Genomic DNA, 57,671 nt, shown 5'->3' on the forward strand with positions numbered 1-57,671 from the left:
GGTTCACTGTTAAGTTCAAACAAGTGCTCCCGCAACCATTTCAAAATTCGTAGGTTCACTTTTAAGTTCAAACAAGTGCTCCCGCAACCATTTCAAAATTCGTAGGTTCACTTTTAAGTTCAAACAAGTGCTCCCGCATCCATTTTAAAATTCGTAGGTTCACTGTTAAGTTCAAACAAGTGCTCCCGCAACCATTTCAAAATTCGTAGGTTCACTTTTAAGTTCAAACAAGTGCTCCCGCAACCATTTTAAAAAATTGTGCTATCCCTTTTCTCGTTAATGTATATGCATTTATTTATAAATCTATTTGTAGTCGTTGATCTATTGGTGGTGGGCATGAACTTTCGCGGACGATGAGCTGGGTGGGTAAGGTCATTTCTGGGTTTGGTTTTTTGCCTGATAATATGTCGAGTAATAACTTCATCGAAGTTTCGCCGATTAGTTGTCGTGGCTGATGAATCGTCGTTAATTCAGGCACGCAATACTCGCTCATTGCTAAGTTATCAAAGCCAATAACAGATAGTTCGCTGGGCACTGCAATATTCATTTCTCTGGCTATTTTAAGCACGCCAATTGCTGCTTCGTCGCTGTGGCAAACAATCGCTGATGGTTTGTTTGGTAGCGATAAGAGTTGTTTGCCAAGGTTGTAACCGGCGATGAATGAAAGATCACCTTCCATTATGTATTCATCCGTCACAGGGATTTTCCACTTTTTCATGGTTTCTGTGTGACCATTTACACGGGCATTGTAGACAGGAGTACTTCTTTTTCCTGTAATGCAGGCTATTTTGTAGTGCCCCATCATAATTAAATATTCAACGCCTTTTTTGGCGCTGTAGTGATTGTCGATGTGAACTGTTGGTACAGGAATGTCAGAAAAGTATTCACCAGCGATAACAATGGGGAGTTTTACTTCGCCAGCACTGTTAATAATCATAGATTCAGGTACGTCAGAAGAAAGAGATAATACGCCATCTACCTGCTTACTCTCGAATAACTCAAAATAACTACGTAATCGTGAAGACTCATTACCTGCATCACCAATTAATAGTTTGTAACCATGCTTATGAGCGAGTGCTTCGATGCCATGAACAACGTCTGAAAAGAAGGTGCTGTCTATGTTAGGAAGAACAACAACAATAGTTTTCGACTCGCTTTTACGTAAGCTTCGGGCAAGTCCGTTTGGAGAATAGCCTACTTCTGAGGCGGCTTTTTCTACTTTTTGGCGAGTGGTAGGAGATACCATTTCTGGATTGGCTAATGCTCTAGATACTGTCGCAGTGGATACTCCAGCTAGCTTTGCTACATCTTTAACTGTGGCCATAAGAGTCCAAAAGCAAGAAGAAATAAAGAATAGTCGCGCCCAAATGCATAGCCTTTTAACGGTGAGTTTTTATGATTGCACATCTTACCAAACTCTCTGCCTATGCGCAGCGGCTATTCCTCAGGAAAATAGTGTTGCAAGGACTAAGTCATTAGCGCAAAAGCCCTAATGACTTAGTATTAATAAACCGCTTAGTAAGCAGCGTCTTTAAAGTAATAATCTGCAGCGTTTTCTTTCGTTACCAAGTCTGCGCCTAAAATGACGCGAGACGGTTCGTGGTATAAATAACCAAGTTTTTCGTGTTTGACACCATGAACAGCAAGAGCAATACCGGATGCAATCATAGATGGGCTATAAGTGACGGTTGCACGTACCATTTTATTTCCTGATTGAATCATCTCGATGATGTCTTTAGAGCCAGCGCCACCCAATACAGTTTTGATGTCTGTGCGGCCTGATTCTTCAATGGCTTTTAAAACACCTTTCAGCATGTCGTCATCTTGGCACCATACAGCGTCAATTTTAGGATGCTTCTGCAAGAAGTTTTCCATCACTGATAGCGCTTTTTGTGTAGACCAATCACCTGGTTGAGAATCAAGGATCTTGATATTTGGGTATCCAGCAATAACGTCGTTAAAAGCATCAACACGTTGCTTGTTGATAGGAATTTGTAGCCCTTCAATCACTACAACATTGCCCTTACCAGACATTTCTTTGGCTAACCATTGTGCACCTACACGACCTAGACCGGCGTTGTCTCCAGCAATGAAGACATTTTGAGCAGGGTGGGCGAGTTCACGGTCCACTACAACGGTATAAATACCTTCGTCGTAGGCTTCTTCAATGACTTTTTGTAAGGTGGCTGGGTTATGAGGAAGGATAACCAAAGCATCAATGCCTTTGATCATTAAATCTTCAACATCGCCCACTTGTTTTGAACCCGAACTTGACGCAACGACGAAAAATTCGATGTCTTTTTCTTTTGCTTTTAAATCTGCCGCTGCTTTATTTGCCCACCAAAGTAGCCCTGCAGTCCAACCGTGGTCTGCAGATGGCACACTTATACCAATTTTGTATTTTGCAGCGTAGCTTGTGCCAACAAAGGCAAACAGCATAGTAAACACTGCGATTAGTCTCATGATTTTATTTTTATACTTCATGGATACTCTCCGTTTTACATTGATTTAATAGTGAACAAAACGCCTGTTTTGCTCGGATTCTTGTTTTTCTTCTTATGGTTTGCATAGTAAGAAAAACCAAGCCTTTAACGGTCGCCCTTAAATTGCACAAGAACTGCAGTCAAAATAACGAGACCTTTAACCATGCCTTGTAGATAAGGCGAGATGCCCATTAAATTCAGCATGTTATTGATAATGCCTAAAATGATCGCACCGATGACGGTGCCCCAAATGGTGCCTTTACCGCCAGATAGAGCCGTGCCGCCAATCACAACCGCTGCAATCGCGTCTAGCTCATAAAACAACCCTGCATCGCCCGGGCTGACGGAATTTAAGCGCGATGCTAATAAAACAGCAGATATACCAACTGATACCCCGGCAATTAAAAAAGTTAGAAAATATACCCAGCGCACTTTAATAGCAGAATAAGAGGCTACTTTTGCGTTTGAGCCCACAGCGCAGACATGGCGTCCAAATGCGCTGTGTTTTAATAAGATATGATAGGCAACAGCCAACAGTAGAAAGACCCAAACAGGGTAGGGAATGGCCCATAAGTAACCGCCACCAATATCCGTGAAATGTTGATTTTGAGAGACCATTTCCCCCGCATCACTGATATATAGTGTCATAGAGCGAAAAATGGACATGGTGGCGAGAGTGGCAATAAACGAAGCTACTTTACCACGTGTAATGACTAGCCCATTTATCGCACCAAATACACCACCTAGAGCGATGGCTGAAGAAACTGCCATTGCAACTGCCCACCAACCATCTCCAGCACCATTAATGATCATGATGGACAGCACGCCAACCAAAGCCACCATTGAGCCAACGGATAAATCGATGCCGCCGGCGATGATGACGAATGTCATACCCAAGGCAATAATGCCGGTATAGGAAACCTGTCTTAATACATTAGTAATATTGCGTGGCATTAAAAAATGCTCGCTGGCAATAGAAGAAAACAGAACCAATAAAAGCAATGCGATAAAGGGCGCATAAGTTGCTATATCAAGTCGTTTTAGGCGCGTGATCATGGGCGATAATTCGAACATGGCCATAGTGAATCCTCGTGTATTCTTATTGTTTTTTGCACCTGGGCTTATGAAAAAGCACGGCGTCGTTTATTTAAGTTACGTTTAGTCATTAACAGCTTTTCAAATTAGGCTTGAGCCATGGTTTTTAAACCTGCCGCGTAATACATGATCTCTTTTTCATTGATGGCATCTCCGGTTAGCTCTCCCATGATCTGACCGGATCTCATTACCATGACGCGATGTGACAAGCCCATGACTTCTTCCAGTTCTGACGAAATCACAATGATGGACACACCTTGTTCGGTCAGTGAACGTATAAAGTGGTAGATCTCTTTTTTGGTGTTCACGTCGATGCCGCGAGTTGGTTCATCCAAAATGAGGATGTTCGGGTGAGTGTCCATCCATTTTGATAAGTATACTTTTTGCTGGTTTCCACCACTTAAGTTGGCCAAGTTTGAATGCAAAGACGCCGCCTTTATGTCGAAGCGTTTAACGTATTCTCTCGCAACTTGATTCTCTTTTTTATGCTGAATAAGTCCTCTCACGTAAGAGGAAAGCGAAATGAGGGTGATGTTCTTTGGTATATCAAAATTCATGATCAAGCCTTTACCTTGGCGATCTTCTGATAGGTAGGCTAGGTTGTAAGACGCCGCATCTGCGATTGAATTGATTACTGCCTTTTTGCCATTTATTTCAATTTCACCGCTGTCTTTTTTACGCAGTCCCATTACCGCTTCGGCAGTCTCTGTTCGACCCGCGCCGATTAGGCCAGCAAAGCCAAGCACCTCGCCTTTTTTTAGGTCAAAATTGATATCTTGTAACACCCCTTTGATTGATAGGTTACTTACTTTAAGTATGACTTCATCAGTATGTTCTGTACGCTGAGGATAGATTTGGTTTAATTCACGGCCCACCATTTTACGAGCCATGTCTTCTTCATCTATTTCTGCAACGTCATCCACACTAACGAGGTGGCCGTCTCGTAAAATGGCTAAACGATCACAAAGTAGCTTCACTTCTTTTAGTTTGTGTGAGATGAATATAATAGTGACACCACGTTGTTTTAGTTTTTCCACCAAGCTGAAAAAGATATCCACTTCGTGATCAGTTAACACTGTCGTGGGCTCATCCATAATTAGGATACGTGATTCATTAACGAGCGCCTTGGCAATTTCTACCATTTGCTTTTGTGCCACACTAAGATGTTCTATTAATGCATCTGGGCTCAAGTCGGTTTCTAACTCTTTGAGAAGTTCACTGGCCCTGTCACGCATTACCGATTTGTTGAGCAAAAAAAACTTTTTAACTTCGTTACCAAGAAATATGTTTTCAAACACATTTAGGCTACTAATTAGGTTAAATTCTTGCGGTATCATTGCAATGCCTAGACGTTTTGCATCAGCGGTAGACTGGATTGATACCTCGGAACCATCGATCTTAATACTGCCCGATGTTTTGGTATAAATGCCGCTAATAATTTTGAGAAGGGTCGATTTTCCAGCGCCATTTTCTCCCAGCACACCGAGCACTTCACCAGCAAAAATATCCAGCGTGATTTTGTGTAAAACACGCACACCAGAGAATTCCTTAACAATGCCGCGAATTTGCATAATGGGGTCATTCATTTGCTTTGACTCCTAGTTACTGGTCATTGGCTTTGAGAGCGTGTTGTCTTCTAGAGAGTGCCATGTACTGTTATTAGCAGATGATGCCAACACAGCAGTTATGAATTTCATTCCGTCAACACCATCATCAATACTAGGAATAAAACCCTGAACTGAATGCACATCAGCACCCGCTTCAATGGAATGAATCGCAGCAGCAATGTCGACGTATAGATTGGCAAAACCTTCTAAGTAACCTTCAGGATGACCTGCTGGAATTCGGGAAAGGCGGTTGGCTTCTTCACCAGCACCGTGTCCGGCTCGGGTGATTTTCTGAGTAGGCTCACCAAATAGTGAAAGCCATAATTCGTTAGGGGATTCTTGAGCCCATTCGATGCCTGCTTTTTCTCCATACAGGCGAATTTTCAAACCATTTTCATTACCAGGAGCAACTTGGCTAGACCACAACATGCCTTTTGCTCCACCATCAAAGCGCAGCATGGTGTGAACGTTGTCATCCAAGCGGCGGCCATCAACAAAAGCCGTTAAATCTGCAGATACCTGTTGAACTTTTTGCCCAGAAATAAAACAAGCTAGATTGAAAGCGTGGGTTCCAATGTCTCCTAAACAACCAGCCAGACCAGATTTTTCTGGATCTGTGCGCCATTTTGCCTGTTTGTTATCTGTGTTTTCAGCTTGATCTGTTAGCCAATCTTGGGCGTATTCCACTTGAATTACGCGCAATTTTCCTAGTACGCCAGTATCAACCAAATGTTTGGCGTGCCTAACGAGAGGGTAGCCAGTGTAGTTGTGAGTAAGGGCAAAAAATGCGCCAGATTTTTCCACTAGGGCTTTTAATTCTAAGGCCTCGTTTAGATCTTTCGTTACGGGCTTATCACAAATGACGTGAATACCTTGCTCTAAAAATGCTTTTGCGACAGGGTAGTGCATGTGATTTGGTGTGACGATAATCACCGCCTGAATACCATCTTTGCGCTGTTTCTCTTTTTCTGCCATAACAGAGAATGATGAGTAGGAGCGTTCTTGATCAATACCAAGCCGAAGTGCCGAAGCGAGAGCTCTATCAGAGTCAGAAGATAAAGCGCCAGCAACCAATTCAAAGCCATCGTCAATACGAGTTGCAATACGATGTACCGCGCCAATAAAAGCACCATCACCGCCGCCTACCATACCAATGCGGATACGTTTGTGAGTCATGTTGTTGTCCCTCTATTTCAAACCAAGAATGCGTCGATTAGTTTCGTTATCAATGCCACTGCTGGCGAAGTCATCAAAGGCGCGCTCAGTGACGCGAATTAAATGATCGTTGACAAACTTGACGCCTTCTTCGGCTCCGGCTTCTGGATGTTTCATACAGCATTCCCATTCGATTACAGCCCAACCGCCAAAATCATATTGAGTGAGTTTCGAAAAAATACCCTTGAAGTCGACTTGTCCATCGCCTAAAGAGCGAAAGCGTCCTGCACGATCTATCCAGCTTTGGTAACCGCCATACACGCCTTGTCTGCCAGTGGAATTAAATTCAGCGTCTTTTACATGGAACATCTTGATTCGTTCATGGTAAATGTCGATGAACTGCAAGTAGTCGAGTTGCTGTAAAACGAAATGAGAGGGATCAAATAGAATATTAGCTCGTGGGTGATGATTGGTTGCCGCTAAGAATAAGTCGAATGTAACGCCGTCATGTAGGTCTTCCCCCGGATGAATCTCATAACAAACATTGACGCCGCAGCGGTCAAATTCATCCAGTATTGGAATCCAACGATTGGCTAATTCTTCAAAGCCAGCTTCGACCAAGCCTGCAGGCCTTTGTGGCCAAGGATAAAGATAAGGCCAGAGTAGGGCGCCAGAAAAAGTGGCGTGATTTGTTAATCCTAGATTTTTAGAAGCTTGTGCTGATTTTAATAGTTGATCAACCGCCCATTGTTGACGAGCTTCAGGGTTACCTTTGACATGGTCTGGCGCAAAGCCATCGAACATATCATCGTAGGCAGGATGAACAGCGACTAATTGTCCTTGTAAGTGTGTAGACAGCTCGGTTACAACCATACCGTGTTTGGCGAGAGTGTCCTGAATATATTTGCAGTACTTAAGATCGCTTGCAGCTCTATCTAAATCAAACAGTCTTTGATCCCAAGTGGGTATTTGTACCCCCTTGAACCCGAGGTTTCCTGCCCATTCTACGATGTTTTCAAACGTATTGAATGGTGCTTCATCGCCTGCAAATTGAGCGAGAAAAAGAGCTGGACCTTGTAAGGCTTGCATAATAATAACCCCCATATTTATTTTTATTTGAGTGGTGTTTTATGTTTGTAATCGATTACATTTAAGTTCATAAAAAAAGACTTTTCAATGTATTTTGTAAAGTCTTTCTGAATTATTTGGCTTGAGTATAGTGATTTTAATGGCTAAGTAAATGGATTTTAGCGATCAATTGGTGCGATTTTATGTTTATTGAGTGTTAATGGAATGAAATGCATTACAAAAAACAGTGGTTTTGTGCTTACCATATGAGAGCTTTTTATAAGAAAAAACTATTTACCAGCGAGCAAAGCAGCCACATGACAATAGCGTAGTGAACGCTATTAGTTACGATGGTTTTTGTGGGGATTTGGTAGCGGCTTGTCATTAATAATCCCAGCCCTGTTAATCCGCTACTGCCTGCGGAAATAGCCCAAGCGCTTAGAAACAAAAAGCCTAATTGAGTTGGATCTGGGTGTAATGGCAACAGCATTGGACTCGCTATGGCGATGCTCACAACAGGATGTATTCCGATGACGCCAGCGATAATCATGATAGCGAGAGTCAATGAGAATAGCATCGGACTAAACGTAAAGCTGTCCAAATTAAAGAATTGCGGATAGCTAAGAATAATCGCACTAATGCCATTAGAAAAGATGCCGGCAGCGAGAAATAATGCAAACTGACTGCCGATTTGAGCCAGTTTGTGGTTCACAAAATGCGACAAGCTTTTCCTTCTTGATGGCGTGCGCATCAGCAGTATAGTTGCGCTTGGTGCTAACAGACAGATCAGCACCAATATGCTGATATCAGGCCAAATGAAATGAAAAAATATAACACTAGAAGCCAGAATCATAGGAATGAAGAGGCTTTCTTTACGAATGGGGTAGCCATTAAAATCACCTTTAGTGCGTCGAAAGGCTTCTGCAGTGGAAAAAATGATGGCGACTAGCCCCATAGCAAGACCTGGGATAAGTGTTTTTTGCCATTGCATTCCTGGTGCATAAATTATTGCAACGCCGGTTGCCACGAAGAAAGGTGACCACCAAGCCGCCGCGGAAAAGTTACGAGTCAATATAAACTGCTGTTCAGGAGTTAATTTTATCGCGCCTTTTATACGGTCTGCGAAGACTAGAATTACTGATAGATTAATCACTGCGCCTAATACTTGCACGCCAAGCGCCGTGTTAAATATAGCGCTGAGGCCCTTTGGTAAAGGGCGCTTTTCATCTGTTGAGCTGGTTAGATCTAAAAAAGAGACAGCAACAAACATCGCCAGCATTGGCAAATTAACCGCAAAAACCTGCTGCCACGTCATCCATGTGCCTTTTGACCCTGCAAAGAGTAAAGTTGCTATTCCAATCATCATCAGCCAAGTTACTTGTCGCTTTGCGCTTGGTGCTAAGGTATGCCACATGGCGATATTGGCTCCCCACGCCAGTAGGGTAGGCAATAACACAGGGGTCAAATGAGCAACTGACAATAGATAAAAAACCAATGTGCCGAGTACAAACCAACCTGTGTATTTTTTGAGTAGATTCATTACGAGCGAATTGTCCTTGCGTTGTTGAAGTTTTTTTCTTAACAAGAGTGATCTAAGTAACATTAAGATAAGCTTTAAATAGTGATGCATCTATAAGTGATCGGCAAGAGGTTATGCGAGTCATCTATTTCCTGCCGAAGGAAGTTCTTTTTATCTACATGTACGTTTTTTTTGATTTCCAGCATAGGGAGGTTGTTTTTTATACTAAATGTTTGATTCTTCAGTGTATTGAGAGTATCAATGTTGCACATATATTAATCGGATGTATTTGAGTTGTAACTTTGTATGGATGACCTTCCATAACTTATAAAATGTCGTGTTGTATATTCATGGTGTATTTTCTGTGTTACTACCGTCAAGCAAGGAAAAGGCTAAGGCATGCAGTTTCTTTTAAGAAAATTGATTCGTTATTATAGACATAATGTCGACGAAAGTCTGAATATAGACGAAGGTTATCAACATAGTTACTTGGTAGGCTTTTTTAGCTTGATAATCTCCATTATTACCTTTTTTAGCGCAATAACTAGTTTTTTAAATCTGCTTTATAGCTTGGCGGTTAGTCTATTTTTAGTAAGTATTTTATTGCTGATAACATTTTATATATTAAAAACGTCTTCTTACCGTCATTATCATAATTGTTCCCGATTTATCGCTATTGTCGCCCTGTACATCTTATGTTTTTACTTGGTATGTGCCGGAGGGGTAAACAGTAGTGGACCTTTATGGATATACGTCATTCCTTCGATCACGTTTGCTTTTTTGGGTTTGAAGCAAGGTATTATTGCTAATGCAGCTTTCATTTTTATTGTATCGATTATGCTTTTTTTTCCGAACGATCAGATGTTGCTAACGACTTACTCATATGAATTTAAAACACGTTTGATATATGTCTTTTTGACGATTGTTACTCTTTCTGGATTGTATGAAGTGGCTCGTTATCGTTCTTTTATGCGACTAAAGACGATGAAGGATAAGTATGAGTATCAGGCTCAGTTCGATTATTTGACATTTTTACCAAACCGTCGAGGAATCCAAAAAATACTTAATAAAGATCAGCGGCAAAGAAAACATACCCATAAAGTATCGACTATTGCCATCTTGGATATTGATAAATTTAAAGTTATCAATGATGAATTTGGCCATGAAGTTGGTGATATGGTGCTTAAACATACAAGTAGAGTATTACGTGACTGTATTCGTTCGCAAGACTCATTAGCCCGTTGGGGAGGCGAAGAGTTTTTACTATTGCTTCCAGAAACGACAGAGCAAGAAGCTCTTGTGCTGTTGGAATCTATTCGAGAATGCGTAGAAGAAACACCTTTTGGGCATGGGAATATTAGTATTTTTATTACCTTGAGTGTTGGCTTGTGCGAAACGTCACCCGATGTCGATTTCAATGAAACCATTAAATTTTCTGATGTCAGTTTATATCGAGCAAAACAGGCAGGGCGAAACACTGTTTTTGCTTATACACCTGAGGTTTGAGATAGATTTTTCTATTGAATAGGTGTTTTAATACCCAAAATATCAATCATCTCAAAGGGATCTGTATAGATGAGTCATTTAAGAACAATCAAAATCGTGTTAGTTGGCTGTGTTGCTCTGTTCGCAGGGTTGGTGGCTTTTAATAATGTTGTGGATTACGGGTCTAACTTTGCTTTTGTGCAGCATGTATTAACCATGGACACGACGTTTGAATGGAATGAGTTAAAATATCGTGCAGTCGATGAACCTGTTTTGCATCACGGATTTTATTGGTTGATTATCTTGACTGAAGCTTTAGTCGGTATTTTGTGTGCTTTGGGCGCATGGAATATGTGGCAAAAAAGAAAGCTAGATAAAAAGCAATTTAACACGGCAAAAACACTGGCAAATTTTGGTTTAGCTCTTGGTGTGTTGCTTTGGTTTACTGGATTTATGACCATTGGCGCTGAATGGTTCTTAATGTGGCAGTCACAGATTTGGAACGGGCAAGCTTCTGCGTTTCGTTTTATTGTTGTGTTGTTTTTAGTGCTTATCTTTATTAACCAAGTCGAAGAAGAGTCTTAGTCAGCGCTTCGTTTATAAATAAACCGCTCTTATATTGTATTAAAGCCCTTTGGATTTATGTCCAAAGGGCTTTTTTGTAAAAACGCTAAACCGAAACAAAAAAAGATAATACCGCTTATTAAAGCGCCGATTTACATTCGTCTCACTCCATCAGGAGATCGTTCACTTTTAATAAAAATAACAAGGAATGAAAAGATGAAAAAAATCCTTTCCATGAGTTTGCTGGCAACTCTCTGTGCAGCAACGTCTCTTCCTGCATTGGCGGCAGGTGAGAAAATCGGTTTGTTGATGTCTGACTTACGCTTAGAGCGCTGGCAGAAAGATCGAGATTTGTTTACGGAAGCGGCTGAATCTATGGGCGCTAAGGTTTACACACAATCAGCCAATGGCGATGCGAACACACAAATTTCTCAAATTGAAAACATGATTTCTCGTGGAGTTGATGTGTTGGTTATTGTGCCAGAAAACGGTGAAGTACTCGGTAATGTTTTGGCAGAAGCCAAAGCCGAAGGTATTAAAGTACTGGCCTACGACCGATTGATTAAATTCGCCGACATCGATTTGTATGTGTCTTTTGACAATATTCGTGTGGGGGAAATGCAGGCCGAAGCTTTACTGAAGCGTAAACCAAAAGGTAATTATTTTTTGATGGGAGGGTCGCCAACAGATAACAACGCGAAGATGTTCCGCCAAGGTCAAATGAACGTACTGCAACCTGCGATTGATTCGAAAAAAATCAACATAGTAGGCGATCAATGGGCAATGGGTTGGTCAGCTGAGGCTGCGTTAAATATTATGGAAAATGGTCTTACTGCCAATGCCAATAAGATCGATGCGGTAGTGGCGTCTAACGATTCTACCGCTGGTGGTGCGATCCAAGCCTTAGCTGCACAAGGTTTGAGTGGCAAAGTGGTGATCTCAGGCCAAGATGCAGACTTAGCGGCTATGCGTCGTATTGTTGCTGGCACACAAACCATGACGGTATACAAACCAATTTCGAAACTGGCAAAAACCAGTGCGGAAATGGCCGTTAAGCTGGCTCGTGGTGAAAAAATCAAGGTTAATGGCCAGGTTAATAACGGCAAAAAAGACGTTGATGCTGTGTTGTTAACGCCTATTTCGGTTACCAAAGACAACCTAGATTCAACCGTCATTGCTGACGGATTCCATTCTCGTAATGATGTTTACAATCCTTAGATTTCCTAATGTATGGCGCTCAATCGAGCGCCATTTGCTTTTCATAAGGGTGTAAATATGAAGCAAACATTATTGGACATGCGTTCCATTGTAAAAAGCTTTTCGGGTGTTCGTGCCTTAAATGGCGTCAGCATTCAGCTTGATCGTGGTGAAGTCTTGTCTATTTGTGGTGAAAATGGTTCGGGTAAATCCACCTTAATGAAGGTGTTAAGTGGCGTTTGGCCGTTTGGATCTTACGAAGGAGAAATCTTCTTCGAAGGTAATCTCGTTAAGGCTTCGACGATTCGAGATACCGAAGCGCTGGGTATCGTCATTATTCATCAGGAATTGGCGCTCGTTAAAGAATTGTCGGTAATGGAAAATATTTTTCTTGGTAATGAGCTTGGTTCTTTTGCACGACTCAATGACGAGGAAATGCATCGTCGTACCTCGGAATTATTAGCTCGAGTGAAGCTCGATGTGTTGCCCGATACGCCAATACGAGATCTTGGCGTTGGTCAGCAGCAATTGGTCGAGATTGCCAAGGCGCTGAATAAAAACGTCAAACTGTTAATTCTAGATGAGCCAACTTCATCTTTGACGACAACGGAAATCGACATCCTGTTGAACATTGTCAGTGAACTGAAACAGCAAGGTATCGCGTGCATTTATATTTCTCATAAGTTGGATGAAGTGTTGGCCTTGTCTGATTGGGTCACCGTGATTCGTGATGGTGACCATATTGATACCAAAGCAGCGGCTCAGCTGACACAAAATGACATCATCAGCATGATGGTTGGGCGAGAGCTAGACGAGCTGTTCCCGCGAGAAGAACATAATATTGGCGAGGTAGTTTTACGCGTCAAACACGCCACCGCCAAACAAGCTGGCGCGACCCGAGCGCAAGTCGAAGATGTGAGCTTTGAATTACGTCATGGTGAAATTCTTGGCATTGCTGGTTTGATCGGTTCTGGTCGTACTGAGCTGATGCAGTGTCTTTATGGTTCTTACGATGGCGATTATGAAGCTGAAATTGAGTTAGAAGGTCAAACTGTCAACATTCGTTCCCAGCGGGTGGCGTTAGAAGCGGGCATTGCCATGGTGCCAGAGGACAGAAAACGTCACGGTATCGTGCCCATTATGAGCGTCGGTCGCAATATTACTTTATCCGTGTTGGGGAAATACTCTTCTTGGTTTGGTGCTGTGAATGAAGACAAAGAAAGTAATGACATCGACGACTATATTGCGCAGCTAAAAGTCAAAACGGCGTCCGCTGATTTGTCGATTAAAAACCTCAGCGGCGGCAACCAACAAAAAGCCATTATCGCCAAATGTCTATTAACCCACCCCAAAATTCTGATTTTAGATGAGCCAACTCGCGGCATCGACGTGGGCGCGAAATATGAGATTTATAAGCTGATGTTTGCCCTCGTTAAACAAGGTATGTCGATCATCATGGTGTCGTCTGAATTGTCCGAAGTAATTGGTATAAGTGACCGAGTCTTGGTGATGCATGAAGGGCGCTTAAAAGGACAATTTGACCATCAAGGTTTGACCCAAGAAATGATTATGAATTGCGCGATCAAAGAAGGTGTAGCAAATGTTTAAAACAATAAAAACCAGTCAATTACAATTGTTTGCGATGTTAGCGGCGATGCTGCTGATTGTCGTCTTCTTTTCTATTGCGACCGATGGCGCGTTTATTTCGCCACGGAATATTTCGAACTTGATTCGTCAAACGGCCATTGTGGGCGTGCTCGCTATTGGCATGGTGTTTGTCATCATCAGTGCCGAAATCGATTTGTCGGTTGGTTCTATGATGGGCTTATTGGGTGGGATTGCAGCGATTTTGGATGTTTGGTTTAACTTTCCGATTTTACTTACCGTGTTAGTAACCGTCGTCGCGGGTTTAGTCTTAGGCTTGTTTAATGGCTGGTGGGTGGCGTATCAACGCGTGCCTTCTTTCATTGTCACCTTGGCAGGGATGCTGGCGTTTCGCGGTATTTTGGTGGGTTTGACTGATGGTGCCACGGTTGCACCAACGTCTAGTTCACTGGCCATCATTGGTCAAAGCTATATTCCTTCAGGTTGGGGCATTAGTGTTGTGGGTTTGTTGTGCTTAGGTTTGGTGGCAAAAGTTTATGCTCGACGTAAGGCAAGAAAACAACACGGTGTTGAAAATAAAGCGGCAAAGTTTGAATACGCAAAAGCTTTCGTGGCGGTCGCTGTCTTGCTCGTTTTGCTCTATGCCTTAGAAAGTTATCGAGGCATTCCAACGCCTATTTTGATTATGGGTGGATTAATTCTTATCGCCACTTATGTTGCCAAGCGAACTGCGTTTGGTCGTCGTGTGTATGCCATTGGCGGCAATATCGAAGCGACTCGCATGTCTGGTGTGAACGTCGAACGAACCAAAATGTTGGTGTTTGGTTTTAACGGCATGATGGTCGCTGTAGCGGCTTTGATACTGACTTCTCGGCTTGGTGCGGGTTCTCCAGCAGCCGGAAATATGGCGGAGCTGGATGCCATTGCTGCCTGTGTGATCGGCGGAACCAGTTTGGCTGGCGGCGTTGGCGCAGTGTTTGGAGCCATCATGGGCGCGCTTATTATGGCGAGTTTAGACAACGGCATGAGCATGCTCGATGTACCGACTTTTTGGCAATTAATCGTCAAAGGCATGATTTTATTACTCGCTGTTTGGCTGGATGTGAAAACCAAGAAAGCACAGTAAAACTTCGTGCGCGAAGGTTGGATAGGTTTTGTAGGCCTGATGAGGGAGGTACGACCGTGATCAGGCGTGAGACGTTACGTATACCGTTAACCGTCAGATCACGCCTTCGTTCCTCGGCTCATCTGACCTACAAGATCCACAGAAGTCGTTCAGTAATAATTATGACGATTAACAAGATGAAGGATATTTTTTAATGTATATAGGTATCGACCTCGGCACCTCAGGTGTCAAAGTGATTTTAATGGCTGAAGATGGTCAGGTAACAGCCAGCTGCTCATCTCCATTGTCAGTATCTCGACCATTTGATCTTTGGTCAGAACAAAGCCCAGAAGACTGGTGGCAAGCTACAGATTTGGCCATGTTGCAGTTAGCAGCAGAAAACAATTTGCAAGGCGTTAAAGCCATTGGCTTATCGGGCCAAATGCATGGCGCTACATTATTAGATAAAAAAGGCGATGTATTAAGACCTGCGATCTTATGGAATGATGGTCGTTCCCATGAAGAATGTTTGTTATTGCAAAGGCGCTGCCCAGAAGTGCAGGCGATTACCGGCAATTTGATCATGCCAGGTTTTACCGCGCCTAAGTTGCTTTGGGTAAAACAGCACGAGCCAGAGGTTTTTGGGAAAATCGCGAAAGTGCTGTTGCCAAAAGATTATCTGCGTTTTCGCATGACGGGCGAGTTTGCGACCGATGTATCCGATGCCTCTGGCACCTTATGGCTAAACATGGAACAACGCTCTTGGAGTGACACCATGTTGAGCGCCACAGGATTAACGGCAGAGCAAATGCCTAGTGTATTTGAGGGAACCCAAATCACCGGTGTGATTTATGATGATTTAGCAAAACGTTGGTCTATGCCGCTTGTTCCTGTTGTAGCTGGTGGTGGCGATAACGCTGCCGGCGCTGTAGGCATGGGCATTATATCGCCTGAGCAAACCATGTTGTCGCTTGGTACATCAGGAGTTATTTTTGCAGTAAGTGATGGCTTTACGGCCAATCCCGCGGCGGCTTTGCATAGTTTTGGACATGCTATTCCTAATACTTGGCACACTATGTCGGTGATGTTGAGCGCCGCGAGCTGTATTAATTGGGTGACAAAATTAGCTCAGTTTAGCAGTGTTGAAGCCGCTTTATTAGCGGCTGAAAATCGAATGGATCACGACAATAGCCTCACTTTTCTGCCGTATTTAAGTGGAGAAAGAACACCACATAATGATCCCAATGCGAAGGGTGTCTTTTGGGGAATGACCCATGAAACTACCGCAGCGGATCTTGTTCATGCAGTACTGGAAGGTGTGACCTTTGCTTTGCTGGATGGCTTAGACGCAGTGCGTTCTGCACAAAATATCAATGAAAGTATTGATGTTATCGGTGGTGGTGCGAAAAGTACTTATTGGTTACAAATGTTGGCTGATGTGTTTGACGTGCCAATAGATTACCGCGCAGGTGGCGAAGTTGGCCCTGCACTGGGTGCTGCCCGATTGGCTGCGATAGGTTATCAAGGTCAAGAGGTATTAAGCGAAGTTTGTGCAAAACCAGCGCTAATTCAACGTTATCTGCCGAACCACACTGGTGCCGCTCGATATACTGAAAAACGCGAGCGTTTTCAGGCGTTATATCAAAGATTAAAAGGACTTTAATGAGTAAGAGCGGTGTCTTATTGCACCGCTCTTTTTTACAGGCTTTCTTTCATTACGATTTCTGTTATTCCCTTTCTGATTTTTATCATTCTCTAGAACTAATGGGCTCTCAGGGGGTATTATCGAGCCAGCAAAAATAAAAATTAGAGACGCTTTTGTATGTTTGAAAAACGCTACCGACTTAACCTAGTGTTCAATGCTAATAAGGTTTACGACCGACAAGTCATTGAAGGTATTGGCGAATATTTACAAGCCGCGCAATGTGACTGGGATGTATACTTTGAAGATGATTTTCGCTCTCGTCTTGATGCGCTAAAGCATTGGAAGGGGGACGGCATTATTGCCGATTTTGATAACCCTGAAGTCGAAGAAATCTTAAAAAATACTAATATTCCTACCGTGGCAGTTGGTGGTTCTTATCATCATAAAAAAGATTATCCTCGTTTGCCTTATGTGGCGACGGACAACGCGGCATTAGTGCGTTGTGCATATCAGCATTTGAAACGCAAAGGTTTACCTCAATTTGCTTTTTATGGCTTACCAAGTACGGTTTATAGTCGTTGGGCAAGTGAGCGAGAGCATGCGTTTGTCGAACAAGTTCGCTCTGACGGATTTGAATCTCATGTACATCAAGGTTTCTGCACGTCGGCTGAAATCTGGGAAACCGCTCAACACGAGCTAGAAACTTGGTTAACGAATCTGCCTAAACCCATTGGCATTATTGCCGTCACTGATTCCCGTGCACGTCACTTATTACAAGTCTGCGATCATTTGAATATTTTGGTGCCGGAGCAAGTTGCCATTGTTGGGATCGATAACGAAAGCATGGCGAGGTACTTAAATCGCACCGCTTTGTCTTCTGTTGAACAGGGCAGTAAGCAAATGGGTTATGAAGCCGCGAAAATGCTGCATCGTATGTTGTTAGGTTATTCCGTGGAAGACTCGCTGGTGGTGGTCGATCCAACTGGTATTGCCGAAAGACAATCGTCTGATTATCGTGCTTTGCATGATCCTTATGTCATTCAAGCCATGCATTTTATTCGTCACAATGCCTGCCGAGGTGTGAAAGTGGCGCAAGTAGTGGATTACATTGGCATATCAAGAACTAACCTAGAAACCCGCTTTATCGACGAAATTGGCTGCTCAATGCACGAACAACTGCATATGACCAAGTTTTATCGCGCCTGTGAATTGATCACTTCGACCAATTTGCCGTTTGATGAAATTGCCCGAACCTGTGGTTATCCATCGGTGCAATACATGTACACAGTGTCACGCAAAAACTTGGGGATGACGCCAGGGGAATACCGAGTGTCATCGCGTCTTGGTAAAGAATCTTAAAAGGTATTTTTCAAAATGCAGCGCTCAAAAAAATAGGAAAATCAGACATTAGAAAAAACTCTTGATGCATTTTATCGATGTCGTTCAGTATACTTCCTGAAATGGTATTGGATTCTAAGTAGTTGTTTTCCTGATAAAGACGAGCGGTAAGCGCTTGATCTATTTATCTTTGTTTGGAAAACTTGGCGGCTAAACAATTCAATCAAAACGATTCATGAATGGGGAGTGTAAGTTTGTCTGCGACAATCAAAGACGTTGCGTTACGGGCTGGTGTATCAACAACTACCGTATCTCATGTTTTGAATAAAACGCGTTTTGTAGCCAAAACGACACAAGAACGTGTTTTCCAAGCCGCCGAAGAGCTGAATTATGCTCCGAGCGCGGTAGCACGCAGCTTAAAGGTTAAAAATACTAAAAGCCTTGGTATGTTAGTTACCACCACTTTGAATCCCTTTTTCGCTGAATTGGTCAACGAAGTAGAGAAGTGCTGTTACCGAGAAGGTTACAACCTTGTGCTTTGTAATACCGATGGCGAGCTCGAAAAAACCAATTCCTATCTACGAATGCTGACGCAAAAACGTGTTGATGGCATTTTAGTCATGTGTTCCGCCTATGATGACTCGCTGTTTAGCTCTTTGATCGGACAGCGTAATTTGCCCATGGTAGTCATGGATTGGGGTCCATCTGATGATTATGTCGATCGCATTCAAGACAACTCGGTAAAAGGCGCGCATTTGGCGATTCAGCATCTAATTGAACAAGGTCATAAGCGCATTGCTTACATTGGTGGCCCATTAGAAAAGTTACCGGCGAAGCAGCGTTTAGACGGCTTTATGGAAGCGATGGAGCAAGCCGATTTAGCCATCCAAGACGATTGGGTGATTGAATCCGACTTCGAATTTGAAGGTGGAAAATTGGGAATGCGCCAATTATTATCCTGCCAGAGTTTGCCTAGTGCTGTGTTTGTTGCCAATGATGCTATGGCGATGGGCGCCATGAGTGAAGCGCAATTGTCTGGTGTTAAAATTCCACAACAATTGTCTATCATTGGTTACGATAATTGTATGTACTCTGCTTATTTTAGCCCGCCATTAACCACCATCAATCAGCCCAAAGAGCGATTAGCCGAATTAGCGATCAGCACCATGATTGAGCGGATCGAGAATCCTCGTCAAGAAGGCAAAATGATCATGTTAGAGCCAAACTTGGTGGTTCGTTCGTCGGTGGCTGCTGTTTCTGCAGAATAGCTCCGATTTCTTGTTATTTTCTGTGTATTTTACTTTCAGCTTTTTGAACTCTCTGCTCGATTCTAGACTGAAAACTCGTTTTAAGGTTGAGAAAAGAGCTTGTAAGAAGTCTTTTTATATAGAAAAGTCCTTATAATTCAGTTGCTTGATTGTTTGTAGTTAAATTACACCAGAGTTTCGTGATTTTATCGTCTTAACTGTTTGATAAATAGGGTTTTTTTCTTATCGGTCAAGAATTTATTGACAAGCTCCATGTGCTTAATATAAAAATAGCAAACGATTACGCAATCGTTTGCTATTCGAATATTTTAATAAAAATAAGCATACCGGAGACATACAATGAAAAAGAAAACCTTCTTGAAATCTTGCCTTGCCGCAACATTATTGACCTTGGCTAGCACCAGCGTTTTAGCTAGCAATGGTTTGATCGCCATCATTACTCCATCTCATGACAATCCATTTTTTAAAGCCGGTGCCGAAGGCGCGGATGCGAAAGCAAAAGAATTGGGTTATGACACCTTGGTTGCTTCTCATGACGGTGATGTAAATAAACAAAATCAATTGATTGAAACAGCGATTGCTCGTCAAGCCAAAGCGGTTATTTTGGATAATGCTGATGCAGACGCAAGTATTGGTTCACTAGAGCGTTTGAAAAAAGCTGGCATCCCAGCTTTCCTATACGACCGTGAAATCAATAAAACCGGTATCGCCGTGACTCAAATCGTATCGAATAACTTCCAAGGTGCTCAATTAGCTGGTGAAAAATTCGCCGAGTTGATGGGTGATGGTGGTGAATACGTTGAGCTATTAGGACCTGAATCAGACACCAATGCGCAAGTGCGTAGTGAAGGTTTTCACGACATTCTTGATAACTTCCCTGAATTCAAAATGGTTGCTCGTCAGTCTGCCAACTGGAGCCAAACCGAAGCGTTCAGCCGTATGGAGTCAATTTTACAAGCGAATCCAAACATCAAAGGTGTGATTACGGGTAACGATTCTATGGCGTTGGGTGCAGAAGCTGCATTGCAGGCTGCAGGTCGTAAAGACGTCTTCATCGTAGGTTTTGATGGTCTTGATTACGTAAGAGATTCCATCATTAAAGGTTCTAACATCAAAGCAACCATCATGCAGCCAGCATACGCTCAAGCTCAACGCGTTGCTGAACAAGCAGATCTATACATTCGTACCGGCTCAACAGGATTGCCAGAAAAACAACTAATGGATTGTGTATTGATTGATAGTTCTAATGCGAAAAATCTAAGTAACTTCGCGCTAAAAAAATAACAACCTGACTCGAAGCTCTCATTTTTGAGAGCTTCGGCTCCTTGGGTATCATTATGTCTTATAAAAAAATCTTTCAATTTATCGGGCTCATTGCGTGCCTTAACTTGCTGACAGCCTGTACCGTTACGGACTTAGACGCTGACGGCAATCCTATTCTTCCTAAAGATCCTAATGCCGCGGTTAGCTTTGCAGACTTCACCTTGTCTGAAGTGGCCGATCAGCTTTGGGAACCAAAAGTCTTCCCAGAAGCAACACAAGAATTCACCCCTTGGGAAAGTATTAAATCCCAGTTGGATGCGCAGCAAATTGACACCAAGCAAAGCTTTTTTGTCCGTTTAGATGGCACTATCGAAAGTGTTGATTTAGGCAAAATGAGAGGTGCGATAACGATTAAAGTGGGCGATACCAATATCGATCTGCAAGTTGGTCGCATAATCAAAGGCAATGCGATTCGTGACGCGTCTAAATACGTTTTGTTTGATGATTTTAAAAACCAGATTCGTTTCGCCCAAATTTCACGAGAGTTTAATAATCGTGCCATGGCATCGGTTGGCGAGCCAGACTCTAGTTGGGTAGGCGAAAAAGCGACTGTCATTGCTGCGATTACCATAGATCAAAATACCATCAGTGATGCTGTGCCAATGCAGATTATTCGTGGAGGCAAATGATGAGCCAAGCTAACGCAGACATCGTCATTCGCGCCGAAAAAATCTCCATGATTTACCCCGGCACTATCGCGTTAAACGAAGTTGATTACCGAGTTTATCGCGGCAAAGTGAACGTCATCATAGGCGAAAATGGCGCGGGTAAATCCACTTTGATGAAAATTCTGGCGGGTGTTCAGCAGCCAAGCAAGGGCACTATTTATCTAAACGATGAAGCCGTGTCTTTTCAGCATACTCGTGATGCCGCCGCCAAAGGTATTGGCATGGTTCACCAAGAGCTGAATCTGTTTGGCAACTTAACCGTCGCTGAAAATATCTTCTTGGGACGAGAAAAACAGCATGGTCTGATGCCGCTTGATACCGCGGAACAGCATCGAGTCACGGCCGAACTAATGGCACGTCTTGATCAAGACATCGCGCCATCTGAATTGCTGTCTAACTTGAAAGTTGGCCAGCAGCAGTTAATCGAAATTGCCAAAGCCTTGGCCGACGAAGCAGATGTGCTGATTCTGGATGAGCCGACGTCTGCGCTGAGTAAAACCGAGGTCGAGTTGCTGTTTAAAGTAATTCGAGACTTAACTGCTCAGGGCGTTTCCATTATTTATATCTCTCATCGATTAGAAGAACTGATGGCGATTGGCGATCACATTACGATTTTACGTGATGGGCATTTCCAGTCTGAAGCGGAAGTAAAAGACATCGATGTGCCTTGGATTGTCAGAGAAATGCTGGGTAGCGATCCTGTATTTAATTTCTTGAAACCAGGTCGTGAATTTGGCAAGCCAGTGTTGGATGTTAAAAACATCAAACTGATCAATGAAATGGGTCACACCTTGGTTGATAACGTATCGATGGATGTGAAATCCGGCGAGATTGTTGGCGTTTACGGACTCATGGGCGCAGGCCGAACTGAACTAATGGAATGTCTACTTGGCTTGCAGGAATACTCAGGCGAAGTAGAGATTGCGGGGCATAAAGTGCCTGCCAAAATGGACACCAGCGATCGCATTCGTTATGGGATTTGTCTTGTTCCTGAAGATCGTAAAAAGAACGGCATTTTCCCCATTTCGTCAGTCAGCAATAACATGACGATTTCTAGCTTATGGCGTCGACTCAAGCATCGTTTTTCGATTGATGAAAAAGCCGAAGCCGAAGCGGTAACGTCCGCCATTGGTGATTTGTCTATCAAGGTATCTTCTCCTGATATTGAAATACGTGCATTAAGCGGTGGTAACCAACAAAAAGTGGTGATTGGTCGAACCTTGTTAACCAGTCCGAAAGTTTTGTTATTGGATGAGCCGACTCGTGGCATTGATATTGGTGCCAAAGGCGACGTATTTAAAATGATGGTGAAGCTTTCTGAGCAGGGGATTGGTGTGTTGTTTTCGACTTCCGATCTCAAAGAAATCATGGCTGTTTCTGATCGCATTCTGGTGATGTCCGGAGGCAAATTAACCGCCAATATCGCTCGCTCTGAAGCAACAGAATCTGCACTTGTGTCAGCAAGCGCGCAAGGACTTTAATATGAAAACTTCTCAAAATACTGCATCTCAACACTCGTCTGTTTTTTCCGGCGAAAGCTTGTTGTTACTGGCGTTAAAAATGCGCACATTCATCGCGTTGTTTTTGATTCTGGCATTTTTTACCTTCATGGTACCGGGCTTTTTGGCGGCCAGTAGTGTTGTCATTATGGTTAAGCACATTGCCATCAACGCCTTTTTAGCACTTGGCATTACCTTCGTCATCATCACCGCAGGTATCGACCTTTCAATCGGTGCGATTCTTGGCTTCTGTGGCATGGTTGCTGGCTGGTTGATTACCAAAGGTATCGTGTTACCTATGTTTGGCATCGCTATTTTTCCAAGCGTTTGGCTGGTTGTACCTATCGTCTTGGTTATCGGTGGTTTGATCGGTGCGATAAATGGCATCTTGATAACGCGTTATAATGTTGCACCTTTCATTTGTACCTTGGGCACCATGTATATCGTTCGTGGCGCGGCCATGTTGTTGTCTGGCGGTGAAACCTTTACCGGTTTGGCAGGTAATGAACAGCTTGGTAATACGGGCTTTGAATTAATTGGGGCGGCGAAATTATTGGGTCTGCCTTATGCGATTTGGATGATGTTTATCCTTGCTGGTGTGATTGCCTACATCGCCAAAAGAACGCAATTTGGTCGTCATGTATTTGCCATTGGTGACAACGAACATTCTGCCGAATTGTCTGGTGTGAAAGTGCGTAGCGTCAAAGTTTGGGTTTACACCATTTCAGGTCTTTGTGCTGCTATTGCTGGCATCGTGGTGTCTTCGCAATTGGTCGCAAGTCATCCAGCAACGGGCGTTGCATTTGAGATGAACGCTATTGCCGCCGTGGTATTAGGCGGAACCTCTTTGGCTGGTGGCCGCGGCACTATCATGGGAACGCTGATTGGCGCTTTCGTTATTGGTATTTTGGCCGATGGTTTGGTGATGATGGGCGTGAGTGAATTTTGGCAAATGGTGATTAAAGGTGTGGTGATTATTCTTGCTGTCATCATCGACCAAAAACAAAGTCGCTTGCAGCATAAAGCCGCCATCGTGCAGCAAAAATAGATTATCAATATTTGCTTTCAGCCTATCTGTAATTAGGGAAAAAACATGCTAAAAAATATAGATCCTTTATTAAGTGGTGAATTACTGAACGTGCTACGCACAATGGGCCACGGCGACGATATCGTTTTGGTTGATCGTAATTTTCCTGCTGCTTCTATGGCTGCTGGAAAGCCGGTTATTCGCTTAGATGGCGTGAATGTTATTCAAGCTGCCAAGGCGATTTTATCGGTATTGCCATTAGATACCTTCGTTGATAAACCTGTGACGCGTATGCAAGTGGTTGGTGAAGACGAATCTGTGATGCCAGAAGTTCAGCAAGAATTTGCGGCCGCATTAAAAGCCGCCGACAGTGACAACGCTGAAATGGGATCGTTAGAGCGCTTTGCTTTTTACGAAGCGGCTAAACAAGCCTACGCTTTTGTTGTGACTGGCGAAGGCCGAGGTTACGGCTGCTTTTTATTGAAGAAAGGCGTGATCTTTTCTTAATATCTCTTAGTAGAATGCAACACTAAAAAAACACAGGTCAGCTTTCGGTGGCCTGTGTTTTTTAGTTTTAAGCTGCTTAACTTTTATCTAACGGCTTATTTGAACTCTTATTTAAAGATGTAGCCATTCACCATGTTTTCTAGCATTTCTTGGCGACCAGAAACTGGCTGAGGATCGATGTTGTTTTTCTCAGCGTACGCCGCAAGGTCTTGCAAAGTATGCTTGCCCGTCAAAATGTCTGCACCTAAAGAGTCGTTCCATTTGGCATAACGCTGATCAACAATGTTCGCCAATTTTTCATCTTCGATCATTTTCACCGCGCGTTCTAATGACAACGCCAAAGTGTCCATCGCACCAATGTGACCGTGGAATAAATCTTCAAGATCCATAGATTGACGGCGTAGCTTGGTATCGAACATGTAGCCGCCCGTTTTGAAGCCACCCGATTTTAGAATCTCATAAGTCACGAGCGTGTATTCTTCCACACTAGTTGGGAATTGGTCTGTATCCCAGCCCAGCTGAGCATCGCCTTGGTTGGCGTCGACAGAACCAAGAATGCCCAAGGAACAAGCCGTGGCGATTTCATGATGGAAGCTGTGACCCGCCAAGGTCGCGTGGTTGGCTTCGATGTTGACCTTGATTTCTTTTTCAAGACCAAACTCTTTTAAGAAGCCATACACAGTCGCGGTATCGTAATCGTACTGATGTTTGGTTGGTTCCGCTGGTTTTGGTTCGATCAACAAGGTGCCTTCAAAGCCGATTTTGTATTTGTGCTCAACCACCATTTGCATGAAGCGACCAAGCTGAGCGCGTTCGCGTTTTAGATCGGTATTCAATAGGGTTTCATAGCCTTCACGGCCGCCCCATAGAACATAGTTCTCGCCTTTAAGTGCTTTGGTCGCATTCATCGCATGAAACACCTGAGTCGCCGCGTAAGCAAAAATTTCCGGGTTAGGGTTGGACGCTGCGCCAGACATGTATCTTGGGTTTGAAAAGGCATTCGCCGTTCCCCACAATAACTTGATGCCAGTAGCTTCTTGCTTGGCTTGAAGAACGTCGACCATTTGCGCAAAGTTATTAATGTATTCTTTGATCGAGCGGCCTTCTGGGCTGACATCCACATCGTGAAAGCTGTAATAGGGAACACCCAATTTAGTGAAAAACTCAAACGCTGCGTCGGTTTTTAGCTTCGCCGCTTCCATCTCAGATGCGGCTTTAAACCAAGGGCGATCAAAAGTATTCGCGCCAAAAACATCGCTACCTTGCCAACAGAATGTGTGCCAATAACACACCGCCACGCGTAAATGCTCTGCCATGGTTTTGCCCATCAGCATCTTGTTTGCATCGTAATGTTTGAATGCAAAAGGGTTGTTTGAATCCGCACCTTCGTATTTGACAACGGGCACAGTTTTGAAAAATTCGCTCATATCAGAACTCCAGACTATTGTTATTTTTTATCCCTACGAATGATTGTTTGTTTAGGTGATTGCTTCAATTACGAAATTTTCTGAGCGCGTTATTGAATTTGTTGGGAGAGTGGGGCGAATAGTGAATAAGTACTAGGGGGCTAGCGGCCATGTTATTTGTAAGAGTTGCCTTACTCCTTCACACAAACATAAACCGAGTTAGTTGATTGTCCGCCTTGAAACGGGTTGTCAAAGGTTACTAGGTGGGAGTTGACGCTTGCGAATACGGTTTTAAGTAATTCGATAAAGTTGTCTTCTGGAGGGTTCTGAGACCACATGGCGAATACGCCGTTTGGTTTAAGTTGTTCTGCCATGCGTGATAGGTTTGCTGTGGTGTAGAAGCCGGCGTTGCTTGGGTTGAGGAATTCGGTTGGGGAATGGTCGATGTCTAGTAAGATGGCATCGAATTTTTTACCGGCATGGCTTGGGTCAAATCCAGTACTTGGGTCTGTGGCTAGGTCGAAAAAGCTGCCAAGTACATAACGGTTACGTTTGTCAGTGTTGAGTATTTTACCCAGTGGCACGAGTTCTTTTTGGTGCCAGCTGATGACGGTTTCTAACGCATCAACCACAAGCAGTTCTGTAATTCGTTCGTCTTTTAGTGCCGCTACGGCGGTGTAACCTAAGCCTAGTCCACCGACAACAACACTTAAATCTTCGCCTTGTACTTGCGCTAAACCAAGGGTAGACAAGGCTTCTTCTGCATCGACAAACATGCTCGACATCAGAAATTCTTCGCCTAGTTTCACTTCGTAGATGTCTCTGTCACCAAAGGCAGGAATACGTCGTCTGCGAAGAGATATTTCACCTAAAGATGAGGCTTGGCTGTCGATTTCTTTGAACAATGAAGACATGATTAGGTTGTCCTAAAATACAGTGTAAATGATTAGAAAAGCATAGCGTTTGGCACGCTAATGAATGTTTTGTCCATTGAAGGCTTAACAGTAAACTGCTTTTCAAACCCGTCATGCTCGATGTTGATTGTTGCTATTTTATAACAGCTTGCTTCTTAATGAGTGCTTCAAGAATCAAAAAAAGCTTTTTTTATTATAAAATTGATGAATACTTAAGCCATCAGAGCAGGATTTTCTCTGCTTTATATAAAATGGAGTCGTTATGTCTTTCTTGGTGTCTATGTCAAAACCCTTCTTTGCATTTTATATTGAAGAGCTGATCGTGCAGTACGCTCGAGAGAATGTGGAATCTGGCCGGTGGCAGAAAACAGGATCATTAACTCGATCTAGGCGTGATATTGAAAGACTGCTACCTCGTGGAATCGACACGGATAACAATCACTTTTTTGAAATGAAAGTACCAGAAGTAAACGAGACAGTCGGTATGATATGGCTGTCGTTAGAGAACAGTAGCACCACGAGTACGGTGTTTATTTACGATTTAGAAATCAAGGCTGAACATCGCCGAAAGGGTTATGCGAAGCTTGCTCTAAAGGAAATCGAAGACTTCGCGGCAACGCACAACATCGTCAATATTGGCTTGCACGTATTTTCTCACAATAGCGCGGCCCAAAAGTTGTACGCTAAAATGGGTTATGAAACGGTCAGTGTGAATATGGTCAAGAGAATAGATCAAGCGACAATGCCATAGCGCTAGTTTTGTATCTGCGTTCAACTCCGATTGCTTCAAGTGCTGCGTTCAACTCCGATTGCTTCAAGTGCTGCGTTGCTCAGCGCTGATCCTTGTATCCTCGACGTTATTTTTCCCTATAAATCATGGTCTGTTTAGACTTGAATTTCCTTGGCCTATATTTCTGAGGCGGTGGCATAACAGTGTGTAAAGAGTCTAGCCCTCACCGCGAGCGTGAAAAATAGGATTTGCATTTGTTATTAATAGAAATAATAATGATTCTTCTTATCGTTATCTATTTTGGAGAATAAGATGCCTTTTACTTTGCCTGAACTGCCTTACGCTTATACCGCTTTAGAGCCGCACATTGATGCATTGACGATGGAGATTCATCACAGTCGCCATCATCAGACTTATGTGAATGGCTTAAATGCTGCTCTAGAAGGAACTGCTTATGCGGATTGGTCTCTTGAGCGCCTGTTGCGAGAGATTACCTCATTGCCAGAAAACGTTCAGGGTGCGGTACGTAATCATGGTGGTGGTCATGCGAATCATAGTCTGTTTTGGTTGGTGATGTCACCAGAAGGGGGTGGGGAGCCACAAGGACCATTAGCAGACGCGATTCAGCAAAGCTTTGGTAGTTTTGAAGAATTTAAACAGCTGTTTATTAAGGCGGCATTGAGCCGATTTGGCAGTGGTTGGGCTTGGTTGGTGAAAGATCAGCAAGGTAAATTGCGGGTGACCAGCAGCGCTAATCAAGACAGCCCATTTATGGATGGATTGACACCGATTTTAGGCTTGGATGTTTGGGAACACGCTTATTATTTGCAGTATCAAAATAAACGTCCTGACTACGTTGCGGCATTTTTTAATGTCATCAACTGGTCGCAAGTCGCTGCGTGGTTTCAGGAGTAAGCATGAAGTTGACTCTGTTGTCGTTACCTAAGATCCGCGCGCGAAAGTGGATCGGAAGCATAATTTTAGTATTAGGTGCTTACACTGCCATCGATCAGTTTGTGGTGTTGTTACAACAACATTCTCAGGTGCGTTATGCTTTTTATGCGGGGGTTGTGGCGGCAACAGCGACGGCGATGGGCGCATTGCCTGCTTTGTTTCTGCATCGCTTATCGCAAAAGTTGCATGACGTTATGTTGGGGTTTGGCGCTGGGGTAATGTTAGCGGCTTGTATGTTTTCTCTGATTATCCCTGCTTTGGCGTTGTTGGAAGGCAGTGGTGCTTCGCCATGGTACAGCTCCAGCTCTGTGGGGGTGGCAATTCTGCTTGGTGGCGCATTTATGTTGGTGTTGGAACGGCTTGTACCACACCAACATTTTATTAAAGATGAAGACAGGTTACGTGGTCAGACTTTGCGACGTAGCTGGTTATTTGTTTTTGCCATTGCTCTGCATAATATCCCGGAAGGTTTGGCGATAGGTGCGTCTTTTGCCAGTGGTGATGTGTCGGCAGCTACGGCGTTGACAACAGGTATCTCGATTCAGGATATTCCTGAAGGGTTAGTGGTTGCCATGGCGTTGTTAGCCGTGGGCTACAGCCGTTTATTGGCGGTGAGTATTGCGGTGCTGTCAGGTTTGACGGAACCTGTTATGGCCGTTATTGGTTCGGTGGTGTTGGGGGAATCTAGCTTATTGTTGCCTTTAGGGTTGGCTTTAGCAGCTGGTGCTATGTTGTTTGTGATCAGTCATGAAATGATTCCTGAATCTCACCGTCAAGGTCACGAGCTGGCGGCAACAAAAGGCTTAATGTTAGGTTTTGTACTTATGATGCTGTTAGATACGGCGTTGGCCTGACTGTATAAAAATAGTGCGCTAATAATGAAATGGGCTTTTTGGGCCCATTTTTTGTTGTTTGTTAGTGACGAGCGGTGTCAAAAAAATGTCTAGAGCCTTTAAAATAAAGTGTTCTGTATAACTGGTACACAATCTGCTTTATCAAAACTGTTCGTACCCTTGGAAAGTCGAACATCACAATATAGATTATCAATAGAGAGCTAGGGTTCCGATTTCGATCTTATCGAAATGACTGGCCCGAGAGTTTTCGACCTTGGCAGTTTCAAGGTTACACGGCGGGGCAAAAGCCAGGGAGACCACATGGCGAATGCGTCGTTTGGTTTTAGTGTGATAGGTTTGCTGTGGTGTAGAAGCCGGCGTTGCTTGGGTTGAGGAATTCTGCAGGGGAATGGTCGATGTCTAGCAAAATGGCATCGAACTTTTTACCAGCGCTGCTCGGGTCAAATCCAGTACTTGGGTCTGTGGCGAGATCGAAAAAGCTACCAAGCACATAACGGTTACGTTTGTCGGCGTTGAGAATTTTACCTAGCGGAACGAGTTCTTTCTGGTGCCAGCTAATGAAGGTTTCTAACGCATCGACAACAAGCAGTTCTGCAATTCGTTCCTCTTTAAGTGCCGCTACGGCGGTATAACCTAAGGCCAATCCACCGACAACAACTCTCAAATTTTCGCCCTGAACTTGTGCTAAACCAAGGGTAGACAAGGCTTCTTCTGCGTCGACAAACATGCTCGACATCAGAAATTCTTCGCCTAGTTTTACTTCGTAGATGTCTCTGTCACCAAAGGCAGGAATGCGTCGTCTGCGAAGGGAAATTTCACCTAAAGGAGAGGCTTGGCTGTCGATTTCTTTGAACAATGAAGACATGACTGGGTAGTCCTAATATGCGGTATAAATGAGTAGAAAAGCATAGCGTTTGGTACGCTAATGAATGTTTTGTCCATTGAAGGATTAACAGTAAACTGCTTTTCAAACCCGTCATGCTCGATGTTGATTGTCGCTATTTTATAACAGCTTGCTTCTTAATGAGTGCTTCAAGACTCAAATAAAGTTTTTTTTATTGAAAATTTGATGAATACTTAAGCTATCAGAGCAGGATTTCCTCTGCCGTATATGAATTGGAGTCGTTATGTCTTTCTTGGTATCAATGTCAAAGCCCTTTTTTGCCTCTTATATTGAAGAGCTGATCGTACAGTATGCACGAGAAAATGTGGAATCCGGCCGCTGGCAGAAAACAGGATCATTAACTCGATCTAGGCGTGATATTGAAAGACTGCTCCCGCGTGGAATAGACACAGATAATAACCATTTCTTTGAAATGAAAGTGCCTGAAGTAAACGAGACAGTCGGTATGATATGGCTGTCTTTAGAGAACAGCAGTACCACGAGTACGGTGTTTATTTACGATTTAGAAATCAAGGCAGAACATCGCCGACAGGGCTATGCGAAGCTTGCCCTAAAGGAAATCGAAGACTTCGCCGCAACGCAAAACATTGTTAATATTGGCTTGCATGTATTTTCTCATAATAACGCAGCACAGAACCTATACGCTGAAATGGGTTATGAAACCGTTAGCGTGAACATGGTGAAGAAAATTGGCCAAACTGAGGGTTGATTTTCAGAGACAAACTTGTGGATGATAATAAAATAGCCTCGCTCATTATTGAGCGAGGCTATTTTATTAAATGCAGGGAAGGTTAGCCGAGCATACCTCGCAATACGTACTGTAAAATACCGCCATGTTTGTAGTAGTCCCACTCTTTGGGAGTATCAATTCGTACGTCAGCACTAAAGCTTATTGTTTGCCCTTCGCTATTCGTCGCCATTAGGGTTACTTCATCGGTTTTATCGTACAAGCCATTTATATCAAATTGCTCTTGCCCTGTTAAACCAAGTGATTCATAACTGTCACCGTCTTTAAATTGCAGAGGTAAGACGCCCATACCAATTAAATTAGAGCGGTGGATGCGCTCATAGCTTTCTGCGATTACCGCTTTTACTCCGAGTAGCAATGAGCCTTTAGCCGCCCAGTCACGAGATGAGCCTGTACCGTATTCTTTACCCGCTAAAATAATAAGTGGCGTATTGCTTTCATGATAGGTCACGGCAGCATCGTAAATACTGGCTAAGTTATCATCCGGTTGAGTGCGGGTAATGCCGCCTTCGGTGCCCGGTGCCAGTAGGTTTTTAAGTCTTACGTTAGCAAAGGTACCGCGCACCATCACTTCATGATTACCTCGACGAGAGCCATAAGAATTAAACTGTGCTTTTTCTACGCCGTGTTTTTGCAAGTATAAACCGGCTGGGGAATCAGCCTTAATTGAACCCGCTGGAGAAATATGATCTGTGGTGACAGAATCGCCCAGTTTGGCTAAACAGCGAGCACCTTTAATGCTTGGAATACCCGGAGGATCGATGCTCATGCCATCAAAAAAGGTGGCTTTTTTGATGTAGGTTGACGCGTCGTTCCAGTCATAAAGTTTGCCATCTGGAATTTGGATTTGCTGCCAGTGGCTATCGCCTTCGTATACGTTAGCGTAGCTTTTGGCGAACATTTCTTTGGTAACGGTTTCTTTGACAAGATCGTTGACTTCTTTGACACTTGGCCAAATGTCTTTTAGGTAAATATCGTTACCGTTCGCGTCTTGCGCAAGAGGCTCCTTGTACACATCTATATCGGTACGGCCTGCAATGGCATAGGCGACAACGAGTGGAGGCGAGGCTAAGAAGTTCATTTTCACGTCTTGGTGAATACGTCCTTCAAAGTTTCGGTTGCCAGATAAAATAGAGCTAACGATGAGTTTGTGTTTCTGGATAGCGTCTGATATTTCACTGGCTAATGGTCCAGAGTTACCAATACAGGTGGTGCAACCATAGCCTACGAGGTTAAAGCCTAGGCTTTCTAGGTCATCCATTAATCCTGCTTTTGCTAAGTAATCTGTTACCACTTTAGATCCTGGCGCCAGTGAAGTTTTCACCCATGGTTTTACATTGATACCTAGTTGTTTTGCTTTTTTAGCAACCAAGCCTGCTGCTAGAATGACGCTTGGGTTTGAAGTGTTGGTGCAGCTGGTAATGGCTGCGATAACACAAGCGCCGTCATTCAATTCAAATTCTTGTCCTTTAAATTTAACAATGCTCGCGCCTTTAATTGGTGCTTCATCTACGGACTCATCGGGGTGAATAACAGGGCCTTCACTTTCTATACGAGCTTGTTCTTCACTGCTTTTATTTTCACGAGCCATTCGTTCTTCTTGAAAGCCTTTTAGATGATCACGGATAGTGTCACCTGCTTTATCAAGGGGTATCCTGTCTTGTGGTCGTTTAGGGCCTGCGAGGCTAGGAACAACATCATTCAATATAAGTTCAAGTTTGTCGGTATAGTTGGCTTCATCGCCATCATTGCGCCATAGACCTTGGTGTTTTGCGTATTCTTCAATGAGGTTGAGTTGCGTTTCGTCGCGATTTGTTAAACGAAGATAGTTAATGGTTTCATCATCAATAGGGAAGATGCCGCATGTTGCGCCATATTCTGGAGCCATATTGGCAATGGTTGCTCTGTCGGCAAGTGGCAAGTCAGCAAGACCATCACCGTAAAATTCGACAAATTTACCAACGACGCCATGATTTCGTAGCATTTCAGTGATGGTAAGTACTAGATCAGTCGCCGTGGTGCCTTCCGGTAGGCGGCCACTTAGCTTAACACCAACAACCTGAGGGATTAGTAAGCTGATAGGTTGACCAAGCATAGCCGCTTCAGCTTCAATCCCGCCTACACCCCAACCAAGCACGCCTAAACCATTAATCATTGTCGTGTGTGAGTCTGTTCCCACTAGAGTGTCTGGGTAAGCAAACTTCTGACCATTTTTATCATCATTAAAAACCACACGAGCCAAATACTCTAAATTTACTTGGTGAACGATACCGGTTGCTGGTGGCACAACTTTTAGGTTATTGAAGGCTGTTTGACCCCAACGTAAAAATTCGTAGCGCTCTTTATTTCTTTCATATTCAAGTTTGGTATTTAAATCAAATGCAGCTGCATTGCCATAACCATCGACTTGTACTGAGTGGTCAATAACCAGTTCGGCAGGAGATAGTGGGTTTATTTTCGCCGGATCGCCGCCTAGCTTTTCCATCGCATCGCGCATCGCAGCTAAATCAACAATGGCTGGGACGCCGGTAAAGTCTTGCATGACAACACGTGCAGGCGTAAAAGCCACTTCGGAGGAGGGTTTAGCTTGAGGGTCCCAATCTAATAACGCTTGGATGTCTTGCTCTTTAATATTAACGCCATCTTCATTACGAAGTAGGTTTTCGAGTAATATTTTTAAAGAAAACGGCAGTCGCTTGGCTTTGTCGCCAAGTCCTTTTAAGGAGTGAATATGAAAATGCTCGCCATTAACGGTGATCTGTTGTTGGGTGTCGAAACTGTTGTTCATTTTTTTCCCCTTTGTCTATTAGGCAGATATCTTTAGACAGATATCTTGAAAAAACCTCTAAAGTGTGATGTTTTGATAAGTTTAATGTTGACTAAGAGTGTAGCAGTACTTTTTGTCTTAGACGACCGTATGGCGCCGATACTCTAGACTTCACCGCTGCAAAGCCCTATGTGAGTTGGATTTCATAGAAAAGAGTCTTACTTTTTTCGCATTTAATTATTAGGGTAATAGTAAAAACTATCATTACAATCGTACTATTCGTCCCAGTATTTCTTGGATTGGTTACTATATTTCCTTCTAAAAGAGAAAATCACAATCAAGTTATATAAAGAAGAAGTAAATAAATTGGAAGATGGAAAGTCGAGTTGAGCTGTTTGTCCAGAATGTCAGAGGTGAGGCAAAAGAATTATTTAGACTAAGTAAGAAATTACGTTTGCTCTATTTAAAAGAGCTAAGCGAATTTGACAGTTTGAAGTTAGGATGAATTTCTTGCTAATTTAAAAATATCCATCAAGATATAATGTTGAAAGAACTCATAATCAAAGTGCGAACTAGATCGGTTTGAGAGTTTACCTGTACTTTATTAAATACATTTTTTAGTTGGCTTCTGACTGTTTGAATGCTGGCGCTTTTAGAATCTGCATACTTTTGTAATGATAAACCGTTTGTTAGGGCTAATGCTAATTGAGCTTCTGAAGTTGTTAGATTATATACCTCCTTGAGCACTTCCAATGACATATGGGAGCAAAGGTCAGGATGAGAAATATACATCAGAGCAAAATTTGATATTTGATGTTCATTTTTTAATATATCTAAGTCGTGCACTCTTGAGTTTGTGATCGTTATAGATAGCGGTGTCACATTATTGTTATTTTCTAATTGTAATGAAGTAGCCGAAATCTGACCGTCTAATACATTTTGTATTTTTGATTTAAGATTTTTTTTGGATGACACCTTGTCGGTGAATAATTGTTTATCTTTTATATGAAGGCCAAAGACGCTATTAGCTAAAGATGTTGCTAAGTCGTTTATAAAATGAACCTTTAGGTCAGCATCGATTGCAATTAGGCCAAGCGGAACCTTAGCTAATGCACTGCTAAGGACTTCTTCTTTTTCATATAGTTTTTCAAGGATGTCAGAGAAATCAAATACTCTACGAAAATGAGGGTAAAGTCGTGACAATACTTTTAGCTCATTGTCATTAAATTGTTCCTGATCCATACCACGATGAATGCCAATACCAACGAAGTACTCAGTATTATTACAAATATTTAAAGCACTTATGTAGCCAACATTATTAGGTAAAAGTAGGTTTTGATAAAAGTCAGGATGGTCGAATTTTGATGTTTTATGGTCAATGGCTCCAAGCACGGTTCCTTCAGGTAAGGCTTTCATAATGGTGCCTGTAGCATCATAAACACCTAGTTTCTCTTGATATTCAGGAGAAAAATCGCTCGGAACACCATAACTTCCCAAGACTCGATAAACGTTTTTCTTAAATTTAATAAAAAACAGTCCAGCACTTTTGGCTTTAATTGTTTCACAGAGTTTTTCTAAGACGCTGTCCCAGTCTCTGTGCTCAAAGCCACGCTCAAAGATCATATCGACTAAATCTAAAATAGAGTTTTCTTTCATATCGAGATGTTCCTAAGAAGCGGGAGGATACAAGTCTGAATATACCCCATGTAGGGTATGACCAAAATAAAGTAGACGTTTATATTTGTAAAAATATTCAATTTTATCGCAATCCTCTTAGAAGCGAGTAGTTGTCGAGCGACGTTACTACGCACCACAATCTCTTGCTAAAAATAAAGAAGCAATTCAAGTGTTTCGAAATAAGCAACTGAAGTAGGCAGGTAGTTCAGTGGTTAATGACGACTCTTATCAATATATGAACGCTAATGATTAAATCACAACAGTAGTGATCCTAGCCTGCAAGCCTCTTACGAGCATTTATAACGTACATACTATGAAAATTGTAGTTCCGCTGACAATGGTTCTCAGATGTCTATAAAAAAGAATCATTTCTTTTTAGGCAAAATAGGAGTGCGTTAGCTGTGGAAAAAGTAACCAAGATCAGGTCGAATTATTGTGTTTGAGTGCAATTACCTTGAATGCAGTAAGTAGGCAAGGGGATTTGCACCAACAGCAACATCAGATGGCCTTTATAAAGCTCACAAAAGTAGTGCTAAGTTATATATTATATCCTTGGGTAGACTGAAGGTTTATTAAATTATTAATATAAAGATTTGTCCTAATCTTATGTTGAGGCTATATTCTTTAGTAAATGAATTTGAGCAGGCTAAAAATAGGGAGATTTATTATGGCAATTATCTGCGGGCCAATGGTTAGGCATACAACTCGTGAAAAAATTAATATATGGCAAGTTTTAGATCATGAGTTTAATGAGATAAATCTCGCTGTTTATTCATCATTACAGAGCTTTGATAATATTGCTTCTGAGGTGTCAAGTCGTGTTGTGCAGCTTGGCTCGTCCTGTTTTGCTGTAATGTTATCTGCCACCATAGCGCCGTCTGATTCTAACGAGATTATTTATTATGATGTCATTGTGGATGGCGAAGGCTTTGTAGAAACAGGGCTTAATGAACTGGTTTGTTTAGAGGGAGAAAAATTACCAAGTGTGATGATACCCAAGCAACATCGTTATCTTTATCAAGCGTCTTGCCGTAAACCCCATGATAAACAAGGTATTGATCATTTGGCTGAAATAGCTGATTTACTCAAAGATACTTTAGGCAAAGAGACAAGACCTAGTCAGCTGTATCTTACTGGCGATCAAATTTATGCGGATGATGTGTCACCGATATTGCTGCAATCTTTTCAATATGTTCGAGAGGCTTTAGGTCTCCCCCATGAAATGATGTATACCGACAAAAATGACTTTTTTGATCCAGATAAAATGCATTTGGATGGTCGGTGGCGTAAGGCTAAGCGGAAGTTAGGCTTTACCTCTGGAGAGAAAAGGTCCCATCTTTTTAGCTTTTCTGAATACATTTGTATGTATTTATTCAGTTTTGGTGCCAGTTTACCCCAGCAAAGATTTGCCAAATATAAAGCGCTTCAGCCAAGACTGACATCGCTGCGACGTAAAGATGATAGGGAATATCATTATAGTTCTATGCAATACGAGAATGAAAAAGTGGTTTTGGAACGATTCGCGCAAACGGCAACGAGTCAAGTTCGTAAAGCATTGGCTAATATTAGTGTGTATATGATGTTTGATGATCATGACGTGACGGATGATTGGAATTTAACAGAGGAAAATAAGCATAATCTTTCTAGCAGCTGGCTGGGTAAACAGGTTTATGTTAATGCTTTGTCCGCCTACATTGTTTGTCAGCATTGGGGGAATCAGCCTGACGCTTTTAGTCCAACAATACAGCAAAATATCACGGCTTTAGCAAAGAATCCTACTCAGGAAAATCATAAACCCTTAGAAGCGTTATTTAGTAAGTATTGGGGATATTTATTAGAGCAAACACCACCAACACTTGTATTGGATACTCGGACCCAACGAGTATATGACGGTGATAACCTTGAGCTGATGTCTGAGCAACAGCTTGATGCTATAGGCGAAAAACTTGCTCTTTTACCAAAAACTTCCGTGTTAATACTGGTTTCTCCTACACCAATGTATGGCTTTAATGCCATTGAAGCTGCTCAACTTAGTCCGCTATTAACAAAGTTTAAGGCTTTTTCTGATAGAGAACCGTGGATTGCGAGCGAAAAAGCGCTTAAGAATTTACAGAATGCTTTGTTGAGAACGCCTGACATAAAACATGTCATTATTTTTAGTGGCGATGTGCACTACGGTTTTCTGCGCAGGCAGCATTTAGCAGGTCAAGGCGTAACATTTTGGCAATTTTGTAGTAGTGCTGCCTGTAATTCACCTGTTGGTGGTAATGTTGGTTTGTCTTTGGCTTCTACAATGGCGAAGCATTTTTACCATGATGACACAAAATATCTAATGCCGAATGGTAAAAGACCACACTTTTTAACTTCGGATAAAAATATTGGGGCTTTGGAATTAGATATCGTGAATATGGCACTTGTTCCTGCTAAAGCAACGCTTCATTGCTGCTCAGCTTCCGGTGAAATTTATGAGAAGCGCTATGATTTGCGTTTGAATAAATATCGCGAATATCCATCGTAGGAGTTTGTTGTTGGCCTCCTTGTTTCAGGGTACCTGGTGAGCAAGGTGGATGCTGCGATCGTACATGTTCTTAAACCTGAGGTATTGTTTACTCCTATGGTTGGCTTTCGAGTGCTATTAACCATTGGCTCAATAGCTTTGGCTCTTGTACTGGCATCGTCAATACGGTTTTACTCTCATACTTGTATGCAGTCGGTTAATAAAGCATCTGACGTTATGGAAAATAAGATTAAAAGTGAATGTAAACGTGTCATTTTGATTCTAGACAAAAATGCTTAGTTTTGAGCTTGATCATTATTGTAATAGAGTATTCAAGTGTTCGGATCTTTCAGAACAACGGCAGCTATCTTGGTAATAAAACCTCTCATTTTGTTTTTTCTCTTAGGCTCCCATCTATCGTATCGGTTATTATTTCTTTCATAGAAAGACGACATCATTAGCTTTTTAAAGCGCATCAAGTGGAAAATAAATCAAGTGGTAAGTGAAGCGGGTAGTTGGACAGCTTGTCCTGAATGTCTGGGGCGTGGCAAAAGAAGCCGTAGGCTGCGCAAAAAAGTGCGTTTGCTTTATCAAAAAGAGTTGAGCGAGTTTGAAAGATTGAAGGGCGAAGGGCCGGCTCCAGTTCGTCCTAAAGGGCATCTTGAGTCCTGTTCGAATTGTGCTGGCTCGGGTTTAGTTGAATCTGTCAATTTCCCTGAACCAGATACTGAAAAATATCCTCATGTTGCTATTATTGGTGGCGGTATAGGCGGTGTGGCTTTGGCCGTTGCTTGTCTGCATCGCGGCATTCCTTTTACGCTGTATGAACGAGATCACGGTTTTGATGCTCGCTCGCAAGGTTATGGTTTGACTTTGCAGCAAGCGAGTAAAGCGATTGAAGGCTTTGGTATTTTCTCGTTAGAAAAAGGTGTGGTTTCAACACGCCACGTGGTTCATACGACGGAAGGCAAAGTTGTCGGTCAATGGGGCATGAGAAAGTGGATGCAGTCTGACGCAAAGATGTCGCCTAAGCGCACCAATATTCATATTGCTCGCCAGTCTTTACGCTCAGCTTTGCTTGAGCAGTTAGGTGGGCGCGATGCTGTACAATGGGGACATCGGTTAGTCGATTTAAAAGAGGGTGATGAGGTTGATCTTAGCTTTTTGGTTGATGGTGAGTTAAAACACGTCAAGGCGGATCTTGTTGTAGGTGCTGATGGTATTCGCAGTGCGGTGCGCCGTTTACTTATTGGTGAGGAAACGACGCCGTTACGCTATCTTGGTTGTATTGTTATTTTGGGGATTTGTCCTTTGTCAGACCTCAATGGTGTAGAAAGCGAACTGCTGGATTCGGCGACGGTATTTCAAACAGCTAATGGTAATGAACGTATTTATATTATGCCCTATGACGCTGATTCTGTAATGTGGCAACTGAGTTTCCCTATGTCAGAAGACGATGCGAAAGCCTTGAGCGCTCAAGGTGTTCAGGCTTTAAAAGACGAAGCCTGTCGCAGAACTCAGTGGCATGATCCTATTCCTCAGATTCTATCGGCTACTCAAACGGCACAAGTGTCAGGTTATCCGGTTTACGACCGAGAATTACTTACTGCAGAACTACTAGAGAAAGGCGATAAAGTCACGCTGATTGGCGATGCAGCTCACCCAATGAGCCCATTTAAAGGGCAGGGTGCGAATCAGGCTTTGTTGGATGCGTTGGCTTTGGCACGCGAAATATCCAAAGGCTGCTGGTCAAAGTCTCAGTGGCGCGAAGCGGGTATTCGATCAAGTGTACTAACCGAGTTTGAAGCTGAAATGTTAGAACGCAGTGCAGTTAAAGTAGAAGGCTCCGCTGAGGCGGCCGAATTCTTGCATTCTGATATAGTGCTTTATGAAGGTGATGAGCCGAGAGGCCGAGCTTTAAAAAGAAAAGATATTGAGCAATAACTGAGACGTTCGTAAATTAAGATATCGATTTTTAAATTATCCAAGACTATAAGACCATATTATGACGAGAAAAATATTAAGTTTGAAAGGTAAACGATCTTCAGACGTGAACCCAGTCGATGAGGTGGCCGAGGATTTGTATCCGAATGATCCTGAAAAACGTTTTCTAAACGGCGTGGCCATTCATCCTTCCCCTTGTATTCATCTGGCATCTGGTTCTTCACAGAGAACGGTTCGTGCAATGGATTTGATCACGCCAATTGGTATGGGGCAGCGCGGTCTGATTGTTGCTCCACCAGGATCTGGTAAAACAACCATGTTAAAACACATTTGTCAGGCTGTGGCAGAAGCTTATCCTGAAATAAAGCTATATGCCTTGCTTATCGATGAACGCCCTGAAGAAGTAACGGATTTCAAGCGCAGCGTATCGGCAGAAGTGCATGCGTCGTCTTCTGATGAAAGCTATACACAACATGTTCGTGTAGCCGATGCGCTGCTAGCAACAGCGCGTAAGCAAGCCGGTGAAGGTCAGGATGTGATGATTGTGATTGATTCACTGACACGGCTTTCACGAGTGCATAATGCCGAACAGCGTAGTAGTGGTCGAACCATGTCTGGCGGACTTGATACAAGAGCGTTGGAAATCCCTCGTAAGCTATTTGGTGCAGCGAGAAAGATAGAGAACGGAGGGTCATTGACAATTCTCGCGACTATTTTGGTGGATACTGGCAGCAAGATGGATCAGGTGATTTTTGAAGAGTTCAAAGGTACGGGCAATATGGAAATTGTTTTGTCACGAGAAGCGGCGAGTCATCGAATTTTTCCTGCTATCGACATTGCGAAAAGTAGTACTCGTCGAGAAGAATTGCTTATTGATGGAAAAGATCTTGAGAAAGTGCGTGCTTTGCGACGTTCACTTACAAATCTTAAGCCGGTAGATGGTGCTCAGAAGTTAGTTGAATTATTAGAAGAATTTCCGACCAATGCTGAGCTATTGAAGGCTTTTTCGCCGACCTAACTAATAGGTTTTAAAAGGTCTTCATTTTTATAATAAGTACCTGAAGAGCCTTTTTTCTAGAGCAGTTTTTGATTAGTCCTAAATTACACTTGAAATTTTTACTGAGATAGTAATGAAAAAAATCTTGATAACATTGCTTTTTCTATTTCTATATTCAGTTGGATCTATAGCGAAACCTTTGGATTTAACGAAAGAGGAAAAGGGTTTTATTAAAGATAATCCAGTGGTAAGCATCGGCATGATGCCCGATTTTACTCCTTTCTCATATTATATTGAAGGCGAGCCTGTCGGGTTTGAGCACGATTTGTTGAATTTGATATCACAGAAAACTGGTCTGAAATTCGAAAAACACATTGATAAATGGACAACTATTTATAATTCGTTTAAAAACAAAGAAATCGATATGATAAGTAGTATTTCTTATAAAAAATACAGAGAGCCCTTTACTATATTTACCAGTCCATATTACAACATACCTATTATGATCTTTGTTAAAGATAATTTTGGTGAATACAATGGGTTAAAAAGTCTAACAGGAAAAAAAGTTGGTGTGTTGAAGGACGTTTTTTATATTAAGGAACTTGAAGATTTAGGCTCAATGAATCTGATTTTTTATGATAGCTATGATGATTTAACAAAAGATTTAGTGTTCGGTAAAATTGATGCGTTAATGCAAAACCTACCCAATATAAACCATCTGATTAAAAAGAATCTATATAATAATATAAAGTTGGCAAGTGAGCTTGTTTTACCAAATACAAATAGAGAGGACTTAAGGTTTGGAATACAGCCCGAAAAAAGCCTTTTAAGTTCTATTTTACAAAAGTCTCTTACCTCTATATCAAAAAGAGAAATTGAGGAATTGAGTGATAAATGGATTGGCTCTATTAAAGAGTACCCAGGTGGGCATATTGATCTTAATGATGCTGAAAAAGCTTACATTAATACCCATACTATCAAATATTGTATCAACCCAAGTGGTTTGCCCTTTGAAGGTCTGAATGAAGACGGTGAACATGTTGGAATGAGTTCGGATTATTATCGTCTTTTTGAACAAATGCTTTCAGCAAAATTTGAATTAGTTAAAACAAAAAATTGGAATCAATCTGTAGAATTTATACAGCAAAAAAAATGCGATATGCTTGCCTTAGGAATGGAAACGCCAGAAAGGAAAAAATACTTAAACTTCACTAGTCATTATTTAGATGTTCCATTAGTTGTCGCTACGAGAGTTGATGTTCCATTCATTAATCAGATACTGGACTTAGAAGGCGAAAAAATTGGAATAATAAAAGGTGATGCTTTTGTAAAAATACTGCGTGGGAAATATCCGTCATTAAAAATAGTCGAAGTTGATGATATTTATGATGGCTTAGATCAGGTCAAGAATGGCCAACTCTTCGCTTATATTGATACTTTAGCCAGTATTGGGTATGAGTTTCAAAGCAAATATTTTGGTGAATTAAAAATAGCCGGAAAAATATCTGAAAATTTAAGGCTTTCTATCGCTGTCAGAAAAGATGATATTACCCTGTTAGGGATTTTACAAAAAGTTGTTAATAATATTACAAATGAGCGCCATAGAAAGATATTTACAAAATGGATTCCTATAAAATACGAACAAGACGTAAATTATAAAATAGTATGGCAAATTGTATTGGCTATTGTGATTTTTCTTGCCCTTATGATCTATTGGAATAGAAAAATAACCAAAGCAAATACATTGTTAAAGCAAGCTCAAAAAGATATCGAAGAAAAAAATAAAGAGTTAAACAGATTGGCTCTTACGGATAACCTAACAACATTATTTAACAGAAGAAAGCTGGAAGAGCTTATACAAGCTGAGATTGATAAAGGCTACCATGTTGATAATAGCTTTTGTCTTTCTATACTTGATATCGATCACTTTAAAGAAGTTAACGACAAGTATGGTCATCAGCGAGGCGACAGTGTCCTTGTTGAAATAGCAAGTGTTTTGAAAGACAGTTTAAGAATAACAGACTATGTAGGACGTTACGGTGGGGAAGAGTTTATTATTATTTTTCCTGAATCAAGTATTGAAGATGTTAAGTTAATAATAGAAGGAGTTAGGCTCAAAATTGCGCAATATGATTTTGAGGGTATAGAACACAAAACTGCTAGTTTTGGATTAACCGCCTTCAAGGCAGGCGATACGATAGAGACCGTGGTTAAAAGAGCCGACAATGCACTTTATGAAGCGAAAGAAAGTGGCCGTAATAGGGTTGTCGTTAATTAAATCATCAGATGACTAATTTGTTCAATGGTTGAGTATTATTAGAAATACCCAACCAATATCGAGCCGCTTAAGGTTTTTTCCCTTAGTTAACTATTCGCTAAAAAAATTGCTTTAGACTAGGCGTTTTTATCATTACTAATCAAAACCACGTTGTCTTCTTGAAGATCTAGTTCATCTAGCTTGTCAAGACTACTAAGCCCTTCATGATGTTCTTGTTTTTCTATAGTGTTATCTGATGGGTTGGTGATGCCCATAAATTTGCCGCCAGGCTCAATACTTAAATTGTCACTGTAAACGGTGCCACTAACGCGGCCGCAACTTAAAATTTCAATATAATTTGCGTGGCAGATACCTTCAAAATTGCCGTTAATGATCAAGCGTTCCGTGGTGATTTCGCCTTGAACATTGCCTGATGTGCTAATTTTAATTTGATTTTTTGCTTCAATCTGGCCTTCGACATTACCATCTACTTGTAGTTGGTTAGCGACTTTTATGTGCCCGTTAATTGTGCAGCCTTCTGCGATGAGAGTTGTAGTTGCTGACTGACTCTTAATTCTATTTTGCCCACCAAAGATTCCCATCGTATACCTCTTACACTTTCAAAAATTGTATCAAAATTATCTACATCCCAAACTATGAAGGGCTTGGGATCTAGTGCTCGTCCAATGAACCGTATTTCATAATGTAGGTGAGGTCCTGAGGTTAATCCGCTGTTACCTGAATAACCGATTAAATCGCCTTTTTTAATGAAATCGCCTTTGTTAACCGCAAACTTACTCATATGAGAGTAAGAGCTAGAAAATCCATATCCATGTAATAAGCGCAAGAAATTGCCTGACCCTTCATTACTGGGTCTGGTTACTTCGACTGTTCCATCTGCTGGCGCATAAATTGGCGTTCCTGTATTTACCGCAAAGTCTTGGCCTCGATGAAATTTCATTATGCCAATAACAGGATGTTGTCGCTCGCCATAGCCAGAAGAGGTTCTTGCATCTTTTACTGGTGGCCCACTTGGGATCTGAGTCAGCATCGCAATTCGCAATGACGAGTTCATCGCCGCCGTGTCTAAACGTGATTCAAGCTCGACACTATCTTGATTATCCATGCCTAGAACTTTTTCTAAATCATTTAGTCGATCAGAGACCACTTGCATTCGTTCTTCTCGCTCAGATAAATCCTGTTCCAAGCTTAGTTTTAGTGCTGTAAGCGAGGTGATTTCTTTGGTTAAAGAAGAGGACTTATTTTCTAGTTCGAGCAATTTTAGCTTTGAATATTCGGCATCGCTAATTAAGTAGTAAATGATTCCTGCGGTAAGTAGGATCGCAAGAAAAATAATGTAGCTAATAAACTTGAATGTATGACGTGTTCTTTTGCCGAAACTAAAATGCTTTGTTCCATCAACTGAAGAAATGGATACCGTTATATTGTCTTTCATTGTTTTGCTTTTTTACCGACATCATAATTCAATGCTTAGATATACAGCATAGTATCCATATTTGTAAACTTTTGTATATCAAAGCGGCCTTTTTATACTCAAATAATGCTGATTTGGTTAAATAGATGAACTTTTGAAGATTAGATTTATGGCTGTCACTTTATAGAAAAGAATGCCCCGTAACGGCTATTATTTTAGGCCTTGAGGCTTTGCCCTAGGTAGAAGGTTTTTCTACCTAGGGCAAATCGTATTTTAACGGTTTGCTTTGCGAACGTAATTTAAGATTGAAACGGGTACGACTTTTCTTACTGGAAAGCCTGCAATCTCTTTGCGGTCGATAATGTGCTTTAGTCGGCTTTCAATAGCGCAAAGGTTTTTAAAGTCACCCATGGCAACAAAGGATATAGCTTCACCAGAAGCACCAGCACGACCTGTTCGGCCAATGCGGTGAATGTATTCTTCTGGTTTGAACGGTAAGTCATAATTGACCACGCGACTTAATGAACCGATATCCAAACCACGCGCAGCAACGCCCGTTGCAACTAAATATTTTAGCTCACCAGATTTGAATTGAGCCAAAATCTTTTCGCGCATGGCTTGGCTTCTATCACCATGAATACAATCGGCGACTATTCCTCGTTTGGCTAGCTGATCGACAAGCTTAGCTGCACCGTGTTTTTTCTCGATAAAGATAAGTGCTTGATCCCACTTTTGCTCGTTAATCAAATGGCTCAATAAGGCAGATTTAGTGTCTTTATCAACGGTAATTAACCATTGTTTGATACTTGCGGCCGCGCGGACATTAGGTGAAATAGATATTTCAGCCGCTAGATCGGTCATCTTGCTGTCTGAAAAATCAAACGCTAGAGCGCGAACATCGACGGTCATGGTTGCTGAAAATAAAAGGTTTTGACGATTTTCAGGTAAGCGTTCCATGATTTTGTTGATATCGCCAACAAAGCCCATGTCTACCATTCTGTCTGCTTCGTCCAATACCATGACTTTAAGTTCATCAAAATGCAGCGCACGTTGATGAGCTAAATCGAGCAATCTGCCTGGAGTGGCGACCAGAATATCTACGCCTTCGATTAAACGTTCTTTTTGTGCTTCAGTATCCACACCACCATACACGGCCATAGAGGTTAGTTTAGTGTGTTTAGCGTATTGAGCAACACTGGCTTCAACCTGAACGGCTAACTCACGAGTCGGCACGAGAATCAGCACTCGAATGCGTTTGCCGCGTAATGTTCCGGCTTTAGTGAATCGTTCTAGCAAGGGCAGAACAAAAGCAGCAGTTTTGCCTGTTCCTGTTTGTGCTGTGGCGATTAAGTCTTTACCCGAAAGGATGATGGGAATCGCTTGTTTCTGGACTGGTGTAGGGGTTTTGTAACCTAATTCGGTAATAGCTTTAACAAGAGGACTGGATAATCCTAGTTTTGCAAATGGCATAAGGTGCTCTGACAGATTGTCGTAAGGTGTGTCGAAATGAAAAGATGATGCAGTATAACGTAAAAGCACTTCTATATTAGGGAAAATCCGTCTGGCGTTGATAATTACTGCTCAAAAAGGATAATGTCTGGTTCTTCCACCTGATAATGTTGCCTGTTATGCGTCTTGATAAGTTTGTTTGTAAAAGTACTGAGTTGACCAGAAAGAAAGCGATTCAATACATTCATTCGGGTGAGGTTTGCGTCAATGGTGAAGTAGTGACAAGCGAAGCGACTCAAGTGCATGAAAACAATACGGTACTCTTGAAGGGTGATAGGCTAAAAGCGCGCGATTTTCGCTATATTTTAATGAATAAGCCAGCTGGTACTGTGTGCTCGAATATCGATGAAGTGTATCCGTCTGTGTTCAATTATTTAGACGTTGATAAAGCTTCTGAGCTACATATTGCGGGGCGTTTGGATGCGGATACAACAGGTCTGGTGCTAATTACCGATGATGGGCGTTGGTCTTTTAATATCACACTGCCAACGAACGATTGCCGCAAAGTCTATCGAGTTCAGTTGTCTCAAGCCATTCCTGCAGAACGGAGTAGCGACCTTGTCACTCAGTTCAAACAAGGGCTGCAACTCCAAGGTGAGCAAGGTTTAACTCGTCCCGCCAAATTAGACATTATTACTCCAAAAGAAGTACTTTTAACCATCACCGAAGGCAAGTTTCATCAGGTTAAGCGCATGTTTTCAGCCGTTGGCAATAGAGTGGTTGGTTTGCATCGAGAGCAAATAGGCGAGGTTTACCTTGATCTTGATGTCGGGCAATGGCGTTATTTATCTAAGAATGAAGTAGAGTCTTTTAATAATAATTAAAATTCATTGAGGTTAGGTTATGACAACAAAACGAATATTATTTACAGGTGGATCGGGAAAAGCAGGCAAGCATGCCGTTGCGTATCTTATTGATCAGGGATATCGAGTACTTAATGTAGACTTGACGCCACTGGATCATCCTAAGGTCGATAACTTGATTGCGGACATTACCGATTCTGGTCAGATGTTCAATGCCATGAGCTCGTATGCTGGTTTTGATGAATTAGAGCCTGGTGCAGGCGTGCCAACATTTGACGCTGTGGTGCATTTCGCCGCGGTGCCTAGAATCCTGATCAATCCAGATAATGAAACCTTTCGAGTGAATACCATTGGTACTTACAACGTTATTGAAGCTGCGGTAAAGCTTGGTATTAAGAAAGTAATTATTGCGTCGTCAGAGACCACTTATGGTATTTGTTTTTCTGATGGGCAAACCAATCCGCATTCTTTGCCATTAGAAGAAGATTACGATGTTGATCCTATGGACAGCTACGGTTTGTCTAAAGTAGTTAACGAGAAAACAGCACGTAGTTTTCAGCGTCGTTCAGGAATTGATATTTACGCGCTGCGCATTGGTAATGTGATTGAGCCTCATGAATACGCTGAATTGTTTCCACATTATTTTAAACACCCTGAAGTGCGTCGCCGAAATGCTTTTTGCTATATCGATGCTCGTGATCTTGGGCAAATTGTTGATTTATGTTTGCAAAAAGATGGCTTAGGTTTCCAAGTGTTCAATGCTGGCAACGACGATAATGGCGCGATTATTCCGACTAAAAAATTAGCAGAACGCTTTTTTCCAGATGTGCCATTTACTCGAGAAATGGGTGAGCACGAGGCTTTGTTCTCAAACCGTAAGATCCGTGATGTTCTGGGCTTTAAAGAGCAACATAATTGGCGTAAGTATGTGAGCGTTTCTGGTGAGTAAAATTTAGAGAAAAAATCTTAAAACATTGATCCTATCTCATTAGGCTAAGAAAACGTGCGCTGGCTTACAAAAAAACGGCTTCTGTTGCAGAAGCCGTTTTTTTGTAGCAGAGGGTTTACTGTTTAAAATGGGTAAAGGGGTTGTGATATCTCTAGTTCTTTTTTGGTGCGATATGTTGTTTATAAATGGTGCGCTTTGATCTTTTGATTTATATACATGATTTATAAGTATTTAATTGGTTTATTTACATCTCTTATAATTAACAAAGTCAAGAGTGAAAAATTGCATTGTTCCATAATAAAGCATGAAAAATCTGTTGCTTTGACAAGATAATTCTTCTGTTTTCTGCAAGTTTTCTGGTTTATTCCATGTATAACGCTTTAAAAAATTAGTAGCATTGACCGTTTTTCAAACAAATAAACAGGTCAATATTACGATTTTAAGTATTTTCCATATAATCTATGGCACCAATTTAGAGCGATAGATTATTTGTCTTGGTTGTTGAATTTGTTAACTATTGATGATGAATATGCTCAGTTAAGCATCGAGAGCATGAGCTGTACCCGCCTTTCTTCTCATACAACGGTAAGTATCGTCACAAAATTACTTAGTGAAATAGTGTGATTGAAACGTTTAGAAAGTACCCATGCCTTTATTATTCGATGATTAACAAAATGGAAGTAATATTTTGACTATTAAACAGGAACCGAAATTTTATGACTTATGTCCATCAAACCATTTCTGATTTGAAGCGTACTAGTCCTGCTCAATCTGAGTTTTATCAAGCCGTGGAAGAGGTGCTGGATTCACTTGAGCCCGTATTGGAAGGTAATGATCGTTATCAAAAGCAAGCAATAATACAACGTATTGTTGAGCCTGAGCGTCAAATTATGTTTCGTGTTCCTTGGGTAGATGACAAGGGTAACATTCAAGTCAATAAAGGGTATCGTGTTGAGTTTAACTCTGCACTTGGCCCCTATAAAGGCGGTTTACGGTTTCATCCTAGTGTAAATGCCAGCATCATTAAATTTTTAGGCTTTGAGCAAATTTTTAAAAATGCACTAACGGGGTTGCCTATTGGTGGCGGTAAAGGTGGCGCTAACTTTGATCCTAAAGGCCGTTCTGATGGCGAGATTATGCGTTTTTGCCAGTCATTTATGACCGAGTTATATAGACATATTGGCCCAACAACGGATGTTCCTGCAGGTGATATCGGTGTTGGTGCACGAGAAATTGGTTATATGTTTGGACAATATAAACGTTTGACTGGCCGCTACGAAGGGGTACTGACGGGGAAAAGTTTGCTTTGGGGCGGCTCATTAGTTCGTAAGGAAGCAACTGGCTACGGTGCAGTGTATTTTGCTCAGTACATGCTAGAGGCCCGTGGAGACCTTTTAAAAGGTAAAAAATGCCTTATTTCAGGTGCTGGTAATGTAGCTATTTACACGATTGAAAAGCTATATCAGCTTGGTGCGATACCTGTTAGTTGTTCAGATTCACGTGGCACTATTTATCATGACAAAGGTATCGATCTTGATTTATTAAAAGAATTGAAAGAAGTACGTAGCGCAAGCTTGGTAGAGTATTTACAAAAACATAGTGATGCTCAATATATTCCAGCGTCTGATTATCCTGCGAATGGTCATGCCGTATGGCGTTTTAAGGCGGATGCTGCTTTTCCTTGTGCTACACAGAATGAACTTACTTTAGAAGACGCTCAGGCATTATTGTCCAATGGGTGCGTTGTTGTGAGTGAGGGGGCGAATATGCCGTCTACTCAAGCGGCAGCTGATGCCTTTATTGATGCGAAAATTGCTTATGGTCCAGGTAAAGCTGCGAATGCTGGTGGTGTAGCGACTAGTCAGTTAGAAATGGCGCAAAATGCAAGCATGCAAAATTGGACGTTCGAGCAGGTAGATGAAAAGTTGAAAGTAATTATGAAAAATATTTTCAATGCAGCCAATGATACTGCTACAGAGTTTGGTCAACCTGGTAATCTTGTTTTAGGTGCTAATATTGCTAGTTTTAGGCGTGTTGCTGAGGCCATGATTGAGCAGGGAATCGTATAACTTTTTTATAATCACAATATAAAAAAACGGCTTCTGTTATAGAAGCCGTTGATGTGTTTCAGGACGAGACAATTAGGTCTGTCGTTAGCTTAAGTGATGGACTGGCTCCATACCATATACGGATGTATCTATTCCTTCCATGCGTGCTTTTATTTGCAATGACAGATACTGAGAGTAGTGTCTTGATTGATGCAAATTGCCACCATGGAACCATAGCGCTTCTTGATGAGTTGGTTTCCACATGTTGCGAAGCTCTCCTTCCCATGGACCAGGATCTTTTGCTGTGTTCGATCCCATGCCCCAGCATTTACCCACTTTGTCAGCGACATCTTGGGAGATGATTTTTGCCGCCCAGCCGTTCATCGATCCGAAACCTGTTGCGTATACGATTAAATCAGCTTCCAGTTCAGTACCATCCGTAAGCACCACAGATTTTGGTTTAATGCTCTTAATAGAAACACCGGATTTAAGCTTAATGTCTCCATTGGCGACAAGCTCTGAAGCACCAACATCAATGTAATAGCCTGAGCCACGACGAAGGTATTTCATAAATAGACCAGAGCCATCTTCGCCAAAATCTAGTAGAAATCCAGCATCGGTTAAACGTTGGTAGAAGTCTTTATCTTTTTCAGCAACCGCTTGGTAAGCAGGAATATGAAATTGTGGCATCACTTGAAAGGGGATAGATGCAAAGGTTAAATCTGCTTTATAGGTTGTCATACCATTTTCAACGGCTTCTTCTGAATATAAGCCTCCTAGGACGAGCTCCATCAATGAATCAGATTTGATGATGTGAGTGGATGAGCGTTGGATCATAGTGACATCAGCATCATTTTCCCACAGGGCACAGCAGATATCATGGGCTGAGTTGTTGCCACCAAGGACGATGCATTTTTTACCTTTATAGGCTTCTCCGCCAGGATGTTGACTAGAGTGGTGTTGCTCTCCTTCAAAAGTATCCATTCCAGGTATGTTGGGCATGTTAGGTATGCCAGACATGCCTGTTGCTAGTATAAGTTGCTTAGGACGAAGGGTGAGTTTCTCTCCATTTTTATCAATAGTTACCCGCCATTCTTGTTTCTCTTCGTCAAATTCCGCATGTATACAGCGTGTAGATCCCCAATAATTGATCTCCATGACTTTGGTGTACATTTCTAACCAATCACCAATTTTGTCTTTTGGGGTGAAGACTGGCCAGTTTTCTGGGAAGGGGAGGTAAGGCATGTGGTCATACCAAATAGGATCGTGTAATGAGAGTGATTTATAACGATTGCGCCATGTGTCGCCCGGTTTTGGTAGGGCATCAATCACTATAGTGGGAACATCCAGTTGACGCAGGCGAGCCGCGAGACCTATGCCGCCTTGTCCTCCGCCGATAATCAGGCAATAAGGTTGTTCTGTATAACCTAGGGTGGCTTCTTCGTGTTGGCGTTTTTCAAGCCACGTTTGGCGGTTTTTATTGGCACCATGTTCAGCGCCTTTTGGACGGAGTTTGTTTCGTTTTTCAGGGTAGTCTTTAAGCTCCGTCATTGTTGTTAGGAAGGTCCAAGCAAGACCGTTACGCAATCGTAAATATGCACGTCCTCTAGCAACGGCAGTTTCAAAGGTAATCCAAGCGTCAATCACACCGTCTGTTTCAGTGGCATCTTCTTCTAATTGCCAGTTAGTCGGACAAACACGTTTTATGGTGTCAGCGATCATGTCGCTAATGGCAGTGCGACCTTCAAGGGTTTTAATGTTCCAGGTGAAGGATATTAAGTCACGCCAATACCCATTTTCTTCAAACAGTACCGCAGCATCAGTTGGGGTATTTGAGCTAAGCGTGTTCGAAAGTTTTTCTAGCCAATCCATAACGGCTATGTTGGGTTGATGCATTGTATTTAGTGAAGATGTTTTTTTTGAAGGATCCGTCATAAGTAACTCCAATGTAGATTATTATTTTTATTACTACCCTAATACCAAGTTCATATGCTTGGTTTCATTTGAACTATATTGGTACTGAAGATGGAGCAGTATGCGTGCCAACAGATCGCCACGGATATTTTTTTGTTATAACTTTTTGATTTATATCGTATATTTTTTTAAAAGTAAGATTGATTAAATGATAATGTATTTCGTATTCGTTACACCTGTAATGCTTTTTTGTACAAGTGTAACGTCCAGTGTTCGCCTTTTAACTAAGTAGAGACGGGGAAGTTTGAGATGTTAATCTTGAGCTGGGCGATGAATCAGAATTGGGTAAAGAAGTATAGAAAGCCTGATTCTTCACGAGTAGACTGCTAGTAATCTAAAAATAAAAATAATAGCCAGGAGCAAAGAGTCTGTATGAATAATACAAGTCAGCAACGTCGGCATATTGATGCAATACTTAGCTACAGTGGCCGTCAAGCCTTAGGTAAGCATTATTCTCCCCATGAGTTAATTGGGCGTTCTTGGCAGCGATGCCTTAATGAATATGGTTTAGACCCCAGTCAACCAAGACCAGCTCGCATTGTGACGCATCAGATTCTTCGTGAGCATCAAGATTCGGTGGATGAATTTTTGAATGTTGCGCGCGCAGGTGTTGAGCAACTTTATACGCAAATAGCAGGCTTGGGTTATGTCTTATTACTGAGTGATTATCGAGGCATTACAGTTCAGTTTTTAGGAAGTAAAAATGACGATGAACGCTTGCATAGAGCGGGTCTGTATTTAGGCGCGGACTGGAGTGAGCAATATGCAGGTACTTGTGCGGTAGGTACTTGTATTCAAGAGCAACAGGCTTTAACTTGTCATCGTGTCGATCATTTTGATAGCTCCCATATTGGTTTGACCTGCACAGCCGCACCAATTAAAGACCCATCTGGCCAGTTATTGGCGGTGTTGGATATTTCCGCGCTTGATTCATCACGAACACCGGATAGTCAAAATTTTGCTTTGCACTTAACTCAGCTTTACGCTCGATTAATAGAGGATGCGTATTTTTTGAGGCGATATCGGCACAGCTTGATTTTTAAGTGCGATCAGTCTCGTGAATTGGTTCAAGTAAATGGGCAGTGTTTATTTGCATTAAATGAAGATGGTGAGGTATTGGCTGCAAACACCGCTGGCCGTAGTTTATTATCGCAATGTCATATTATTGATCTGCCAACGGTATCCTTACCTACATTGTTAGAATGCCAATGGCGGGATATTGTCTCTATTAATTACGAAAGTAAAGATGGTATCCGAGCTTTTCGTTTATCGGGAACACAGCAAACCTTGTTTGGAATGTTGATAGAGCCCGCCACAAATGTGCCTTATCAGCCTCAACTTTCACAAATACTGGCTACTCAAGAAGAGTCTGTTTTTCAACTTGATGGATTGAGTGCGGATGATCCAGCCATGCGTAAAACGATTAGTCTGGCAAAACGGCTACGTCATCGAGATATGAATCTACTGATTTTAGGTGACACAGGCACTGGGAAAGAGGTGTTAGCACAAGCGATTCATGACTCAAGCCATCGTGCACAGAAACCTTATATAGCTGTTAATTGTGCTGCGATTCCTGAATCTTTAATTGAAAGCGAGCTTTTTGGCTATGCGCCTGGAACCTTTACTGGTGGGCGTGCAAAAGGGGCAAAGGGATTAATTCAGCAGGCGAGTGGTGGCACTCTTTTTCTCGATGAGATTGGGGATATGCCCCTGCATTTGCAAACCCGTTTACTCCGCGTATTGGCTGAAGGGCAAGTTATGCCGTTAGGCGCACTCCAAGCGGTTGATGTGGATGTTCGTGTGCTAGCAGCCACACATTGCAATCTCGCTCAACTCATTAAAGAGGGGCGTTTCAGAGAAGATTTATTTTATCGACTTAATGGCGCTACATTAAATCTGCCCACTCTCAAAGCACGTGCTGATAAACCATATCTCATTCAAATGCTCTTAAAGAAAATTAATCCAGTAGTGAGATTAAGAGCCGACGCGATGAGCGCACTTTTAGCCCATGAATGGCCAGGTAATATCCGCCAACTTGTTAATACATTAACCTTTGCTGATGCCATCTGTGAAACTGATGAAATTTCTATACAGCACCTCCCCGAAGAGTTTTTTATCCATCAAAATGGATTGGTTGAACCATTCATTCCGCTTCATCCAATTACAACTACTTATGTTAATTGTCAGGAGTCTTCTACTGACGATTCTGAGCAACAATTTTTATTAAATTTATTACGACAGCAGCGTTGGAATGTATCCGCTGTTGCGAAGCAATTGGGTGTGTCGAGACCCACGGTATATCGTCGTATGACAAAGCATCAAATAGTTCAGCCAAAGAATAGGTAATTACTAATGTAAAAAGTTACTGTGAAACATTGCTGTAAAAAAATACGGTGAGAATTTAAGCCTTGATTCCACATCCCTGACTTATGATGACTTTTCTTTTGAGTGAATTACTGAAGAAAAGGAAGATTTAGCCGTTATTATTCTATAGTAGAAGTGATTTTTCTGGGAAAGATATGAAGGATTCTTTCTTTATCTCAGTTTTTCATAGCAATGTCGCAGGGTGTTTTTATGATTAGTATTGAACAAATGGCTATTGTATTAGATACATTACCAGACCCTGCATTTATCCTGTCGCGCAGTGGTAAATATATCGCCGTGTTTGGTGGGCGTGATGCTCGTTATTACCATAGCAGTGATGGGCTTGTTGGTTTGCGTATTACCGATATTGTTGAAAATGAGAAGGCTGATTGGTTTCTTGAGCAAATTGAGTTGGCACTAGACTCAGGTCAGCTGTTAATCAAAGAATATGAACTGAACAGTCTAGATATTAATATAGAGTCTATAGATGGACCGAAGCATTCTCTTTGGTTCGAAGGCCGTATTCAGAGGCTCGATTTTTTGGTTGACGGCGAGGCTGTCGTATTGTGGGTCGCCAGTAACATTTCAGAGCGGCACGAGCTGGAAATTAAGCTGAGAACACTTAGTGATACAGATCAGCTCACAGGACTTTTCAATCGAAGGAAACTTGAGCGAGATCTAGCTCTTCATTACGATGCGTTCGAGCGGTATGCTGTCCCAGCGTCTATTTTGATGTTTGACCTTGATAACCTTAAAAAAATAAATGATACCTTGGGTCATTACTCCGGTGATGAAATTATCAGGACGATAGGTGATATTTGTCGATCAGAACTCAGAAAAACTGACATTGCGTGTCGCTTTGGCGGTGATGAATTTGTTATTGGTTTGCCAAATATCAATTTGAAAGATGCGGTGACGTTTGCTAATCGACTACGAAAGCATTTCAAGTTGGAGTTGAACCGATTTTCTACTGAGGATATACCTATTAGTATTAGCATAGGTGTCGTGACTATGGAGCCTGCGGATCGATCTTATGAGGAGACATTGAGACGTGCTGACGATGCTTTGTATGAGGCAAAAAGAAGTGGCAAAGATCAGGTAAGATTGGGTTAATATCCTTTTAGGCATCGAAGACTAAGTAGTATTCGTGCTCTGTTCAGTTGATGATTAAATATTTTATGAAAAACGGCTTCTGTTGCTGAAGCCGTTTTTCGTTTAAGCATTAGAAATATTAGTTTTGCTTATTTTTAGTGTTAAGCAAAGCGTTTTTCTAGGTAGCTGATGATCTGTGAAGATTCGTACATCCATTCCACTTTTCCATCTTTCTCAATACGCAGGCAAGGCACTTTTACTTTACCGCCGCCTTCAAGTAACTCAGTACGGTGAGCTGAACCTTCTGGTGCGTTACGCTTTTCAATAGGTAGGTTTAGCTTGTACATGGCTCTGCGTGTTTTAGTGCAAAATGGGCAGGCGGCGAATTGATAAAGCGAAAAATCTTTAAGTTCTTGATTAATCTCTTGTTGCTTTTCTGGTGTGCGCTTTTTCTTAGATCCGCGGGTAATAAGATCAACAGCTATGATGATGTAGCCTAGAAGGTTACGGATGAGGTTTATCAATAATTTCATGCGGGACGCTCGCTTGTTCTCAGAACTAAATGAATAAGAGTAATGTCAGTGCGCGCCATTCTAGCGGTAAAGTGTTAATGATTTAAGGGCTAGAGATAAATGTTTTTAATTTGTGCTTTGGTATGTGTCATTATCAAACGCTATTCGCTGAATTTATAATCCTTTGGAGTAATTATGAACAATAAAATTATAGGTATTATTTTAGTTATCGCTGGTGCTGCTTTGGCTGTATGGGGTTACAACATTTACGATGCGGCTAGCTCTCAAGTAACTCGTGCCTTAAGCGGTGAAACGCCAGTAGAAGCTTGGGTCGGCATGGTCGGTGGTATTGTTTGTGTATTAGTTGGTCTAACAAGACTGAAATAAGTGCTGATTTTGTAGAATAGTGTGAGATGAAAATAGAGGTTGAAGATTTCATGGAAAAAAGAAACAAAGTGTATTTGGATAGCTTTCTCCATTCTTTACCTCTAGAAGTTGCCGAAAAATACACTTCGTTTAGTGCAGGTTACTACTGTGCCGATGAGTACAATGCCAACATTTGTGCCGATTTGATTATGCGTGGTGAAAAACAGGCATCTTGCAGTATGAAACATTGGTACAGCTATGAAGGTGAAGCCATGCCAGAGGTTGGTCATTTACAAGTTGTGACCAATTGGGACGGCAAGCCCTTGTGCATCATAGAGATTACCTCTGTGACAGAATGCCAGTATTGTGATGTTAGTGCTGAATTTGCCGCAGCAGAAGGTGAGGGTGATAAAACCTTGGCTTGGTGGCGTGAAGCGCACTGGGCGTTTTTCTCCGCGGAGTGCGAGGAATTAGATATTGAGCCAACGGAAGATATGTTACTGGTGTTAGAGCGCTTTAAGGTTGTTTATCAATAGGGAAATATTAATAAGTTGGCCTTTTCGCGCTTAGCTTTGAGTTAATCCCAGTTTATCTCAGCAAGTGATTCAAAGCTTGGGCGAGCAAAATAGTAACCTTGGAACAGATGGATGCCCATGTCTTGTAAAACTTGGTATTCGGCTTTTGTTTCGACTCCTTCAGCGACGATTATCATATTCAGTTCGTTGAACAGGTTTACCAAATTTCGTACGATGATTTGGCGCTTTTTGTCTTGGTCTATATTCTTGATTAACGCTATATCAATTTTTGTGATGTCTGTTTTAAGGTCGGCAAGTTGGTTTAAACCGTTGAACCCTGAGCCAAAGTCATCTGTAGCGGTTAAAAAACCTTGTTGCTGATAATGCAGAATAATGGATTCTAAATGTTTGCTGTCCGTAATTTGTTCGTTTTCCGTGAATTCGAAAATGATCTTTTCTTTTGGAAATTGATATTCTTCTGCTGCGTTTAGCGTGGTTCGAATACATAGTTCTGGCTTGTAAACCGCATTGGGTAAGAAGTTAATACTAAGAAAGCAGTGTTTATGAACTTCTAGCTCTGCAGCAAGTTTTATAGCTTTCACTCGACAACTTTGATCAAAGCGATAGCGGTTGGTTTCATTGACGTTTTGAAAAACCTGAAATGCACTTTCTTGATTTAAGCCACGAACAAGAGCTTCTTGTGCGAAAACGGTTTTGCTTTGGCTATTAATAATCGGCTGAAACGCCATAGTGAAGTCGAAGCCTAAGTCACATCCAGTTGAACATTCTGCGCAGCCTAGTTTTCGGAAGTCCTTCTGTTTCATGTTGCGACTCTCTTGTTTAATACTTGGGTATGTAGGGAATAGATAGATGCTTCTTATACATATAATCCCCTATCACAATGATTTCTATGGAGTATTAAACAATAGAGTTTTCGTTGGTAATTTACCAGTGATGCGTCATTTCTTTCAAATATTTGCTATCGTGTGGGTTTTATTCCATCTTTCTTCGGTGGATGTTATTGAAGCATTTGATGGCGATGATTTTAATAGGTGATTGTTTATGAAGATTTTAATGTTCCTTGGTACCGTTAGAGACAGTACACCGCCGCGGCCAGCTCGCTTAGGTGAAAGGGTAGCGAAAGCATGCTTAGCGTCTTTTTCATCTCAGCATGGCGATCATGAAATAGAGTTGGTAGACGCTTTAAATTATCCGTTAGAACCAATTTTTAAGCCTCATTTTTCCTATTCGAAAAGTCAGGTTCCATCTGAATTGGATGAGCTAGCTAAGAAAATAG

At 42.0% G+C, this 57,671-nt stretch carries 48 protein-coding genes and 1 riboswitch (1 of these 49 running past the window's edge); of the genes, 30 read left to right on the forward strand and 18 right to left on the reverse strand.

Going from position 1 to position 57,671, the window contains the following annotated elements; genetic code table 11:
* Nucleotides 1-295: 295 nt before the first annotated feature.
* The 7 genes from CCS02_RS02495 to CCS02_RS02525 all read right to left on the reverse strand — a co-directional run bounded on the left by CCS02_RS02495 (nt 296) and on the right by CCS02_RS02525 (nt 8,948).
* Nucleotides 296-1,324, reverse strand: a complete 1,029-nt coding sequence (locus CCS02_RS02495; RefSeq protein ID WP_100635607.1) for a LacI family DNA-binding transcriptional regulator — start codon at nt 1,322-1,324, stop codon at nt 296-298.
* 191 nt (nt 1,325-1,515) lie between these two features.
* Complete coding sequence (locus CCS02_RS02500; protein WP_012069560.1) at nt 1,516-2,484, reverse strand: substrate-binding domain-containing protein; 969 nt, start codon at nt 2,482-2,484, stop codon at nt 1,516-1,518.
* A 104-nt stretch (nt 2,485-2,588) separates the two neighbouring features.
* Entirely contained in the window at nt 2,589-3,563 is a 975-nt protein-coding gene (locus CCS02_RS02505) for an ABC transporter permease (RefSeq protein ID WP_100635609.1), read from the reverse strand.
* Between the two features lie 101 nt (nt 3,564-3,664).
* The gene (locus CCS02_RS02510) at nt 3,665-5,164 is read right to left on the reverse strand and encodes a sugar ABC transporter ATP-binding protein (RefSeq protein WP_100635611.1); all 1,500 of its coding nucleotides are present in this window, start codon (nt 5,162-5,164) and stop codon (nt 3,665-3,667) included.
* A 12-nt stretch (nt 5,165-5,176) separates the two neighbouring features.
* Nucleotides 5,177-6,361 carry a Gfo/Idh/MocA family protein gene (locus CCS02_RS02515; protein WP_100635613.1) on the reverse strand — a complete coding sequence of 395 codons (1,185 nt, stop codon included), beginning with the start codon at nt 6,359-6,361 and terminating at the stop codon, nt 5,177-5,179.
* A 12-nt stretch (nt 6,362-6,373) separates the two neighbouring features.
* The gene (locus CCS02_RS02520) at nt 6,374-7,429 is read right to left on the reverse strand and encodes a sugar phosphate isomerase/epimerase family protein (RefSeq protein ID WP_100635615.1); all 1,056 of its coding nucleotides are present in this window, start codon (nt 7,427-7,429) and stop codon (nt 6,374-6,376) included.
* Nucleotides 7,430-7,685: 256 nt separating this feature from the next.
* Nucleotides 7,686-8,948 carry a hypothetical protein gene (locus tag CCS02_RS02525; protein WP_100188594.1) on the reverse strand — a complete coding sequence of 421 codons (1,263 nt, stop codon included), beginning with the start codon at nt 8,946-8,948 and terminating at the stop codon, nt 7,686-7,688.
* A gap of 378 nt (nt 8,949-9,326) precedes the next feature.
* Between CCS02_RS02525 and CCS02_RS02530 the strand changes: the two genes are divergently transcribed.
* The 13 genes from CCS02_RS02530 to CCS02_RS02590 all read left to right on the forward strand — a co-directional run bounded on the left by CCS02_RS02530 (nt 9,327) and on the right by CCS02_RS02590 (nt 24,158).
* Nucleotides 9,327-10,433, forward strand: a complete 1,107-nt coding sequence (locus tag CCS02_RS02530) for a GGDEF domain-containing protein (RefSeq protein ID WP_100635617.1) — start codon at nt 9,327-9,329, stop codon at nt 10,431-10,433.
* A 69-nt stretch (nt 10,434-10,502) separates the two neighbouring features.
* Nucleotides 10,503-10,997: a DUF2165 family protein gene (locus tag CCS02_RS02535; RefSeq protein WP_100188585.1), complete on the forward strand. Its 495-nt coding sequence runs from the start codon at nt 10,503-10,505 to the stop codon at nt 10,995-10,997.
* A gap of 195 nt (nt 10,998-11,192) precedes the next feature.
* Nucleotides 11,193-12,194 carry a D-xylose ABC transporter substrate-binding protein gene (gene xylF, locus CCS02_RS02540; protein ID WP_072840855.1) on the forward strand — a complete coding sequence of 334 codons (1,002 nt, stop codon included), beginning with the start codon at nt 11,193-11,195 and terminating at the stop codon, nt 12,192-12,194.
* A 57-nt stretch (nt 12,195-12,251) separates the two neighbouring features.
* Nucleotides 12,252-13,781: a xylose ABC transporter ATP-binding protein gene (locus tag CCS02_RS02545; RefSeq protein ID WP_100188601.1), complete on the forward strand. Its 1,530-nt coding sequence runs from the start codon at nt 12,252-12,254 to the stop codon at nt 13,779-13,781.
* Entirely contained in the window at nt 13,774-14,904 is a 1,131-nt protein-coding gene (locus tag CCS02_RS02550) for a sugar ABC transporter permease (RefSeq protein ID WP_072840857.1), read from the forward strand. The genes CCS02_RS02545 and CCS02_RS02550 overlap by 8 nt, the downstream gene beginning before the upstream one ends.
* Nucleotides 14,905-15,097: 193 nt before the next feature.
* On the forward strand, nt 15,098-16,546 hold the full coding sequence (xylB, locus tag CCS02_RS02555; RefSeq protein ID WP_100635618.1) for a xylulokinase: 1,449 nt from the start codon (nt 15,098-15,100) through the stop codon (nt 16,544-16,546).
* Nucleotides 16,547-16,705: 159 nt separating this feature from the next.
* Nucleotides 16,706-17,887, forward strand: coding sequence for a XylR family transcriptional regulator (locus tag CCS02_RS02560; RefSeq protein WP_100635620.1), 1,182 nt, complete (start codon nt 16,706-16,708; stop codon nt 17,885-17,887).
* Nucleotides 17,888-18,120: 233 nt separating this feature from the next.
* Nucleotides 18,121-19,134, forward strand: a complete 1,014-nt coding sequence (locus CCS02_RS02565; RefSeq protein WP_232728800.1) for a substrate-binding domain-containing protein — start codon at nt 18,121-18,123, stop codon at nt 19,132-19,134.
* A 339-nt stretch (nt 19,135-19,473) separates the two neighbouring features.
* Nucleotides 19,474-20,418 carry a D-ribose ABC transporter substrate-binding protein gene (locus CCS02_RS02570; protein WP_012069574.1) on the forward strand — a complete coding sequence of 315 codons (945 nt, stop codon included), beginning with the start codon at nt 19,474-19,476 and terminating at the stop codon, nt 20,416-20,418.
* A gap of 53 nt (nt 20,419-20,471) precedes the next feature.
* A complete protein-coding gene (locus CCS02_RS02575) occupies nt 20,472-21,086 on the forward strand; it encodes a DUF2291 family protein (RefSeq protein ID WP_100635624.1) in 615 nt (204 codons plus the stop codon).
* Complete coding sequence (locus CCS02_RS02580) at nt 21,086-22,606, forward strand: sugar ABC transporter ATP-binding protein (protein WP_100635626.1); 1,521 nt, start codon at nt 21,086-21,088, stop codon at nt 22,604-22,606. Before CCS02_RS02575 ends, CCS02_RS02580 begins: the two co-directional genes overlap by 1 nt.
* Nucleotide 22,607: 1 nt before the next feature.
* Complete coding sequence (locus CCS02_RS02585; RefSeq protein WP_072840864.1) at nt 22,608-23,672, forward strand: ABC transporter permease; 1,065 nt, start codon at nt 22,608-22,610, stop codon at nt 23,670-23,672.
* A 45-nt stretch (nt 23,673-23,717) separates the two neighbouring features.
* On the forward strand, nt 23,718-24,158 hold the full coding sequence (locus CCS02_RS02590; protein WP_100635628.1) for an RbsD/FucU family protein: 441 nt from the start codon (nt 23,718-23,720) through the stop codon (nt 24,156-24,158).
* 107 nt (nt 24,159-24,265) lie between these two features.
* Here the strand turns inward: CCS02_RS02590 and xylA are convergent, their stop codons facing one another.
* Together xylA and CCS02_RS02600 are read right to left on the reverse strand one after the other, a co-directional pair.
* Nucleotides 24,266-25,585, reverse strand: a complete 1,320-nt coding sequence (gene xylA, locus CCS02_RS02595; protein ID WP_100635630.1) for a xylose isomerase — start codon at nt 25,583-25,585, stop codon at nt 24,266-24,268.
* Between the two features lie 170 nt (nt 25,586-25,755).
* Nucleotides 25,756-26,478, reverse strand: a complete 723-nt coding sequence (locus CCS02_RS02600; RefSeq protein WP_100635632.1) for a spermidine synthase — start codon at nt 26,476-26,478, stop codon at nt 25,756-25,758.
* 262 nt (nt 26,479-26,740) lie between these two features.
* Here CCS02_RS02600 and CCS02_RS02605 point away from each other — a divergent pair, with 262 nt between their 5' ends.
* From CCS02_RS02605 to CCS02_RS02615, 3 genes are all read left to right on the forward strand, one after another.
* On the forward strand, nt 26,741-27,229 hold the full coding sequence (locus CCS02_RS02605) for a GNAT family N-acetyltransferase (protein ID WP_100188752.1): 489 nt from the start codon (nt 26,741-26,743) through the stop codon (nt 27,227-27,229).
* A gap of 291 nt (nt 27,230-27,520) precedes the next feature.
* A complete protein-coding gene (locus CCS02_RS02610) occupies nt 27,521-28,123 on the forward strand; it encodes a superoxide dismutase (RefSeq protein WP_072840870.1) in 603 nt (200 codons plus the stop codon).
* A 2-nt stretch (nt 28,124-28,125) separates the two neighbouring features.
* Nucleotides 28,126-29,016, forward strand: coding sequence for a ZIP family metal transporter (locus CCS02_RS02615; protein WP_100635634.1), 891 nt, complete (start codon nt 28,126-28,128; stop codon nt 29,014-29,016).
* Nucleotides 29,017-29,205: 189 nt separating this feature from the next.
* Nucleotides 29,206-29,313, forward strand: a riboswitch (guanidine-I (ykkC/yxkD leader).
* 25 nt (nt 29,314-29,338) lie between these two features.
* On the opposite strand, the gene CCS02_RS02620 is transcribed toward CCS02_RS02615, so the two are convergent.
* Entirely contained in the window at nt 29,339-29,881 is a 543-nt protein-coding gene (locus tag CCS02_RS02620; protein WP_232728801.1) for a spermidine synthase, read from the reverse strand.
* Nucleotides 29,882-30,143: 262 nt separating this feature from the next.
* On the opposite strand from CCS02_RS02620, the gene CCS02_RS02625 reads away from it, so the two are divergent.
* Nucleotides 30,144-30,629: a GNAT family N-acetyltransferase gene (locus CCS02_RS02625; RefSeq protein WP_100635636.1), complete on the forward strand. Its 486-nt coding sequence runs from the start codon at nt 30,144-30,146 to the stop codon at nt 30,627-30,629.
* An 82-nt stretch (nt 30,630-30,711) separates the two neighbouring features.
* On the opposite strand, the gene acnA is transcribed toward CCS02_RS02625, so the two are convergent.
* Both acnA and CCS02_RS02635 read right to left on the reverse strand, forming a co-directional pair.
* Nucleotides 30,712-33,456: an aconitate hydratase AcnA gene (gene acnA / locus CCS02_RS02630; RefSeq protein WP_100635638.1), complete on the reverse strand. Its 2,745-nt coding sequence runs from the start codon at nt 33,454-33,456 to the stop codon at nt 30,712-30,714.
* 510 nt (nt 33,457-33,966) lie between these two features.
* The gene (locus CCS02_RS02635) at nt 33,967-35,091 is read right to left on the reverse strand and encodes a helix-turn-helix transcriptional regulator (protein ID WP_100635640.1); all 1,125 of its coding nucleotides are present in this window, start codon (nt 35,089-35,091) and stop codon (nt 33,967-33,969) included.
* Nucleotides 35,092-35,779: 688 nt separating this feature from the next.
* On the opposite strand from CCS02_RS02635, the gene CCS02_RS02640 reads away from it, so the two are divergent.
* From CCS02_RS02640 to CCS02_RS02660, 5 genes are all read left to right on the forward strand, one after another.
* On the forward strand, nt 35,780-37,630 hold the full coding sequence (locus CCS02_RS02640) for an alkaline phosphatase D family protein (protein ID WP_100635642.1): 1,851 nt from the start codon (nt 35,780-35,782) through the stop codon (nt 37,628-37,630).
* Between the two features lie 45 nt (nt 37,631-37,675).
* Complete coding sequence (locus tag CCS02_RS02645; protein WP_157807965.1) at nt 37,676-37,909, forward strand: hypothetical protein; 234 nt, start codon at nt 37,676-37,678, stop codon at nt 37,907-37,909.
* A 195-nt stretch (nt 37,910-38,104) separates the two neighbouring features.
* Nucleotides 38,105-39,553: an FAD-dependent oxidoreductase gene (locus CCS02_RS02650; RefSeq protein WP_100635645.1), complete on the forward strand. Its 1,449-nt coding sequence runs from the start codon at nt 38,105-38,107 to the stop codon at nt 39,551-39,553.
* 61 nt (nt 39,554-39,614) lie between these two features.
* Nucleotides 39,615-40,571 carry a transcription termination factor Rho gene (gene rho / locus CCS02_RS02655; RefSeq protein WP_072840878.1) on the forward strand — a complete coding sequence of 319 codons (957 nt, stop codon included), beginning with the start codon at nt 39,615-39,617 and terminating at the stop codon, nt 40,569-40,571.
* A gap of 112 nt (nt 40,572-40,683) precedes the next feature.
* Complete coding sequence (locus tag CCS02_RS02660; RefSeq protein ID WP_100635647.1) at nt 40,684-42,828, forward strand: transporter substrate-binding domain-containing diguanylate cyclase; 2,145 nt, start codon at nt 40,684-40,686, stop codon at nt 42,826-42,828.
* A 116-nt stretch (nt 42,829-42,944) separates the two neighbouring features.
* On the opposite strand, the gene CCS02_RS02665 is transcribed toward CCS02_RS02660, so the two are convergent.
* From CCS02_RS02665 to CCS02_RS02675, 3 genes are all read right to left on the reverse strand, one after another.
* Complete coding sequence (locus CCS02_RS02665) at nt 42,945-43,409, reverse strand: bactofilin family protein (RefSeq protein WP_072840880.1); 465 nt, start codon at nt 43,407-43,409, stop codon at nt 42,945-42,947.
* Complete coding sequence (locus CCS02_RS02670) at nt 43,319-44,263, reverse strand: M23 family metallopeptidase (RefSeq protein WP_100635649.1); 945 nt, start codon at nt 44,261-44,263, stop codon at nt 43,319-43,321. The genes CCS02_RS02665 and CCS02_RS02670 overlap by 91 nt, the downstream gene beginning before the upstream one ends.
* A gap of 252 nt (nt 44,264-44,515) precedes the next feature.
* Entirely contained in the window at nt 44,516-45,712 is a 1,197-nt protein-coding gene (locus CCS02_RS02675; RefSeq protein WP_100635651.1) for a DEAD/DEAH box helicase, read from the reverse strand.
* Between the two features lie 158 nt (nt 45,713-45,870).
* On the opposite strand from CCS02_RS02675, the gene CCS02_RS02680 reads away from it, so the two are divergent.
* The 3 genes from CCS02_RS02680 to gdhA all read left to right on the forward strand — a co-directional run bounded on the left by CCS02_RS02680 (nt 45,871) and on the right by gdhA (nt 49,572).
* Complete coding sequence (locus CCS02_RS02680) at nt 45,871-46,575, forward strand: pseudouridine synthase (RefSeq protein WP_100635956.1); 705 nt, start codon at nt 45,871-45,873, stop codon at nt 46,573-46,575.
* Between the two features lie 19 nt (nt 46,576-46,594).
* Complete coding sequence (locus CCS02_RS02685) at nt 46,595-47,503, forward strand: NAD-dependent epimerase/dehydratase family protein (RefSeq protein ID WP_100635652.1); 909 nt, start codon at nt 46,595-46,597, stop codon at nt 47,501-47,503.
* Between the two features lie 716 nt (nt 47,504-48,219).
* A complete protein-coding gene (gene gdhA, locus CCS02_RS02690) occupies nt 48,220-49,572 on the forward strand; it encodes an NADP-specific glutamate dehydrogenase (RefSeq protein WP_072840885.1) in 1,353 nt (450 codons plus the stop codon).
* Nucleotides 49,573-49,656: 84 nt separating this feature from the next.
* On the opposite strand, the gene CCS02_RS02695 is transcribed toward gdhA, so the two are convergent.
* Nucleotides 49,657-51,486 carry a flavin-containing monooxygenase gene (locus CCS02_RS02695; RefSeq protein ID WP_100635654.1) on the reverse strand — a complete coding sequence of 610 codons (1,830 nt, stop codon included), beginning with the start codon at nt 51,484-51,486 and terminating at the stop codon, nt 49,657-49,659.
* 411 nt (nt 51,487-51,897) lie between these two features.
* Between CCS02_RS02695 and CCS02_RS02700 the strand changes: the two genes are divergently transcribed.
* Both CCS02_RS02700 and CCS02_RS02705 read left to right on the forward strand, forming a co-directional pair.
* Nucleotides 51,898-53,871, forward strand: coding sequence for a sigma-54-dependent Fis family transcriptional regulator (locus CCS02_RS02700; protein WP_100635656.1), 1,974 nt, complete (start codon nt 51,898-51,900; stop codon nt 53,869-53,871).
* A gap of 228 nt (nt 53,872-54,099) precedes the next feature.
* Entirely contained in the window at nt 54,100-55,002 is a 903-nt protein-coding gene (locus tag CCS02_RS02705; protein ID WP_072840932.1) for a GGDEF domain-containing protein, read from the forward strand.
* A 140-nt stretch (nt 55,003-55,142) separates the two neighbouring features.
* Here the strand turns inward: CCS02_RS02705 and CCS02_RS02710 are convergent, their stop codons facing one another.
* Nucleotides 55,143-55,514 carry a glutathione S-transferase N-terminal domain-containing protein gene (locus CCS02_RS02710; RefSeq protein ID WP_072840888.1) on the reverse strand — a complete coding sequence of 124 codons (372 nt, stop codon included), beginning with the start codon at nt 55,512-55,514 and terminating at the stop codon, nt 55,143-55,145.
* Nucleotides 55,515-55,688: 174 nt separating this feature from the next.
* Here CCS02_RS02710 and CCS02_RS02715 point away from each other — a divergent pair, with 174 nt between their 5' ends.
* On the forward strand, nt 55,689-55,880 hold the full coding sequence (locus tag CCS02_RS02715; protein WP_012069603.1) for a DUF3185 family protein: 192 nt from the start codon (nt 55,689-55,691) through the stop codon (nt 55,878-55,880).
* Nucleotides 55,881-55,930: 50 nt separating this feature from the next.
* Nucleotides 55,931-56,395, forward strand: coding sequence for an ASCH domain-containing protein (locus CCS02_RS02720; protein ID WP_100187820.1), 465 nt, complete (start codon nt 55,931-55,933; stop codon nt 56,393-56,395).
* A gap of 41 nt (nt 56,396-56,436) precedes the next feature.
* Here the strand turns inward: CCS02_RS02720 and CCS02_RS02725 are convergent, their stop codons facing one another.
* Nucleotides 56,437-57,198, reverse strand: coding sequence for an EAL domain-containing protein (locus CCS02_RS02725; protein ID WP_100635658.1), 762 nt, complete (start codon nt 57,196-57,198; stop codon nt 56,437-56,439).
* 238 nt (nt 57,199-57,436) lie between these two features.
* Here CCS02_RS02725 and CCS02_RS02735 point away from each other — a divergent pair, with 238 nt between their 5' ends.
* A protein-coding gene (locus CCS02_RS02735; RefSeq protein WP_100635661.1) for an NADPH-dependent FMN reductase crosses the window boundary here: on the forward strand, nt 57,437-57,671 show its 5' portion. Its footprint extends 425 nt past the window's final position; the window shows 235 of its 660 coding nt (coding positions 1-235); the start codon lies at nt 57,437-57,439; its stop codon lies off the right edge, out of view.

It is taken from the genome of Marinomonas sp. ef1 (assembly GCF_002806845.1).
Taxonomy (GTDB): Bacteria; Pseudomonadota; Gammaproteobacteria; order Pseudomonadales; family Marinomonadaceae; genus Marinomonas; species Marinomonas polaris.

Excerpts from the sequence above, each read along its gene's own strand:
- CCS02_RS02720 (WP_100187820.1), top strand. The coding sequence starts at position 55,931 with ATGGAAAAAAGAAACAAAGTGTATTTGGATAGCTTTCTCCATTCTTTA.
- CCS02_RS02550 (WP_072840857.1), top strand. The coding sequence starts at position 13,774 with ATGTTTAAAACAATAAAAACCAGTCAATTACAATTGTTTGCGATGTTA.
- CCS02_RS02580 (WP_100635626.1), top strand. The coding sequence starts at position 21,086 with ATGAGCCAAGCTAACGCAGACATCGTCATTCGCGCCGAAAAAATCTCC.
- CCS02_RS02705 (WP_072840932.1), top strand. The coding sequence starts at position 54,100 with ATGATTAGTATTGAACAAATGGCTATTGTATTAGATACATTACCAGAC.
- CCS02_RS02525 (WP_100188594.1), bottom strand. The coding sequence starts at position 8,948 with ATGAATCTACTCAAAAAATACACAGGTTGGTTTGTACTCGGCACATTG.
- CCS02_RS02535 (WP_100188585.1), top strand. The coding sequence starts at position 10,503 with ATGAGTCATTTAAGAACAATCAAAATCGTGTTAGTTGGCTGTGTTGCT.
- CCS02_RS02600 (WP_100635632.1), bottom strand. The coding sequence starts at position 26,478 with ATGTCTTCATTGTTCAAAGAAATCGACAGCCAAGCCTCATCTTTAGGT.
- CCS02_RS02640 (WP_100635642.1), top strand. The coding sequence starts at position 35,780 with ATGGCAATTATCTGCGGGCCAATGGTTAGGCATACAACTCGTGAAAAA.
- CCS02_RS02610 (WP_072840870.1), top strand. The coding sequence starts at position 27,521 with ATGCCTTTTACTTTGCCTGAACTGCCTTACGCTTATACCGCTTTAGAG.
- CCS02_RS02585 (WP_072840864.1), top strand. The coding sequence starts at position 22,608 with ATGAAAACTTCTCAAAATACTGCATCTCAACACTCGTCTGTTTTTTCC.
- CCS02_RS02500 (WP_012069560.1), bottom strand. The coding sequence starts at position 2,484 with ATGAAGTATAAAAATAAAATCATGAGACTAATCGCAGTGTTTACTATG.
- CCS02_RS02725 (WP_100635658.1), bottom strand. The coding sequence starts at position 57,198 with ATGAAACAGAAGGACTTCCGAAAACTAGGCTGCGCAGAATGTTCAACT.
- gdhA (WP_072840885.1), top strand. The coding sequence starts at position 48,220 with ATGACTTATGTCCATCAAACCATTTCTGATTTGAAGCGTACTAGTCCT.
- CCS02_RS02605 (WP_100188752.1), top strand. The coding sequence starts at position 26,741 with ATGTCTTTCTTGGTGTCTATGTCAAAACCCTTCTTTGCATTTTATATT.
- CCS02_RS02680 (WP_100635956.1), top strand. The coding sequence starts at position 45,871 with ATGCGTCTTGATAAGTTTGTTTGTAAAAGTACTGAGTTGACCAGAAAG.
- CCS02_RS02545 (WP_100188601.1), top strand. The coding sequence starts at position 12,252 with ATGAAGCAAACATTATTGGACATGCGTTCCATTGTAAAAAGCTTTTCG.
- CCS02_RS02570 (WP_012069574.1), top strand. The coding sequence starts at position 19,474 with ATGAAAAAGAAAACCTTCTTGAAATCTTGCCTTGCCGCAACATTATTG.
- CCS02_RS02495 (WP_100635607.1), bottom strand. The coding sequence starts at position 1,324 with ATGGCCACAGTTAAAGATGTAGCAAAGCTAGCTGGAGTATCCACTGCG.
- CCS02_RS02505 (WP_100635609.1), bottom strand. The coding sequence starts at position 3,563 with ATGGCCATGTTCGAATTATCGCCCATGATCACGCGCCTAAAACGACTT.
- CCS02_RS02510 (WP_100635611.1), bottom strand. The coding sequence starts at position 5,164 with ATGAATGACCCCATTATGCAAATTCGCGGCATTGTTAAGGAATTCTCT.
- xylF (WP_072840855.1), top strand. The coding sequence starts at position 11,193 with ATGAAAAAAATCCTTTCCATGAGTTTGCTGGCAACTCTCTGTGCAGCA.
- CCS02_RS02685 (WP_100635652.1), top strand. The coding sequence starts at position 46,595 with ATGACAACAAAACGAATATTATTTACAGGTGGATCGGGAAAAGCAGGC.
- xylB (WP_100635618.1), top strand. The coding sequence starts at position 15,098 with ATGTATATAGGTATCGACCTCGGCACCTCAGGTGTCAAAGTGATTTTA.
- CCS02_RS02695 (WP_100635654.1), bottom strand. The coding sequence starts at position 51,486 with ATGACGGATCCTTCAAAAAAAACATCTTCACTAAATACAATGCATCAA.
- acnA (WP_100635638.1), bottom strand. The coding sequence starts at position 33,456 with ATGAACAACAGTTTCGACACCCAACAACAGATCACCGTTAATGGCGAG.
- xylA (WP_100635630.1), bottom strand. The coding sequence starts at position 25,585 with ATGAGCGAATTTTTCAAAACTGTGCCCGTTGTCAAATACGAAGGTGCG.
- CCS02_RS02670 (WP_100635649.1), bottom strand. The coding sequence starts at position 44,263 with ATGAAAGACAATATAACGGTATCCATTTCTTCAGTTGATGGAACAAAG.
- CCS02_RS02530 (WP_100635617.1), top strand. The coding sequence starts at position 9,327 with ATGCAGTTTCTTTTAAGAAAATTGATTCGTTATTATAGACATAATGTC.
- CCS02_RS02635 (WP_100635640.1), bottom strand. The coding sequence starts at position 35,091 with ATGAAAGAAAACTCTATTTTAGATTTAGTCGATATGATCTTTGAGCGT.
- CCS02_RS02575 (WP_100635624.1), top strand. The coding sequence starts at position 20,472 with ATGTCTTATAAAAAAATCTTTCAATTTATCGGGCTCATTGCGTGCCTT.
- CCS02_RS02665 (WP_072840880.1), bottom strand. The coding sequence starts at position 43,409 with ATGGGAATCTTTGGTGGGCAAAATAGAATTAAGAGTCAGTCAGCAACT.
- CCS02_RS02675 (WP_100635651.1), bottom strand. The coding sequence starts at position 45,712 with ATGCCATTTGCAAAACTAGGATTATCCAGTCCTCTTGTTAAAGCTATT.
- CCS02_RS02710 (WP_072840888.1), bottom strand. The coding sequence starts at position 55,514 with ATGAAATTATTGATAAACCTCATCCGTAACCTTCTAGGCTACATCATC.
- CCS02_RS02715 (WP_012069603.1), top strand. The coding sequence starts at position 55,689 with ATGAACAATAAAATTATAGGTATTATTTTAGTTATCGCTGGTGCTGCT.
- CCS02_RS02660 (WP_100635647.1), top strand. The coding sequence starts at position 40,684 with ATGAAAAAAATCTTGATAACATTGCTTTTTCTATTTCTATATTCAGTT.
- CCS02_RS02560 (WP_100635620.1), top strand. The coding sequence starts at position 16,706 with ATGTTTGAAAAACGCTACCGACTTAACCTAGTGTTCAATGCTAATAAG.
- CCS02_RS02515 (WP_100635613.1), bottom strand. The coding sequence starts at position 6,361 with ATGACTCACAAACGTATCCGCATTGGTATGGTAGGCGGCGGTGATGGT.
- CCS02_RS02620 (WP_232728801.1), bottom strand. The coding sequence starts at position 29,881 with ATGTCTTCATTGTTCAAAGAAATCGACAGCCAAGCCTCTCCTTTAGGT.
- CCS02_RS02590 (WP_100635628.1), top strand. The coding sequence starts at position 23,718 with ATGCTAAAAAATATAGATCCTTTATTAAGTGGTGAATTACTGAACGTG.
- CCS02_RS02615 (WP_100635634.1), top strand. The coding sequence starts at position 28,126 with ATGAAGTTGACTCTGTTGTCGTTACCTAAGATCCGCGCGCGAAAGTGG.
- CCS02_RS02700 (WP_100635656.1), top strand. The coding sequence starts at position 51,898 with ATGAATAATACAAGTCAGCAACGTCGGCATATTGATGCAATACTTAGC.
- rho (WP_072840878.1), top strand. The coding sequence starts at position 39,615 with ATGACGAGAAAAATATTAAGTTTGAAAGGTAAACGATCTTCAGACGTG.
- CCS02_RS02520 (WP_100635615.1), bottom strand. The coding sequence starts at position 7,429 with ATGCAAGCCTTACAAGGTCCAGCTCTTTTTCTCGCTCAATTTGCAGGC.
- CCS02_RS02625 (WP_100635636.1), top strand. The coding sequence starts at position 30,144 with ATGTCTTTCTTGGTATCAATGTCAAAGCCCTTTTTTGCCTCTTATATT.